Annotated in this window: 59 protein-coding genes and 1 tRNA gene (1 of these 60 running past the window's edge); 49 read left to right on the top strand and 11 right to left on the bottom strand. The window is 42.3% G+C overall.

Annotated elements, in window-relative coordinates; genetic code table 11:
- Nucleotides 1-629: 629 nt before the first annotated feature.
- Nucleotides 630-1,097, bottom strand: a complete 468-nt coding sequence (locus LVQ96_05515; protein MCW6170610.1) for a chromate resistance protein — start codon at nt 1,095-1,097, stop codon at nt 630-632.
- A 518-nt stretch (nt 1,098-1,615) separates the two neighbouring features.
- Here LVQ96_05515 and LVQ96_05510 point away from each other — a divergent pair.
- Complete coding sequence (locus LVQ96_05510; protein MCW6170609.1) at nt 1,616-1,918, top strand: hypothetical protein; 303 nt, start codon at nt 1,616-1,618, stop codon at nt 1,916-1,918.
- Nucleotides 1,919-2,129: 211 nt separating this feature from the next.
- Complete coding sequence (locus LVQ96_05505; GenBank protein MCW6170608.1) at nt 2,130-2,408, top strand: hypothetical protein; 279 nt, start codon at nt 2,130-2,132, stop codon at nt 2,406-2,408.
- A gap of 294 nt (nt 2,409-2,702) precedes the next feature.
- Here the strand turns inward: LVQ96_05505 and LVQ96_05500 are convergent, their stop codons facing one another.
- The gene (locus LVQ96_05500) at nt 2,703-3,329 is read right to left on the bottom strand and encodes a hypothetical protein (protein ID MCW6170607.1); all 627 of its coding nucleotides are present in this window, start codon (nt 3,327-3,329) and stop codon (nt 2,703-2,705) included.
- A gap of 119 nt (nt 3,330-3,448) precedes the next feature.
- On the opposite strand from LVQ96_05500, the gene LVQ96_05495 reads away from it, so the two are divergent.
- Genes LVQ96_05495 through LVQ96_05485 form a run of 3 tightly spaced genes read left to right on the top strand, consistent with a single transcriptional unit; the run spans nt 3,449 to nt 5,729 of the window.
- Nucleotides 3,449-4,846: a YeeE/YedE family protein gene (locus LVQ96_05495; GenBank protein MCW6170606.1), complete on the top strand. Its 1,398-nt coding sequence runs from the start codon at nt 3,449-3,451 to the stop codon at nt 4,844-4,846.
- Between the two features lie 43 nt (nt 4,847-4,889).
- Entirely contained in the window at nt 4,890-5,237 is a 348-nt protein-coding gene (locus tag LVQ96_05490; protein ID MCW6170605.1) for a DsrE family protein, read from the top strand.
- Between the two features lie 9 nt (nt 5,238-5,246).
- Nucleotides 5,247-5,729, top strand: coding sequence for a sulfite exporter TauE/SafE family protein (locus LVQ96_05485; protein ID MCW6170604.1), 483 nt, complete (start codon nt 5,247-5,249; stop codon nt 5,727-5,729).
- A gap of 268 nt (nt 5,730-5,997) precedes the next feature.
- Here the strand turns inward: LVQ96_05485 and LVQ96_05480 are convergent, their stop codons facing one another.
- The gene (locus tag LVQ96_05480) at nt 5,998-6,567 is read right to left on the bottom strand and encodes an NAD(P)H-dependent oxidoreductase (protein ID MCW6170603.1); all 570 of its coding nucleotides are present in this window, start codon (nt 6,565-6,567) and stop codon (nt 5,998-6,000) included.
- 97 nt (nt 6,568-6,664) lie between these two features.
- Between LVQ96_05480 and LVQ96_05475 the strand changes: the two genes are divergently transcribed.
- The 3 genes from LVQ96_05475 to LVQ96_05465 all read left to right on the top strand — a co-directional run bounded on the left by LVQ96_05475 (nt 6,665) and on the right by LVQ96_05465 (nt 8,469).
- A complete protein-coding gene (locus tag LVQ96_05475; GenBank protein MCW6170602.1) occupies nt 6,665-7,330 on the top strand; it encodes a triose-phosphate isomerase in 666 nt (221 codons plus the stop codon).
- 312 nt (nt 7,331-7,642) lie between these two features.
- Nucleotides 7,643-8,323 carry a hypothetical protein gene (locus LVQ96_05470; protein ID MCW6170601.1) on the top strand — a complete coding sequence of 227 codons (681 nt, stop codon included), beginning with the start codon at nt 7,643-7,645 and terminating at the stop codon, nt 8,321-8,323.
- 71 nt (nt 8,324-8,394) lie between these two features.
- Nucleotides 8,395-8,469, top strand: a tRNA-Gly gene (locus LVQ96_05465).
- Between the two features lie 51 nt (nt 8,470-8,520).
- On the opposite strand, the gene LVQ96_05460 is transcribed toward LVQ96_05465, so the two are convergent.
- Nucleotides 8,521-9,621 carry a site-specific DNA-methyltransferase gene (locus LVQ96_05460; GenBank protein MCW6170600.1) on the bottom strand — a complete coding sequence of 367 codons (1,101 nt, stop codon included), beginning with the start codon at nt 9,619-9,621 and terminating at the stop codon, nt 8,521-8,523.
- Between the two features lie 156 nt (nt 9,622-9,777).
- On the opposite strand from LVQ96_05460, the gene LVQ96_05455 reads away from it, so the two are divergent.
- From LVQ96_05455 to LVQ96_05440, 4 genes are all read left to right on the top strand, one after another.
- A complete protein-coding gene (locus tag LVQ96_05455) occupies nt 9,778-10,113 on the top strand; it encodes a carboxymuconolactone decarboxylase family protein (protein MCW6170599.1) in 336 nt (111 codons plus the stop codon).
- A 55-nt stretch (nt 10,114-10,168) separates the two neighbouring features.
- Complete coding sequence (locus LVQ96_05450) at nt 10,169-10,546, top strand: DUF302 domain-containing protein (protein MCW6170598.1); 378 nt, start codon at nt 10,169-10,171, stop codon at nt 10,544-10,546.
- A 201-nt stretch (nt 10,547-10,747) separates the two neighbouring features.
- Nucleotides 10,748-12,256 (top strand): histidine ammonia-lyase, encoded by a 1,509-nt coding sequence (hutH, locus tag LVQ96_05445; protein MCW6170597.1) that lies wholly within the window; start codon nt 10,748-10,750, stop codon nt 12,254-12,256.
- An 87-nt stretch (nt 12,257-12,343) separates the two neighbouring features.
- Nucleotides 12,344-14,344 (top strand): threonine--tRNA ligase, encoded by a 2,001-nt coding sequence (locus LVQ96_05440; protein ID MCW6170596.1) that lies wholly within the window; start codon nt 12,344-12,346, stop codon nt 14,342-14,344.
- A gap of 39 nt (nt 14,345-14,383) precedes the next feature.
- On the opposite strand, the gene LVQ96_05435 is transcribed toward LVQ96_05440, so the two are convergent.
- The 4 genes from LVQ96_05435 to LVQ96_05420 form a co-directional block, all read right to left on the bottom strand.
- Nucleotides 14,384-15,454, bottom strand: coding sequence for an electron transfer flavoprotein subunit alpha/FixB family protein (locus LVQ96_05435; GenBank protein MCW6170595.1), 1,071 nt, complete (start codon nt 15,452-15,454; stop codon nt 14,384-14,386).
- 2 nt (nt 15,455-15,456) lie between these two features.
- On the bottom strand, nt 15,457-16,251 hold the full coding sequence (locus LVQ96_05430) for an electron transfer flavoprotein subunit beta/FixA family protein (protein MCW6170594.1): 795 nt from the start codon (nt 16,249-16,251) through the stop codon (nt 15,457-15,459).
- A gap of 4 nt (nt 16,252-16,255) precedes the next feature.
- Entirely contained in the window at nt 16,256-16,387 is a 132-nt protein-coding gene (locus LVQ96_05425; GenBank protein MCW6170593.1) for a 4Fe-4S dicluster domain-containing protein, read from the bottom strand.
- A 143-nt stretch (nt 16,388-16,530) separates the two neighbouring features.
- Nucleotides 16,531-17,823, bottom strand: a complete 1,293-nt coding sequence (locus LVQ96_05420) for an FAD-dependent oxidoreductase (GenBank protein MCW6170592.1) — start codon at nt 17,821-17,823, stop codon at nt 16,531-16,533.
- 56 nt (nt 17,824-17,879) lie between these two features.
- On the opposite strand from LVQ96_05420, the gene LVQ96_05415 reads away from it, so the two are divergent.
- Nucleotides 17,880-18,608 carry an endonuclease III domain-containing protein gene (locus LVQ96_05415; GenBank protein ID MCW6170591.1) on the top strand — a complete coding sequence of 243 codons (729 nt, stop codon included), beginning with the start codon at nt 17,880-17,882 and terminating at the stop codon, nt 18,606-18,608.
- On the opposite strand, the gene eif2g is transcribed toward LVQ96_05415, so the two are convergent.
- Entirely contained in the window at nt 18,592-19,818 is a 1,227-nt protein-coding gene (gene eif2g / locus LVQ96_05410; GenBank protein ID MCW6170590.1) for a translation initiation factor IF-2 subunit gamma, read from the bottom strand. The two genes, LVQ96_05415 and eif2g, sit on opposite strands and share 17 nt — an antisense overlap.
- Nucleotide 19,819: 1 nt before the next feature.
- Nucleotides 19,820-20,236 carry a 30S ribosomal protein S6e gene (locus tag LVQ96_05405; protein MCW6170589.1) on the bottom strand — a complete coding sequence of 139 codons (417 nt, stop codon included), beginning with the start codon at nt 20,234-20,236 and terminating at the stop codon, nt 19,820-19,822.
- 503 nt (nt 20,237-20,739) lie between these two features.
- On the opposite strand from LVQ96_05405, the gene LVQ96_05400 reads away from it, so the two are divergent.
- The 8 genes from LVQ96_05400 (at nt 20,740) to rdgB (ending at nt 27,358) form a co-directional block, all read left to right on the top strand.
- Nucleotides 20,740-21,555: a hypothetical protein gene (locus tag LVQ96_05400; protein MCW6170588.1), complete on the top strand. Its 816-nt coding sequence runs from the start codon at nt 20,740-20,742 to the stop codon at nt 21,553-21,555.
- A gap of 44 nt (nt 21,556-21,599) precedes the next feature.
- On the top strand, nt 21,600-22,127 hold the full coding sequence (locus LVQ96_05395; protein MCW6170587.1) for a hypothetical protein: 528 nt from the start codon (nt 21,600-21,602) through the stop codon (nt 22,125-22,127).
- Nucleotides 22,127-22,987 carry an ABC transporter ATP-binding protein gene (locus tag LVQ96_05390; protein ID MCW6170586.1) on the top strand — a complete coding sequence of 287 codons (861 nt, stop codon included), beginning with the start codon at nt 22,127-22,129 and terminating at the stop codon, nt 22,985-22,987. Before LVQ96_05395 ends, LVQ96_05390 begins: the two co-directional genes overlap by 1 nt.
- The gene (locus tag LVQ96_05385; protein ID MCW6170585.1) at nt 22,968-23,912 is read left to right on the top strand and encodes a hypothetical protein; all 945 of its coding nucleotides are present in this window, start codon (nt 22,968-22,970) and stop codon (nt 23,910-23,912) included. Before LVQ96_05390 ends, LVQ96_05385 begins: the two co-directional genes overlap by 20 nt.
- Nucleotides 23,909-24,373, top strand: coding sequence for a hypothetical protein (locus LVQ96_05380; protein MCW6170584.1), 465 nt, complete (start codon nt 23,909-23,911; stop codon nt 24,371-24,373). Before LVQ96_05385 ends, LVQ96_05380 begins: the two co-directional genes overlap by 4 nt.
- Before the next feature lie 124 nt (nt 24,374-24,497).
- Nucleotides 24,498-25,040, top strand: a complete 543-nt coding sequence (locus tag LVQ96_05375; protein MCW6170583.1) for a hypothetical protein — start codon at nt 24,498-24,500, stop codon at nt 25,038-25,040.
- A gap of 165 nt (nt 25,041-25,205) precedes the next feature.
- Nucleotides 25,206-26,807 (top strand): bifunctional N(6)-L-threonylcarbamoyladenine synthase/serine/threonine protein kinase, encoded by a 1,602-nt coding sequence (locus LVQ96_05370; GenBank protein MCW6170582.1) that lies wholly within the window; start codon nt 25,206-25,208, stop codon nt 26,805-26,807.
- Nucleotides 26,804-27,358 carry an RdgB/HAM1 family non-canonical purine NTP pyrophosphatase gene (rdgB, locus tag LVQ96_05365; GenBank protein ID MCW6170581.1) on the top strand — a complete coding sequence of 185 codons (555 nt, stop codon included), beginning with the start codon at nt 26,804-26,806 and terminating at the stop codon, nt 27,356-27,358. Before LVQ96_05370 ends, rdgB begins: the two co-directional genes overlap by 4 nt.
- A 122-nt stretch (nt 27,359-27,480) precedes the next feature.
- On the opposite strand, the gene LVQ96_05360 is transcribed toward rdgB, so the two are convergent.
- Entirely contained in the window at nt 27,481-28,290 is an 810-nt protein-coding gene (locus tag LVQ96_05360) for a dienelactone hydrolase family protein (protein ID MCW6170580.1), read from the bottom strand.
- A gap of 161 nt (nt 28,291-28,451) precedes the next feature.
- Between LVQ96_05360 and LVQ96_05355 the strand changes: the two genes are divergently transcribed.
- The 28 genes from LVQ96_05355 to LVQ96_05220 form a co-directional block, all read left to right on the top strand.
- Nucleotides 28,452-29,450 (top strand): hypothetical protein, encoded by a 999-nt coding sequence (locus tag LVQ96_05355; GenBank protein ID MCW6170579.1) that lies wholly within the window; start codon nt 28,452-28,454, stop codon nt 29,448-29,450.
- Between the two features lie 160 nt (nt 29,451-29,610).
- A complete protein-coding gene (locus tag LVQ96_05350; protein MCW6170578.1) occupies nt 29,611-30,735 on the top strand; it encodes an ATP-binding protein in 1,125 nt (374 codons plus the stop codon).
- 203 nt (nt 30,736-30,938) lie between these two features.
- The gene (locus tag LVQ96_05345; protein ID MCW6170577.1) at nt 30,939-31,850 is read left to right on the top strand and encodes a hypothetical protein; all 912 of its coding nucleotides are present in this window, start codon (nt 30,939-30,941) and stop codon (nt 31,848-31,850) included.
- A gap of 1 nt (nt 31,851) precedes the next feature.
- Nucleotides 31,852-32,688 carry an ABC transporter permease gene (locus tag LVQ96_05340; GenBank protein ID MCW6170576.1) on the top strand — a complete coding sequence of 279 codons (837 nt, stop codon included), beginning with the start codon at nt 31,852-31,854 and terminating at the stop codon, nt 32,686-32,688.
- Complete coding sequence (locus LVQ96_05335) at nt 32,685-33,590, top strand: ABC transporter ATP-binding protein (protein MCW6170575.1); 906 nt, start codon at nt 32,685-32,687, stop codon at nt 33,588-33,590. Before LVQ96_05340 ends, LVQ96_05335 begins: the two co-directional genes overlap by 4 nt.
- Nucleotides 33,591-33,841: 251 nt before the next feature.
- On the top strand, nt 33,842-34,843 hold the full coding sequence (rpl3p, locus tag LVQ96_05330) for a 50S ribosomal protein L3 (GenBank protein MCW6170574.1): 1,002 nt from the start codon (nt 33,842-33,844) through the stop codon (nt 34,841-34,843).
- The gene (gene rpl4p, locus LVQ96_05325) at nt 34,844-35,605 is read left to right on the top strand and encodes a 50S ribosomal protein L4 (GenBank protein MCW6170573.1); all 762 of its coding nucleotides are present in this window, start codon (nt 34,844-34,846) and stop codon (nt 35,603-35,605) included.
- A complete protein-coding gene (locus LVQ96_05320; GenBank protein MCW6170572.1) occupies nt 35,602-35,853 on the top strand; it encodes a 50S ribosomal protein L23 in 252 nt (83 codons plus the stop codon). The genes rpl4p and LVQ96_05320 overlap by 4 nt, the downstream gene beginning before the upstream one ends.
- Before the next feature lie 8 nt (nt 35,854-35,861).
- Entirely contained in the window at nt 35,862-36,554 is a 693-nt protein-coding gene (locus LVQ96_05315) for a 50S ribosomal protein L2 (protein ID MCW6170571.1), read from the top strand.
- Nucleotides 36,554-37,012 carry a 30S ribosomal protein S19 gene (locus LVQ96_05310; GenBank protein MCW6170570.1) on the top strand — a complete coding sequence of 153 codons (459 nt, stop codon included), beginning with the start codon at nt 36,554-36,556 and terminating at the stop codon, nt 37,010-37,012. Before LVQ96_05315 ends, LVQ96_05310 begins: the two co-directional genes overlap by 1 nt.
- Before the next feature lie 7 nt (nt 37,013-37,019).
- Nucleotides 37,020-37,469, top strand: coding sequence for a 50S ribosomal protein L22 (locus LVQ96_05305; protein MCW6170569.1), 450 nt, complete (start codon nt 37,020-37,022; stop codon nt 37,467-37,469).
- Entirely contained in the window at nt 37,466-38,188 is a 723-nt protein-coding gene (locus LVQ96_05300; GenBank protein MCW6170568.1) for a 30S ribosomal protein S3, read from the top strand. The genes LVQ96_05305 and LVQ96_05300 overlap by 4 nt, the downstream gene beginning before the upstream one ends.
- Complete coding sequence (rpmC, locus tag LVQ96_05295) at nt 38,136-38,339, top strand: 50S ribosomal protein L29 (GenBank protein ID MCW6170567.1); 204 nt, start codon at nt 38,136-38,138, stop codon at nt 38,337-38,339. The genes LVQ96_05300 and rpmC overlap by 53 nt, the downstream gene beginning before the upstream one ends.
- Entirely contained in the window at nt 38,332-38,631 is a 300-nt protein-coding gene (locus LVQ96_05290) for a translation initiation factor (protein ID MCW6170566.1), read from the top strand. The genes rpmC and LVQ96_05290 overlap by 8 nt, the downstream gene beginning before the upstream one ends.
- Before the next feature lies 1 nt (nt 38,632).
- Nucleotides 38,633-38,947 carry a ribonuclease P protein subunit gene (locus LVQ96_05285; GenBank protein MCW6170565.1) on the top strand — a complete coding sequence of 105 codons (315 nt, stop codon included), beginning with the start codon at nt 38,633-38,635 and terminating at the stop codon, nt 38,945-38,947.
- Nucleotides 38,925-39,251, top strand: a complete 327-nt coding sequence (locus LVQ96_05280; protein ID MCW6170564.1) for a 30S ribosomal protein S17 — start codon at nt 38,925-38,927, stop codon at nt 39,249-39,251. Before LVQ96_05285 ends, LVQ96_05280 begins: the two co-directional genes overlap by 23 nt.
- Nucleotides 39,248-39,646 (top strand): 50S ribosomal protein L14, encoded by a 399-nt coding sequence (locus LVQ96_05275; protein MCW6170563.1) that lies wholly within the window; start codon nt 39,248-39,250, stop codon nt 39,644-39,646. The genes LVQ96_05280 and LVQ96_05275 overlap by 4 nt, the downstream gene beginning before the upstream one ends.
- Nucleotides 39,647-39,655: 9 nt before the next feature.
- Nucleotides 39,656-40,360 (top strand): 50S ribosomal protein L24, encoded by a 705-nt coding sequence (gene rplX, locus LVQ96_05270; protein ID MCW6170562.1) that lies wholly within the window; start codon nt 39,656-39,658, stop codon nt 40,358-40,360.
- Entirely contained in the window at nt 40,344-41,054 is a 711-nt protein-coding gene (locus tag LVQ96_05265) for a 30S ribosomal protein S4e (GenBank protein MCW6170561.1), read from the top strand. The genes rplX and LVQ96_05265 overlap by 17 nt, the downstream gene beginning before the upstream one ends.
- Nucleotides 41,051-41,572 (top strand): 50S ribosomal protein L5, encoded by a 522-nt coding sequence (locus tag LVQ96_05260; GenBank protein MCW6170560.1) that lies wholly within the window; start codon nt 41,051-41,053, stop codon nt 41,570-41,572. The genes LVQ96_05265 and LVQ96_05260 overlap by 4 nt, the downstream gene beginning before the upstream one ends.
- Nucleotides 41,573-41,576: 4 nt before the next feature.
- The gene (locus tag LVQ96_05255; protein ID MCW6170559.1) at nt 41,577-41,738 is read left to right on the top strand and encodes a 30S ribosomal protein S14; all 162 of its coding nucleotides are present in this window, start codon (nt 41,577-41,579) and stop codon (nt 41,736-41,738) included.
- 9 nt (nt 41,739-41,747) lie between these two features.
- Nucleotides 41,748-42,137, top strand: coding sequence for a 30S ribosomal protein S8 (locus LVQ96_05250; protein MCW6170558.1), 390 nt, complete (start codon nt 41,748-41,750; stop codon nt 42,135-42,137).
- A gap of 12 nt (nt 42,138-42,149) precedes the next feature.
- Nucleotides 42,150-42,695, top strand: coding sequence for a 50S ribosomal protein L6 (locus tag LVQ96_05245; GenBank protein ID MCW6170557.1), 546 nt, complete (start codon nt 42,150-42,152; stop codon nt 42,693-42,695).
- Nucleotides 42,688-43,098: a 50S ribosomal protein L32e gene (locus LVQ96_05240; protein ID MCW6170556.1), complete on the top strand. Its 411-nt coding sequence runs from the start codon at nt 42,688-42,690 to the stop codon at nt 43,096-43,098. The genes LVQ96_05245 and LVQ96_05240 overlap by 8 nt, the downstream gene beginning before the upstream one ends.
- Entirely contained in the window at nt 43,095-43,544 is a 450-nt protein-coding gene (locus tag LVQ96_05235; protein ID MCW6170555.1) for a 50S ribosomal protein L19e, read from the top strand. The genes LVQ96_05240 and LVQ96_05235 overlap by 4 nt, the downstream gene beginning before the upstream one ends.
- Nucleotides 43,513-44,028, top strand: coding sequence for a 50S ribosomal protein L18 (locus tag LVQ96_05230; GenBank protein ID MCW6170554.1), 516 nt, complete (start codon nt 43,513-43,515; stop codon nt 44,026-44,028). Before LVQ96_05235 ends, LVQ96_05230 begins: the two co-directional genes overlap by 32 nt.
- Entirely contained in the window at nt 44,025-44,693 is a 669-nt protein-coding gene (locus tag LVQ96_05225) for a 30S ribosomal protein S5 (GenBank protein ID MCW6170553.1), read from the top strand. The genes LVQ96_05230 and LVQ96_05225 overlap by 4 nt, the downstream gene beginning before the upstream one ends.
- On the top strand, nt 44,671-45,153 hold the 5' portion of the coding sequence (locus LVQ96_05220) for a 50S ribosomal protein L30 (GenBank protein ID MCW6170552.1). The gene runs 9 nt beyond the window's last position; only the first 483 of its 492 coding nucleotides appear in the window; the start codon lies at nt 44,671-44,673; the stop codon falls past the right edge of the window. The genes LVQ96_05225 and LVQ96_05220 overlap by 23 nt, the downstream gene beginning before the upstream one ends.

Genomic DNA, 45,153 nt, shown 5'->3' with positions numbered 1-45,153 from the left:
CATTGTGGATGCCGTGCAACTTCAAACGTGTGTTGAAGCAGAAGGAGAAGTTTTCTTTACCGCAGATAGGGAACTGAAAGCAGTGGCCGAAAAAATTGGCTTAGAAACACAAATGTGAGTCTGTGGATTAGTAAAATCCTGACATTGTCATGAGCATAAGATCAACATCATTCAGGAATTGATAAAATTTAAAGTTTTATTGCAATGATGAGACACGAACTTAACGGTTGGATCTCCTCTAATCCGTAGATCTGGGATTTGAACCAATCGGGTTTGTGTCTTCAGTTGAGTTTGTAAGCAGAGATACTGATAAAACGGAAGACCTGGATACGACAGAGAGGACATAGATGAGTTCATAAAGAGTCTTAATGCAGAAAAGTGTACTGCTTGGTTCCTCCTTGATTTACGGTCTCAAATACCACTGCAATGAATTCGATCTTAATGTTGATCGTTATTCGAATGAAAGAATAGACATAGAACGAAAAAATCATGGAAAGACTTGAAGAAGATATGAATGTGAGAGAAACGCCTCTTTGTCTATATTTATAGAGATCGTATCGATACTCACCAAGGCAAATCATGTCGCCGAATCTGGAAACTATCGTGTAAGCGGTGGAGGCTGTTGCTATCTACTTAATGGAGTGTTCAAGTTTAGCATTTTTTTCAATTCTTTGTTTACAATATGAATAGAGTGCATCGTAGAGAGGAAACTGTAGTCTCATGTTTTCGAAATCATCTTTCGCAATATTTCTGAATCCTAATGCAGCAGCTTCTAAACCAGCAGATTCTGGCGGGGTATCTGGTATTGATGCATCGGCTCCCCGAACTATTTTCGCAAGTTCAAGCAGTGCAGGGTCCTTCAAATTGTACTTCTTTATTATCGAATCAAAACTGACATACTCTTTTCCATTCTCTTTATAATGTGTTAGCTCGGCCCCAGGTGTATCGAAGGGAATGGCTCCCTCTTCCTTTGATATTTCAAGGACTTTATCCTTAGCTACGAACAAAAATACAGATTCCTTATCAACAAATCTTGATATAAGCCATGGACAAGCAATCCTGTCAACTTTTGCTTTTTCCCTTGTTATCCACTTCATAATAAGTTATCGATTATTAGCATAAAATTATTCCGACTATGCGGTCTTAGGAATCAATGGAAGGCCACGCAGGAGTAAAGTGGAAAGTTGTTCACGTGTTTCATTTTTACACTTTCTTTTTCGATCAACCATCGCATGTCCTTTTGACACAAATCATTTCAAAATAGACCTATAAAAGAAATTTCAAAAATGACCTGAATTAACTGAAACTATAGTAACCTAACCTCCCTGATTTTTACCACCGTTAGGTCAAAGAATCAGCCCATAAAGAAGAACATCAAAAGCAAAACGTACATTTATGATCATGTTTCATACTATAATCCAAGGATAAGGGGCACCAGCTACCATTACAAGTAAGTCGGAAAGCAAGAGACTGGCGGTGTAAGAAAGATTAAGAGCGTTCTTCCAAGGAGGAGCCTATCCATGGACCATTAATTCTCCCGATGAAGGTCGTTTAGAAAATTGGTATCAATAACATGCTGAAGAAGCATCTCATTGATAAGGTGGTTATGGAGATTATGGCAATTGCAGTATCGAAGATCGTACGTCCGCTTCAGAGATCTTCCATAGGTACATGCCTTGAAGGCACTTCTCTTTTGCAGAAAATGAAGATTAGGCTGAAAGACCAGAGGGGATCCGAACTCATGGACAAGATGGGCTCTTCAAATCTCTTCAGGCAGTTTTCTTCCGATCTCACCTCAAGTCTCAATCCATATGTCCCTTTACTGTACGACACAACATCCTTTCCATCATATTTATCGGCGGAGATTCTGGAATACGGCCATGCAAAGGTTCACCGGGAACTTGAGCATTTGAACTAGGGTCTTGTTAATGGACAGACAAGGATGATCCCGCTCTTCTTCGAAATCTAAAGCGGAAGCATCCACGATGTTGATACTCTGAAAAGAACTGTTGAAAGCATATTACCCCTATCCTCAGGATCGGAATCATAATCGATCATCGTTTCTTCTCCTATGAAAACACTCACTTGGAGGATAGTGAATAGGAAGATCATAATAAAGGAAAGGAACAATGCCATATCCGCTGCATAAAAACGAATGGGAAGATTTCTCCTCGTCTACAGCGGGTGATTATACACCGCTGGAATGCCTTTCAATATACCGTAATCGCTACGGCATTAGGAAAGCATTCCGAGAATTGACGGCGGATCTAGGCACATTCCCCATGAGGACGCACAAGGAAACGATCCTGAGAGAACTGCTGTTAGTGTTCTCTATAACGCGGATAATAAGGAGAGAACTCCTGAAAGGGACGATGTCCTCAGACCTCATGAAGAGGTACTCAGTGTAGAAAATGCTGCTGAAACCGGAGGAACTGCATATTGTGGTAGACGACAGTGGAAATATTAGCGATCTGGAAAGAGTAAGAAAACAGAAGGACCTCCTTGAGGTACCTTATAAGGTATCGTGGTGATAAAAGCAGGGAAATCTGGTCGTTATGTCGCGTTCTATTTCAATTAACTAGAATTTTCTTGATTTCTCTCGATTTTTTTCTAATATAAATCTCTAATGCCACAAACAGATTATGTGTTAAGATCTTCAGTTCAATCAATAAGCTTCCATTCGAAACAGCTAAAATACAAACTTATGTCAGAAATAGCTTACCAAATTCTGTCAAAAAGTGAACATATGGGTAGTTTCTTTTTCCTGTTCCGTTTCTAATGATTAATCCAAACAGTAAAAGGTTTTTTAGTCTTCTTGAAGTAGCTGAGTTTGTTATGTTCAACGAAATGGAAAGTTCTTCAATTGTTTTTCCATTAGTCGACATTTCTTTCATTAGCTTCATATAAGGGCCTTTGTATATGTTAACTTTCTTCAATTTTTTGACATTGATCACAGTAGTTGAATCTTTATATTTATCATAAACTATCATCAAAATATCTTCGTTATATGCATGAATGGTTAGCGCCGAAACCCCTATTCCTGACCCACAAGATATATTAACCCATGTTGGCTTATTTTTATACTTACAAATCTTCTGTAGAACAAGAAATATCTGAAAAAAGTTACCCACATCTTTAATCTCAATAAATTCAGATTTTATCGCTTTTAATTTGAGGAAATTGATAATTTCGCGCTTTGAATCATTATATTCTATCTTTGAATCACATATTATTATTAATTTCGAAATCTTAGGAATGTCTGAGAAAAATGGCTTTAAAACGTATTCTCCTTCTTGATCTAAAATTGCAATACCAAAATTCTCAACCACTTTTGTTTATTATACACAAATGTATAAATTTTGTGCAACGTTTCCTAAAATACTTGCATTTCGGTATTTTAATGAATACATTCAAATATTATTTTCTTCTTATTTGTTAGTGAAAAGTTATGACTGAAAATATTACTAATAAAAATGTTGAAGATAAATCATTCAAGAAAGACAAATACATATTTTGGAAAGCCGTTTATGCTCTTTTGATTCTTGCGCTATCGTTATTAATTGCCGGTATAATAATGCAGTATGTTTTCCACCAAACAAAGGCGCCTCTCCTGCTTGGACTAATTGTAGCACTCCCTCTCGCCATACCATTGGAGTTGTGGAATTTCACCGATCCAGATACACTGTTTCGAGTTATGGCTTTTCAAGACAGATTTTTAATGGTATGTTTTGGTTTTGCAATAGGTGTCGGTGCAATATTGCTCTACCTTGTGGCTCTGATTACGCATCCAAATTTTGGAATTAAAGATTTCTTCGTTCCTGGAATTGTGATTGGTGGACTTATATTCGGAGCAGGAGTTGGACTCGCAGGTTATTTTCCAGGAACTATTTGGATAGCACTTGGACAGGGAAGAAGAGATGCAATATATGCGGCTTTGGGTGGACTGTTAGGCGCATTCACCTGGTCTGTAATATTTGGAAACGTAAAATGGTTCTTCTGGGATACTTTAAATTTTGGACCAATTACATGGGCATCAATATTTGGGATAACAAGTAAAATAGGTGTGTTTTTGGTCAGTCTAATATTTGGAATAATTCTAATTGCCGTATTTCTTCTTCTCCCTAGATATCCAAGGACAAAAGTAAAAAATTCTTGCGGTTACCATATGCTTGGGAAAAGTAAGAATAAGATAACTTTTGATTTGGTGATAAACGAAGACTTCGAAAAATATCCGAAAGCAAATAAATACTTGACTAGACTTATCAATGAAAGCAGTACAGAAAACGCAAGAATGACAATTCCTTTAGGTCTCGCTTTCACAATTACGGCTGTGGCGGTAATAATATTACATCAGATATTTGGGGAATCAACAACATTTTCATGGATAGGAGCTCAGTTGTCCTATCTGGTGAATCCAACTTGGGCAGCATCGAATGCATATTTCCAATTATTTGGTGGTCTTCACATTGTTAATGGAGTGGCAGTTAATCTTCCTTTTAGTGAAATTGGTTGGGAACCTTTTACAGATTTAAGCTCATTTCTTGGAGGTTTGATTGCGGCTACTCTTATATCCAGAAGATACATGGGTTTTAAACCGCAGGTGCCAAAGATATGGAGTAGAAGCCATGATCCAAAGTACAGACCTATTGGTGCATTCGTTGGAGCATTTATGGTACTATTCGGAGCGAGAATGGCTAATGGATGTGCTTCGGGTCATATTCTCAGTGGAGATATTCAAATGGCAGTGTCAAGCTTCGTATTTATGATATTTGTTCTTCTTGGAGCATGGATAATGCTTAGATACTTCATGCATATGAAAATTAACTCATGGGGATACACAAAATAAAAATTGCTATTTACAAGAGAACAATAAAAGATGGTGATAAGAAATGTCCAAAATACTCGTAATGCTGATCACAGGGAAAGACAACATAAACACCGAGATGGTTGCATTCAGCTTTGCATTTAACGCGGTTAAGAATGCAAAGGCCAATGTCGAATTCCTCTTCCTCGGAAGGGGAGTCCAGGCTGCGAACAGGCATCAGAAGAGTTCTCCCCAGTTCGAAGATCAGATCAACATGCTCAGGAACGAAGGCATACCGTTGAAGATATGCAAGATAAGCATGGCAGGCGAAGGCTTAACCGAGGATGATATCTTTCCAGGAATCGATCTGGTTCTCGGTGGCGTTGAGACAAACTCCAGGATAGAAGACGGATACACGGTAATAACATTCTAGGCCATCGAAATGTATCCGATAACAGATCTTCAGATAATTCTCTCAATAATATCAGGAATACTCGTCGGTTTCTCCCTCGGTCTCATCGGTGGAGGCGGATCGATCCTCGCAATACCGCTACTGATATACTTCGTCGGGTACGATCACCCGCACCTCGTCATAGGCACGACAGCACTTGCTGTCGGCATCAATGCATATCTCAACCTTATACCCCACACCCTTAAGAAGAACGTCAACTACCGGACAGGAGTGATCTTCACCGTTCCGGGAATAGCCGGTGTACTGGCAGGATCGGAACTCGGTCTTCTCACCCCCGGTACCTTCCTCCTGTTCTTCTTCGGCTTCCTCATGATCGCCATAGCTCTATACATGCTCAAGAGGAAGTGCGTAGACATATCGGAAAGAGAGAGGAAGGTCTCTAAATCTTATATAATCCTCATACTCACAGGCATAACCGTTGGTCGGTGCGAGATATGCAAGCAGGGTACCTAAGAGAAGGCTCACACAGATATTCGCAATAATCGTTATCGTTGTTGCGATATACATAATATACCAGAATTACGGTGTGGTCTTGCATTTATAGAGAATTTTACGTTGGCACTTGGGAACATGAATAGGCATTTAAGGGCTTAATATATATCTAATTATGAAATGCAGGAACTGTGGTGGCTCTGGTTTTGTTCGAGCGGAAAATGCTGTGAAGGAATGTGAAGATTGTGACGGCACTGGCGAAGTAGGAAATGGGTACGGGTGCTGTTGATTACTTATTTTCCATATTCTTAAGATCGTTGGTGAAGGAAACTAGATTCTGCAGTAACTGTTTCATAAAGCCTTTGGCCGCTTCATCGATCAGTTTTAGATTTTCGTCAAATTTTGTACTTGCAAGTGTCACAAAAACCTCAGGCTTGTTTATTACAAAGGAATCTAAGAAAACGAAGACCTGCCTAAGATGGTACTGTGCTCTTGATCCACCAAGAATTGAAACGGATGCGCTCATAAGAGCAACGGGTTTGTGTTTAAACACATTATCGTCTGCAGGTCTAGAGGCATAATCTATGGCATTTTTCAGGAACCCTGGGATCGAATAGTTGTACTCCGGCGTTACGACCAGAACAGCATCGGAAGACCTTATCGCATCCTTGAAATCTTTTACAGGCTTAGGAAGATCGATTTCATCGTCCTGATTGTATATTGGTATCTTAGAGATGTCAAAGATTTTAAGCTCAGAATTCCCGGGCATTAATGCTGTGCATTCCGAGAGCAACGCTCTGTTGAACGATTTCTTTCTCAGGCTTCCGCCAAAACCTGTAATTTTTACTTTATCTGTCATTGTTTCCTTTCATTGAAAGGTACTAATAAGCCTATCGCTGGTAAGTCTGATATCTCGCATTCAGCAAAAATCATAATTGTGTGTTCTATACCCATCCATGCCAAAACCTGTGGTCATAGTGAATCTGAAACACTATAGAGTTTCATCTGGACCTGAATCTGAAAGGTTCCTGATGAAATTCATTCCGTTTGTTGATTCTTACGATATCCGCCTTATATTTGCTCTTCATCCTATCGATATAAGACTCGCTGGACAATTTCCGGAGATGGAATTCTACGCACAGCACGTAGATCCAGTCAATTATGGACCATATACCGCCCAAATAAGCCCCCAGATATTAATGGATTTTGGAATCAAAGGTTCTCTCTTGAATCATTCAGAAAGGCGTGTTCTAAGGGATAAAATTGAATCTAGTGTCCTTTTTGCACGAGATGCTGGACTCGAGACTGTCTTGTGCTGTGAAAGTTACTCAGAGGCACTGGATTTTAAGAAACTTGAAACAGACTTCGTGGCTTATGAACCACCGGAATTAATTGGAGGCAATATTTCCGTGTCTACTGCAAATCCAAGTGTCATTAGGGACGTGGTTAATGAATACAACGGAAGCCGATCCATGATTCTTGTGGGGGCGGGTATAAAGAATCATAAGGATTACAACGATTCTCTTGAATTGGGAGCCGGTGGTGTTTTAATTGCATCAGGCATAGTTCTTTCCAACTCTCCAGTAGAGGCCTTAAAATCCCTGATTGGTGCTGACTCTTGAGGCCTTAAGATTTCCTAGCGAAACCTTATTAATGCCTCCTAGATAACGCCCAATCTGTTAGGGGACATGCGTAAAATAGGTAATATTGCGTGTAATTCCTTGTATGTCTCTCTTCCTCAATCAGTGTGAGGAAAAAGGAAAAGACAACATTGAATCGTGATGGCCTCTCTTTCCTGAAGTTCAGATTCCGTGATCTGTGAATAATGCTTCAGCAAAAAAAGGAAAAAGAAGTTACGTATTAACCTGCAGTCAAGAATAAAGTATTTACTCATGAATTCAAATTCATGATAAATAGCACAAAGGAAGATCATAATGCCAAAGCCAGGTGAACAACCATTATTCGAAGAGCCAAAGTTTGACGAAAAAGAGTACTTACAGTCAGAAATGCAGAGAGCTAAGGGTATAATATTTGTTTTCTTCATAGGTGCTGGAACAGGAGCAGCGGCTGGATATTTGCAACTTGCAGGTTACTGGTACGTTGCAGTGCTCATAATGCTGCTGTTTCTGGTGTTTCTTGGAAAAATACTAAGATTCCTGCATGTTAAAACATCAGCGAAAACATCCCATAAATTTCTGAATGGTGCCATTTATGTTTTTAGCTGGCTTTTATTCTGGATTGTTGTTCTGAACGTGCCAATCCACTCCGTTTCCGCTCCCGAGTTGACGGGTATGCAGGGTGCACCTGTTCACACAAATAGTTGGACTTCTGTCTCCATCTCGAGCGGAAACGTGTTCACTGTCCCATCCACCCTGATTGGGAATTCAACGTACAACTTAAGCTTCATTTACAGGAACAACATCACTATAATCGGCCTCCAATATAGACCAACTAGTAGTACCACCTGGACGGGCGAAAGTTTTACCCAGGTTTCTGTTCACAAGATCGTTTTCACATTTGCCGGTAGCGTCAACACGGATTATAACTTCAGAATGTACTGGGAAAATCATGGCGTTAATCAATCAACACCTATCGATTTTTCCATGGACTTTTGATCGATGAAATGATTGCACGAATACTGTGCGATCGAAAATAAATTATCCACTTTGGGCATTCGGATGTGAAGGCAGGTGTAGTGTAGTCTGGCCTAGCACGGAAGCCTTCCAAGCTTTCGACCCGGGTCCAAATCCCGGCACCTGCATACTAAAAACTCCTCGATTGATACTATGCTTCTTTTTTTCCGGAGAATTGCTCAACGCTCCTTATATTCCGTGCAGCACTTTTTTATTATTTCGTTTCTCAGGTCATCTATGCTTACCATATTTTGATCTCTGAGGACGTACCAGAACTTCCATCCATTGTATGCAGGCTTTCCAAGGACCCTAGCACTGACTGAATGTATAGATCCTTGAATATTTCCGGAAACCACAGTTCCATTTGCTAGCACCGTAGCCTGAAATTCCCTCGATTCTGAGTATAAGGTCTCGCCATCCCTAATCAACCCCGAAGCGACAAGGTCACCAAAAGGGATCCTCGGTTTCCTGACTTCCAGGGGATAAGAGAGATATTCATCTGCGACAGGCACCGTTTTGGATATGCGATCCATGGCCACTGAGATATACTTTTCTTCCATTTCTATGCCAATGAATTTTCTTCCAAGCATCTTTGCAACTACACCTGTAGTTCCGCTTCCCATGAACGGATCCAGAATTACGTCGCCTGGATTGGATGTTGAAAGAATTACCCGTCTCATGAGTTCTTCAGGCTTTTGTGTTGAATGAGCTCGTTCACCGTCAATTCTTAGTCTTTCTCTTCCGCTGCATATCGGGATCGTCCAGTCGCTTCGCATTTGAAGATCATCGTTATAGGCTTTCATGGATTTGTAATGAAACGTGTATTTTGAGTGTTTATTTTTCACCGAAAAAATCAGGGTTTCATGTGCATTTGTGAATCTCGTTCCCTTGAAATTTGGCATAGGATTCGTCTTAATCCAGACCACGTCGTTTATTATCCAGAAACCAAGGTCCTGGATCACCTTTCCGAGTCTGAAAATATTGTGGTATGTGCCTATGACCCAGATGCCTCCAGAGTCCTTAAGAATCCTCTTGCATTCAGTCAGCCACTTGATAGTAAAGTCATCGTACTCCTCAAAACTTCCAAATTTATCCCAACTGTCGTTTACTGCATTTACGCGCGTCTGGTTTGGTCTCCACAGTTCGTCCTCTAACTGCAGGTTATATGGTGGATCCGCAAAAATTAGGTCCACTGAATTATCCGGAAACCTTGAGAGAATGTCAACAGCATTTCCCTTTGTTATCTTTCCCAACATTGTCGCGATATTCGTACGTTGCATAAATGATAAACCTGCAGATTTTCTACGAATTTAAACATGAGCAGCAACATAAGGGTCATGAGAATATGTTTTTATTCCGGACTGTTGAAAGTTTTGTGTTCTATTGCACCTATCACCAAGGCTATATCCTCGCCATATATGAAGTGATGAATTAGAATGTCTTCGGCAGAATTATTAAGGCAAGTAATGGATACGATGGGGTATACAGGTGAGAAAGCTCCCGCTACTTTTGAGTCCTTTCAAAATTTCAACAAAACGGTAATGTCTGCAGGGAATTTGGACAATAAGACAAAGGAACTTATTGCAATTGCCCTGTCACTAGCAAGTACCTGTGAATGGTGCATAACCTACCATGTGAAAATGGCCCTAGACAGCGGAGCCACGGAAGAAGAGATAATTGAGGCATCGTTTGTAGCGGTTCTCATGGCGGGAGCACCAGCATTGATGCACATGCAGATTCTCAAAGATGCGATTGAATCTTTTGGGAAATGAAAAACAATATTTATCTTGCTTGAAGATCTATCGATTACTCAGTTGGCGATATCAAATGTACAAATTTGAACGGAAAGTTGAACTATCGGCAGACAAATGCTTTGCAAAAATATCCTCTTCTCTGAAAGAGGATGGATTCGTTTTGCTTTCATATGTTGACATGCAGGAGATACTCAAGAAGAGTTTTTCAGAGACTTTTCCTCCATATTACATACTTGAGGTTTGCAAACCATCAGCAGCTAAAGAAATGGTTGGAATTAACAGTGAATACGGACTCTTCCTCCCTTGCAAGATTGTTCTTTCTGAGGATCAGTCAGGAACAAAAATTATGATGGCTCGTGTATCGCAGCAGTCAAAAGACTACCTGGGTGCAGATGAATCGGTAGCAAAGAAGTATGAAGAAGAACTTATATCAATCATAAACAAGATTTGAGCTAGCTCGTTCCTTAGCGGTAGTTGGTTCTATGATTTCCCTCATTTTTTCTCTGATACTATGTATCAGATCAAGTCTTTGGAAATGAGGCCATAGAACACCATTCAGGAGAATCTTTACAACCTTCATTTTAGAGTGGTACTAATAAGGCTAACATCAACAACCTAACTTCTTTATAAATAAATCAGGTATTTCCAGATCATGACAGTTACCATTGATGGCTCTTCGCTGACAATTGAAAAAACAGTATCCGTTGCCAAAGGTTTTGAAAAGGTTTCACTCTCTCCGACTGCGGAGGAAAATATTGAACGATCACATAAGTCGCTGATGGATCTAATTCAATCGGGAAAAATGGTGTATGGAGTAAACACCGGTTTTGGAAGCCTCCTTAATGTAAAGATTCCAAGGGAGAACGAGAAAGATCTGCAGGCAAATCTCATAAGAAGCCATTCAGCTGGTGTAGGAGATCGACTGGAGTCTGAATACGTAAGAGCAATGATGCTCATTCGCGCCAATTCTCTGAGTATTGGTTACTCTGGCGTAAGGAAGGAGCTGATAACACTTCTAATCAAGATGCTTAACAAGAAAATCCTGCCCGTTGTTCCACAGTTCGGATCAGTTGGCGCGAGCGGTGACTTGGCACCTCTCGCACACATAGCCCTTGCAATGATGGGCGAAGGCGAAGTTTATGACAACGGCACAATCAGACCATCAATTGAAGTTTTTGAGCGTGAAGGTATACCGCCATATAGTTTTGCAGAGAAAGAGGGCGTGGCGTTCATAAACGGTACAACTGCAATAAGCGCAATACTCTCACTGGAACTGGCAAAGAGCTTCCAGCTATTGCATACCTCCCTTAATTCTGCCGCATTAAGTTTCGAAGCTCTCAGGGGCACGGACAAGGCGTTCACGGCATGGGCGGTTGAAACAAGGAGGCATAACGGGCAGAAGGCGATTGCAGCTCAATTCAGGAATATAATATCCGGCAGTGAAAATGTTATGGCTTCTTCAAAAACGAAAATACAGGACGCCTATTCCCTGAGGTGTATTCCCCAGGTCTATGGCGCTGTGCTTGACACACTGAATTATGTTAATACCGTTGTGCAGGATGAGATAAATTCGGTTACCGATAACCCACTCATAAAAGGGGACGACTACGTTTCCGTAGGTAATTTTCACGGAGAGCCGGTAGCCTTTGGCTGCGATTTTGTGTCCATCGCGCTCACGGATCTCGGGAATATCATTGAACGCAGAATAGCGAGAATGGTGGATTCCAACTTAAGTGGCCTCCCGCCGTTTCTTGTTGAGAATAGCGGATATAACTCAGGATACATGATCCCTCAGTACGTTGCAGCGTCTCTTTGCAATATGAACAAAGTTTTATCTTATCCTTCATCAGCAGATAGTATTCCCACATCTGCGAACCAGGAGGATCATGTGAGCATGGGCATGAATTCCGCATTAAAGCTGATACAGGTGAACAAAAACCTGGAGAGGATTATCGCCATAGAGTTTCTCCTAGGGTCGCAGGGTACGGAATTCCTTGATCTTCCCATAGCTCCGAAAGTCCAGGCAGTAAAGGAGGTCATTCGTTCGGAAGTTCCTAAATTGACAGGTGACAGGCCAAGCTACAATGATATCAACAAGATAATCGATCTTATAGAATCCAGAAAACTCACACCGTTACGGGAAGAAAAAGAAGGTCAATGACACTCACAGGATCTTTCACAATGTTGAAAGATCCCGCGGATAAGGACAAAAAAATAAATTGGTGCATTAAATGCCAGTTGGCTTAATATGAAAATTTCCTTTGTCGCAGGTGAGTCTTTCGGAGATCTATTAAAGAAGAATGGTGTAAAAGGCGCTATTGCGGTGCTTGTAAATGGAACGGCTCGAGATCTAAGCGCAGTTGCTGCAGGAGACGAGACAATTGAACCAGTATTCCTTGAATCTCCGGATGGCCTTAAAATACTGAGGCATTCTGCCGCCCATCTTCTTGCGCAGGCAGTTATGGAACTCTATCCAGATGCTAAGTTGAATGCAGGCCCTGCAACTGATGATGGCTTTTACTATGACATAGAGATGCCTCCGCCGACAGAAGAGGATCTTGCAAGGATAGAAGGGAGGATGCACAAGCTCTCTGATGCAAATTACCCGATAATCAGAAAAGAGATGACAAGGGAAGAGCTGATCTCCCGTTTCTCTGGAAACCGCTACAAGATCGACAAAGTCATTGCGAATGTTCCAGCGGGTTCAAAATCGACCGTTTATATCCAGGGTAACTTTGGAGATTTCTGTCTGGGTCCACATGTTCCTTCTACCGGGTACATAAAGTACTTCAGGCTCCTTAACGTCGCGAGTACCAATTATAAAGGTGACGAGAAGGAGACCAGGCTTGTAAGGATATACGGCACGGTTTTTACGAAGGAGAAGGACCTGAAGGCGTTTCTTCAGAACAGGGAAGAAGCTGCAAAAAGGGATCACAGGAAAATTGGCAAAGAAATGGATCTTTTCACGTTCGACACCGACGTTGCCCTGGGCTTTCCATTCTACCCCCCTAATGGGGTTATAGTGAGAAACGAGCTCATGACTTTCATGAAGGGTCTCAATTCAGAATTTGGTTGGGAGGAGGTAGCGACTCCGCATGTATACCGGGACATACTCTGGAAAAGATCCGGGCATTATGCCAAATACAGATCGAACATGTTCGTATTCACGCTCGATGATGGTGATTCTTACGGTATCAAACCCATGAACTGCCCTGGGCACATAATAATATTCCAGAGAAGCCCAAAGAGTTACAGGGAAATGCCCGTGAGATACAGTGAACAGGCTACCGTATACAGGTATGAAAAATCCGGAGAAGTTGGTGGACTGACGCGGCCGAGGATGTTCACGCAGGATGACGGACACGCATTTCTGAGACTTGACCAGGTTTTACAGGAAGTAAAATCGATACTCAGAATGGTGAGCATAGTCTACAGCACGATATTTGGAAAAATTGACATGAACTATGATCTGAGCATCATAGACAAGGAGAAACCTGATGATTTCCTGATCTCTTATATTTGCTCTAGCTGTGGAACAAAGATTGAGGCAAGAAAAGCTTCTCTTTCCGAGGAGCTTTCATGCCCAAATTGCGGCGGCAAGGATTTCAAGCCGGATTTCACTCACTGGGATCAAGCTACCGATCAGCTCAAGGAGGCATTAAACGATGAAGGAATTGTCTACGGAGAAAAGATTGGCGAGGCAGCGTTCTACGGGCCAAAGATAGACATTCACATAAAGGACGCTCTTGGGCGGCTGTGGCAGGTGGCGACAATACAGATAGACTTCTTTATGCCAATAAATTTCGGTTTGTTTTATGTTAACCAGGACGGTATACAGGAGAAGCCCGTGATCGTTCATAGAGCCATATATGGGTCGTACGAACGTTTCATGGCGATCCTGATAGAACATTTTGCTGGCAAGTTTCCTACGTGGTTGAGTCCTCTTCAAGCTTACGTTGTTCCAGTTAGCGAGAAGTTCGATTCTTATGCCAGGAATGTTGCATCCGAACTTTCCAAGGAAGGGATAAGGGCAAAGATTGATCTCGGATCGGAAACGCTCAACAAGAAACTGAAGATGATCAGATCAATGAGGCCTTCTTATATACTCGTTGTAGGCGAAAGGGAAGAGAAGGAAAACACTATTTCCGTGAGGAATCGCAAAGGCGAACAGAAAGTTATGCCCGTGAGCGGATTTATTAGTGCGGTTCTAAAAGAGATCAATGAAAAGAACCCCGTTCAAACTATATGATATTAAATAATTCCCCCGCTTAAAATAATGAAGGAAAGCTTACGCCTTCTTCTTTTTCTTCTGGGTTACTTCTATGTTCTCAGCACCTTTTCTTTTTTTGATCTCTTCTATGAGTGCCGGAATCACGTTGTATAAGTCGTCGACAATCACATAGTCTGCGTTTTTGTTCATTTCAGCATCAGGGTCCGTATTAATCGATACGATCAGTTTGCTGTTTGCCATTCCTACTGTGTGCTGTGGCTTTCCAGATATGCCTGCAGCAATGTACAGATTTGGTCTCACAGTAATGCCCGTTTGTCCAACCTGGTGGCTCCTGGAGATCCATCCAATATCGGCAATGGGCCTGGAAACGCCAACAACCCCTCCGAGTTCATTGGCAAGTTCTTCCACGAGCCTGAGGCCTTCAGGCTTGCCCATTCCAAGGCCGCCTGCCACAACGATCTTCGCTGTCGATATATCTTCTCCGCTACGAGGTTTGAACGAGAGTATCTCCTCCTTGATCTGGCCCTTTTTAACCTTTACTTCTCTGAGATCAACCTTGAATTTTCTTTTATCATCCCTCGGGGGAACCTCGAATGTGCCAGGGCGTGAGGTTGCCATCTGCGGCCTGTGCTTTTCACACCTAATCTCTGACATGGTGCTGTCGCCATAATCCGGCCTCCTTGCTATAAGTATACCTGTCTCCTCTTCAACATCTATCTCCATGCAGTCCGCAGTCAGACCACTCTGGACCCTTATTGCTGTCCTGGCAGCCAGGTCACGACCATTGTGTGTTCCCGGAACTATAAGGATATTTGGCTTTGCCTCTTTCACCGCCGCTGTGAGGTTATCCGTAAATGGCCGGGACTTATACATATCAAAAGCACTTGATTGAAAAGCAATCACTCGGTCACATCCATAATAACCCGCTTCTTTTGCAGTATCACTTATGTCGCTTCCAATAACTACTCCAATCAATTTGGTCTTTGTTTTATCGGCCATCGATCTCCCACGGCCAATCATTTCCTGAGCAGCCCTTGTAAGCTTATTTTGGAAAGTTTCACAGTAAACCATTACGTCCTTCCATTGAGAAATGTCTTCGGGGGGTGTTGCCTTAACCAGTTCAACCATCTTCACTCACCGCCTTTTATCAGTTTATTCTGCTCAAAAACGTCCACAAGTTTTCCTATGTTTTCTATCGTTATCTTCTCTGCTTTCCTGTCCCTTCTCGGGAAAGGAATCATCCTCTTAACGATGGTTGGAGAATTTCTCAGGCCGACGGCATATGGCGGGAGACCAACTTCCTTTAGATCCCACACTATTACTCCCTGCCTTATCGCGTCAATTTTCCTTCTGAGCGACGCTTTCCTTGGATTATTTGAGTTGGTTAGAACCGTTACAACTGCAGGTGTAGGTATCTTTACAACTTCAGTTCCTTCCTCAAACTCCCTTGTAGCTATAACGTAACCGTCATCGTATTCAACGGAACTTACATAAGAGGCGAGTTCAGCATCAAGAAATTCAGCAACTCCTGGCCCGACGTGGCCTGTGCTCGAATCCGAGGTCTTTTCACCCGCGAAAACAATGTCCACTTTACCGATATGCCTGATTCCGGCTGCAATCGCAAGGCTAGTTGGATAAGTATCCGATCCAGCAACCGCCTTATCACTTAACAGGATTGCCCTGTCGGCACCTCTACCGACGCACTCCTCAAGATACGGTATAGCGAATGGAGGTGTCATAGACAGTACCGTGATTCTCCCACCATATCTTGCCTTTACCTGAAGCGCAAGCTCAAGCGCGTTCTCGTCGGCAGGATTTAGCACATTCGTTGCGAGCGATCTGTTCAACGTGAGGTTAACAGGATCGATAAAGACCTCACTTCCATCCGGAACTATTTTTGTTATTACAACCAATTCAAGAGCCATAGAATCACCCAAATTTGTATTTTACCCCGTGAGCGCCTTTCGGGTTAGTCCATGTAACGCTATCGTGCGCACATGCGACAAAGCAGGTCCCGCACTCGACGCAGTCTTCATACTTGAAATTTAGCTTACCGTTCAAAAGCGTATAGCATTTCGCCGGACAGGCAAATGTACAAAAATGATCCGGACAGACTGCACAGATAGGCGGCTTTATCGTAATATGCGCATATTCCGGATCGGTTTTGTAATTTAACAAAGACAATTTTTCTTCTACTTTCAAGTTTACATCCTCCTGATCATTTTATACCCTTCCATTAGCAAATCAGAACTTTTAACATTATTTTCCTTCATGGCTTTCCTGATAAGTTCTGTCAGATGCTTCTTTGGCGTGCTATCTGTGAGAAACATATTCACAAGGACATCCTCCATCAGCGATGGCATGATCTTATGTGCCAGTTTTCCCCAGGTAACTTCCTCTATACCTTTGAAGTTATACGCATCTTTCGCTACGAAAGATTCCATCATTTTGTCTTTATACCGAGAAAATGATTTTTCCGAGAAGTCTGAGGATTTCTTTGCCTCAATGGCAGTTTCCGCCGCAAGGATTCCGGACGCGATCGCATAATTCATTCCCTGTATCATCAATCCGTTGCTGAAACTCAACCCGGCCGCGTCACCAACGATCATGTAACCGTTTCCGTATTGTTTGGGAAAGGAATTATACCCTCCTTCAACAACAAGATGTGCACTGTATTCGGAAAGTTTTCCATTCTGAATCAGGGAAGCAATCGAGGGATGTTCGGTGAATTGATCCATAATGTCGAATGAATACGTTTTGTCGTCAGCCCTAAGGTGACCCATGTTAATAACAACCCCAAGAGATATGCTCTCTCGGTTTGTATAAAGGAATCCTCCAGCCTCAACACCGTCTTCCAGGAATCCCAGAGCGTACTCACCCGCAAATCCTTCTTTACTTGTGAGTCCAAACCTCTCATTAATCGTTGCTTCGGGAAGCTTAACTACCTCTTTTATGCCTATGGCGACATCCTGATCGGCTATCGGTCTTCTGGCTCCTGAATCAATTGCCACTCTCGGGTTAGCGCCTTCAGCCAATATAACTGTGTCCGCAGTTATCGTATCGCCCTCCTGGACGACCCCAATTACTTTACCATCCTTGAATGCAAGGTTTTCAACGGTGACGCCAGAAACAAGCATTGCGCCTGCACTTTCAGCCCTCTTTGCAAGGAACTGATCGAATTTGACCCGAAGAACGCTGTATCCTGTAATGCCCTGCAAAAATTTCCTCGATTTTATATTTACGTCGATACTTGAATCTTTGGTTAGGAATCCAACGCCTTTAGAGGTTATGTATCTCTCAACCGGAGCCATTTTATTCCAACCCGGTAATATATTTTCGAGATCATTTCCCCAAAGTACGCCTCCCGAGATATTCTTCGATCCAGGCGGGTCCGCGCGATCCACCAGCAAAACATTCATTTTCTCTGAAGCGAGCTTTATTGCCGCAGATGATCCAGCAGGTCCTGCACCAACAACGATAACATCAAATTCGCTCATTACTGGTAATCGATCTAAATCTTATAAGCATGTTGCATAATATAGGGAGGATATCATTGGCATCGAGGCAACAGACAGCAAAACAAAGAAATCCAAATAGGCACGGAATCCAGAAAGAAAATAAAATGAATTATCGTATCCTTTACAGGGAGCTCGAGAAGAGATACGGTGACACGGGTTGGTGGCCGGCTGAGACCAGGGACGAGATAGTCATTGGTACTATACTCACGCAGAACACGTCCTGGAATAATGTTAAAAAATCCATTGATCAATTGAAAAGTATTGGGAAATGTAGCCTAACTGCAATCGCTTCACTCCCCCTGGAGAAGCTCTCTCAAGCTATACGAAGTTCCGGTTTCTACAATCAGAAGGCGAAGAGACTCCATGAACTTTCAAAAAGAATTGTTTCCGAATTCGGGGGACTTGACAAGATGGATGATCTTTCAGATTCGGAGCTTATAGATTTTTTCTCATCGGTGGTAGGTGTTGGGCAGGAAACTCTTGATTCAATTCTGCTCTACGTATTTGAAAGGCCTCATTTTGTTGTGGACAAATATACTCTAAGGATTTCCATAAGGACAGGTATCGAGAGTACTCCAACCATACAGTCAGTTAAAAGTCACGTTATGGTTGATATAGGAAACGATGTCAAAACTTTAAAGAATTTTCACGGGGCCCTAGTGTATTTGGCAAAGGATTACTGTAAAAAAACACCAATCTGCAAGGAATGTCCTGTCAGGGGGCGCTGCGACTACGGGAAAGCACACTTCACGGAACTCTTATGACGTTTCCGTAGCCAATTAATCTCCATCTGTTCGCAATCCTTCTTCCTATTGCAATCCTTTCGTTTTCAAAAGGAGCCGTTGGGTATTTTAGGCTTATTTCTACATTTTCGTCTTTTACGTTTGTCACAACTCCTACAGTATTTGCTGTACCGACTGTAAGCATGAGGTTTTCTTTGTTCTTTATCGGTTCAATCGGGAGTTCTTCCTGAAATCCTACGACTCTCGAAAGGATATGTGCATCTATGGTTACTTCAAACGCGATCTTTGGAACTTTTCCCGGATGCCCAGCGATTCTTCCTGTAAGTGAATCTCCCTTAGTAAGATATGGATCCAGTTTGGTTCCAACGGCGGCAAGACCGCCAGGTTTCAGGGAATCATATTCGCCTTTTCCACATCTCAGGGAGGTAATATCTGTTATGATATTTTCCCATATCTGTCGGCCACCTTTGGCCAGCTGCATTCCAGGAACAATCTCTATTTGCTCATCAACCTTGAGCATGCCGTCAACAATCGATCCTCCTATAACTCCGCCAACAAGAGCTTTCGGGGCAGCACCCGGCTTATTAACATCAAAAGATCTCGCAACATACATTTTTGCCGGAGAGTTCACGTTGTACGATGGTTGGGGTATGATCGTTGCAATAGCTTCAAGCAGTGTATCGATATTTGTATTATGGTATGCACTCACCGGAATGATAGGGGCTGATTCCACGATTGTTCCGCGCACAAAATTTTTGATCTCGTTATAGCTTTCAAGAGCTCTTTCTTTTGTAACCAGATCAATCTTGTTTTGAACTATAATGATATGTTCTATGCCCATGATCTCAAGGGCAGTCAAATGTTCCCTTGTCTGTGGTTGTGGGCATTTCTCGTTAGCTGCAATAACTAAAAGTGCACCATTCATTATAGCGGCACCAGACAGCATCGTCGCCATAAGTGTTTCATGTCCCGGCGCATCAACGAAAGAGACAACTTTCACAAGTTCATAGTCGTCTCCAGATTTTTCCCGTGAATAGAATTCCCCATTCTCATTTCTGCACTTGTATATGGGCGTATCGGCATATCCTAACTTTATGGATATGCCTCTCTTGATTTCTTCGGAATGAATGTCGGTCTTTATTCCTGTGAGGGCTTTCGTAAGTGTACTCTTGCCATGATCAACATGGCCTACCATGCCGATATTCAATAGTGGCTGCGGAAGAGAGGTCATTTCACTCCTTCTTTTCCTCTTCTTTATTCTCCGAGTTTTCAGCAGATTCTGCTGGTGGTTCAAGAGGTGCAGGGCCGTATTGCAGCACTTTTAAATTTAGCTGCGAAATGTCTGGTCCGATGATAGCGCCTCGAAGCGTGATTCGTTTCCTGTAACCATTTTTTCCCTTCTTCCCCTTTGTATATGAGACGAGAATTCTCTTTCTTCCAGATGTTTGCAGATCGGATCTGATCGGAAAACCATCATTCGTTGTCCCTCCAGTAATCTTAAGTTTGTATCCCGGAAGGTCAAAGAATATGCCATCTATTTCGTCTCCGGCCTTTCTTCCTGAAAGAGAGTTCAAGTTCTCCTGAGATACCTCTTTCTTGTATGTTTTCCCGTTTTTTGGATCAGCGATTATCGCAATTGATGTTCCCATTTATTCTCACCTGTTGTCGATATTAGACTCCTCCCATATAGAGAGGTCATTTATAATTATGTTCACGAATGAGTCGTACTTATACCTCATTTTCACACACTTTGCCAATTCTACAATTTCTTAGTAAATTATTATACTTTTATAATTTGGCAAGCTCAGAAGACCGTGCATAATACATACGATTCTAGTTCGTGTGTTTTAATCATAATATGCTATTTTGATCTAAATTTGAGTGTTGATTTGCAGGTTATTTTGCTCAGTTGTTCAATCGAATTTAAAATATCACGTTGGTCATTGCCTATTAACATGTACCCTGCATTTCCAATGATCTACCTAAATTCGATTCTTTCTCTCAAACGATCTGATATGCAACCACTACTTCTCTGTACTCAGTAACTTTTGAGGTGGTACATTTGTAAGAAAACCATATTTATATTTTTCCGTATAGATATAATAGTCAAATGACCGATATATATATATATATATCAACCTATTTTCTTTTTATGGGCAAAAAAATTGTCGCATTAGGTATAGCATTATTGGTTGTTTTTGTGTCATATATATTTTTGGCTAGTGAAATCAACCAGTCAAATAATGCCTCTGCAGATGTGCTAGCCAGTCCGTATGCCTCTTTTTCACCCGCTGTAACGTTGAGCTCAGGAACGCATCTCATAGGGCATTACTCATGTGAAGTGAAAGGAGAATGGGGCTACGTCTACGATGCCATTTATGCTTACAAAACTTCTGGAGGGCATTTGATATATCTTGCTTATGATTATGTCACTTCAAAGAATGGGTATTTTCTTGCAGGCGAGGAACAGTCCTCTGGAAAATGGACTGGAGAGATCGCGCTACGTAGCCCAGGAGGGTGTTACTATAATCCACATATAGGCGAGACCGAGTTCACAAGTACTAATTGGCAAATACCTGGTTTTCAACCAGGTAACGATATTCAATCAGGTACATCAACGACTGTCAGTGTTGGGCAGAGCTTTTCCTTCGGTGATACGCTCTGTGGTGCAACAATATCTGGGGGATATTCAGTTATATACACATATAAGGTTCCAATGTTCTTGGAAGAACCTAATTCGATGACACAAAGTAACGCTGAGTGGCTATTTTCGGACAATGAACCATCCAGTGCCAGGGATGCTGCTAGTTTTAATGGTTCTGCAGCTACAACTATACCAACATCAGATTACGGAATAAATCAATACGCAGTTAGCTATTACATTTCTGGCCTATTTGCCCAAACTGGTTTTTGGGGGAATAACTATAAGGCTACAGTAGACAGTGGTACCTGGACTTATACGCCATAATTATATATAACGGTTTTTACTTTAGATTAACACGGAAATTTGAAATGAATCCTAAAGACACAAAAAAAATTATAATAGCGATTGCAATAGTTGCGATAGCAATCTTTGCATCTGTTGCTTATTATGAAAATTACAGGAGTCAGCATTCGGATTATAATATACCTGTCTTGATATCTCCCTTTATAAACAATAGTAGTTCTCCTCATGAAGTTTGTATTCGAGTTTCCGCGAAGATAGATTCTAAGAATTTTCTTACCTACTTTGATTTCAGTGATTTTTGGCTGTATATATACAATGGCACTACCATTTCAGCGTTAAGGAGTGCCTTGAATTCCAGTTATTCCGATATTTACGAAAATGTCTCGTTCAATATCTCGAGCTCCCACCCAGTTGATATACTCCACCTAAATGTTGTCTCGAATCCAGGTTATTACCACATGATCCCCTCGGCTCTTGGAGGTTCAACAAAAGGAGGGTTCGCGCTTATGAAATTCACATCTAATACTACCTTTAGGGTCACGGCAAATGGAGATATTTCATTCATAAACATACCTGGGGTGAGTAGTCCGTAATGTCTGACGCTATAGCAGATAACGCTATTGTTGTCAAAGGCCTCAGTAAGATTTACGGTCTAATCGATAAGAAGAATGTGCTAAACGATGCATCTTACGTTCTACCTAAGGGAAAGTGCATTGCTCTTATTGGTCCAAACGGAGCTGGTAAAACCACACTCTTGAAGAGCACGCTTGGAATCATCAAAAAGAATTCCGGTAGCGTGACAATTAATGGAAAAATCGCATATGTGCCAGAAAATGCGTGTGTTTACGGCTATCTTACAGCAAAGGAAAACATTGAATTTTACTCTAAGATGTCCGGTGGTACTAATGATTACAGCAAACTGTTAACTATGGTTGGCTTGTCCGATAATAATTCTATTGCGAGAGATTTTTCAAAGGGCATGAAAAAGAAGCTTAATATTGCAATGGCACTTTCTTCTGGCGCAGATATTTTTTTCATGGATGAACCATTTGAAGGATTGGACTTGGGATACTCACGAGAGATCTTAAAAACTATTTCAGAACTTAAAAACAAAGGATATTCCTTCATCATAAGTTCTCATAATTTCGATAAGCTGGAAAAGGTCTTTGATCAGATTATAATTTTGGAGAATGGCCGAATTAAGAGTATTTTGAAGGATCGAGGCTTTAATACATATGTTATCGAGTTTGCCTCTGATCCATTAGAAATCGAGAACGTACTTAAGTCGCAGAATTACACCTACGACCTAAGCGAACATCCAATAGTAAAAATTGTCTCAGATAATCCCGCTGATAAAATAATTAACGATCTTGTAAGTCACGGATTGAAAATTAAATCCGTCAGAATGCAAACCTTGGAGGACGTTTACAATCATGAACTCTCTGGAAAATAGTCCAATACTATCAACAATACGTAAAGAGGCGAAAACAAGCTTCAGATCTCCCGTATTCTTGGGTATATTTGTAATCGTCAGTATCCTTACTGCAGTGATATCTTACATGCAGCTTCATGATGACGGTTTGTTAGGATTCCTTCCACAATACATAATGGCTCCGCTTATTCAAAATAGCTTATCTATACTCTTTCTTGTCTTTCTTATAATGCCATCTTTGTCTATTTCTGAAGAGGTGGAAACAGGCACTTGGGGTATGATGGCTATATTCAGAAGAAATAAAAGTAGGATGATACTCGGAAAACTATTGTGGCAGTTTTTTTTGGTTGTTGTTCTTGCAATCTGGTCTTTTGTAGTCACGTTTCTCACATATTTGGTGATGAATCATGGTCTTACGACTTATGTTTTGTCCCCTTCTACGATATATCCGTACAGGAATTTTCCAGGCGTGGGGGAAATCATAGTGAAGCGAATGTTCATTTCTCCGGTCGATCTATACATAGAGTTGACATTTTTCATACTCGTATCGTTGATTATTGTTTTATGGGGATTTACAATTTCCATGGTTTCTTCAAGTAGAACAATATCGGTGGTAATTGCCATAGGATTCTTTCTAATAGTTGACGCTGCAGCATCATATTTCACCTCTCTTTCAGGCTCTACCAGCATGATAAAGCTGTATGGTGCTATTTCGCTAATTTATCCTCCAAATATGTTTGGTTCTATAGCTAACTTTGTTAGTCTCAATGGAATTTTTTCTGTGTCTGAAGCTAGACTTGGAGAAGTAATAAGCCAGAATAATATTCAAGGGCCAATGAAGATAATATTCCCTGTGACGAGTTTGCATTATACAATTATAGCTATGCTGATCATGGCAGTTTTGCTACTCTCTTTCATAATGATATATGGGAGGTTTAAGAGATGAAAATTACCAAAAAAGACCGAACAATTATGATTATCGTTGTGGTTATAGTTGTAGTGGTTTTTGTTTACGCATCATTGAATATCCATAAACCCACGAACACGGGTCCAGTAAAGTACCCACCGCCTCCAGGATACCCAAACGTTAAGATATTTTCCGTTAACATATCTTTGTCATCGTCCGACTCCTTTCACGCCAACGTTTCTTTTATGGTCACTAAAAACGTTAGTTCTCTAACCGGCATCTCTGAAGGAAATTTTTGTACGAATTACTCTGCTATCATATCGAGCAAAGGTGAAACGATTGAATCGAGCAATAACACTGTCCAAAAAGGTCAAACATCAGTTTATAGTTCATTCACATCTTTTAATTTTAAACCAGGAAAGTACTATGCTATATTTTGGTCAGCACATAAGAATTCCAACTTTAAGTTTGAGGTGTACGTTGTATACACAAGCACATAATAATGATCTCTTTTCATTTTGCGTGGAAAGTACTCTTTGCGTAAGTAGATTGTTTCCGAAGAAAATCAATACGGTGGAAAAGGTGATCTAGATTAAATCTCGCATTAAAAATTTTCCAAAACTTTTGTCTGTAATTGTGGTTATTGCTTTGATTGTTTCATTAGCCGGCATCACTTACAATTATTATTACGACATGGATCATTCACATCTTGGCATTCTGGTAGACGTGAATTACAAAATAGATAAAACAGCCTCTGGTGAAAAAGTGATTTTTGATTTTGCAGCAAAAACCAACTCAACAAACTCCTTAACGAAATTTACGTTCAATGATACTCATGGAATATACGGGCTTGTTCTTGCATATGACGGTAACGGGACCTCAAACAATACCTCTAACAGTTGTAGCTTTACCATAATCCATTACTACCTTTCTAACAACCATATGTTTGACAGTGTAACATGGAATGAAACGGTACTCAACGCATCGTACAGTAATTTTACTTCCTCTCCATCATTCGACATTTACAAGTATGATTATTTTCCTGCGCCTTATGGTAATTACAGCATTGTAATAAACAACGTGATGGCTAAAAGCATACAAAATGCTAATAATTCGGCCTACCAGATTCTAAGCGTGGCAAATAATTCACTCTATCTAAACACGTGATAACCGTGTTGATTATCTTACTTTTATTATGCCAAGATATAAGCTACCTATTCACTCTAAAATGAACACTCTGAAAAGAACGGTCTTGTTTGCCACATTGCTTCGGGTTTGTGTCAGTGTAAAATCTAGATCAACGGTAAAATAATAGACGCGAATAAGGTATGGATGATATCTCTAGGAATAGAGGGCACTGCTCACACAATCGGATGCGGAATTGTCGACGAATACAAAATTCTCGGAAATTCATCAGATACCTATAAAAGTCTCAACGGGGGTATCCATCCAAGAGAAGCTGCTGTTCACCATGCAGATCATGTAGGCGAGGTGATAAACTCCGCTCTAGACAAGGCTGGGATCAAACTGAGCGACATCGATCTGGTTTCATATTCGAAAGGTCCTGGACTAGGTCCATGTCTGCGGGTTGCAGCAACTGCAGCTAGAGCAATTTCTATTAAGACTGGTAAACCAATCATAGGCGTGAATCACCCACTTGGGCATGTGGAGATCGGGCGCAAACTTACTGGAGCAAAGGATCCTATAATGCTTTACGCTTCTGGCGGTAACACCCAGATCATCGCACATATTAACGGTAGGTACAGGGTAATGGGCGAGACTATGGATATGGGCATAGGTAATCTGCTCGACAAGATAGGTCGTGATCTTGGATACGAATTCCCTGGAGGTCCAGTGATAGAGAAACTTTCATTGAACGGCAACAAGCTTCTGAATCTCCCATATTCCATCAAGGGTATGGACTTTTCATTCTCGGGCATATACACGGCAAGCAAACAGCTTCTGAAGAATGGTGAAAGAAAAGAAGACGTAGCTTATTCGATACAGGAGACTGCATTTTCCATGATTATGGAAGTCCTTGAAAGAGGTATCCATCAGGTCTCTAAAAAAGAGATACTCATTGCCGGTGGTGTTGCACGAAATAAGAGGCTCAGGGAAATGATATCAACCTTGGGAAAGGAACTCAATATAAAATCATTCCTCACCGACGATGAGTATTGTATGGATAACGGAGCAATGATAGCTCAGGCAGGGATGCTGATGTTTCAGTATGGTCGGTCAGATACAGTTGAGACTGCCACAGTTGATCAAAGATTCAGGATAGACGCAGTGGATGTTCCGTGGATCATTGACTCACCTATTGACAGCAAAGTTGACGAGGGCGCAGAAAGTATTATTCAGGAATGTAGCTTTCTAGGCAGGAACGCTTTGAGAAAAACCAGAATAAGGAAAAATTACCGGGATTCTATGCTTGACATATCCATAAGGAAAGAGAGAATAAAGAGGGAAGCTACCCTGATATACAAGATGAACGAACTTGGAATACCTGTTCCGATTGTATACGATATTGATTTTTCAAAATTCTACACTCTTTATGAAAGAATTGATGGAGAGAAATTGTCAAGTTATCTTGAGAAGAGCGAAAATAAAGCTACCTCGGTTATAGAGAAACTGGGGGAATCCATTGGCATAATGCATTCTAAAAGTATTACGCATGGGGACCTCACAACATCAAATATAATTGTTAAAAACGGTGTACCTTACCTGATTGACGCAAGCATGGGTAGCACGAGCTCAACTCTCGATGAGCTTGCGGTAGATCTGTACCTTTTCATGGAATCGTTACGTGTTATTTCAAAGGATCCGGAAACGTTGTTTCGTTCGTTTGTTGATGGATACTCGAGGAGAAATTCAGAATTTGGGCTCGTAATGCAGGAAATGGATAATCTGGAAAAGCGCAGGAGATACGTATGATAGAATTCATTTCAAGTAATAGGCACAAATTTGTGGAGATCAAGGCGAGGATGGACGAATGTAACCTGGGCATTACATGGGTCAGGATGAAATACGAAGAGATACAGGCAGACACCACGGAAGAGATTTCGCTTGACAGTGCAAAGAAGCTTTCAAGCTTCAGGGGTAAACCGTTTTTCCTTGAGGATACGGGGCTCTACATAAGCTCCCTAAACGGCTTTCCAGGACCATATTCATCATACGTAGCAAAGAAGCTTGGCAATCCACTTGTGCTGAAGCTTCTCGGTGACGAGCGCTCTGCAGTATTCCTCACAGTCCTCACATACTGGGATGGCAGAAGCTTCTTTCAATTTTCTGGAAAACTTGAAGGAGAAATTTCGATGGTAGAGAGAGGGAAGAACGGATTCGGCTACGATCCCATATTCATTCCGAACGGTAAGGATCTCACGCTTGCTGAAATGACCGTTGAAGAAAAAAATGAAATATCCCACAGATCTATAGCATTAAACAAATTCATCGAATTCTTGAGAACAAACGGGCTGCCTAAATGATCCTTGAATGCTAAGGTTAATGCTTGTCGTCCTCAGGTTCGCCTTTTTTATTTTTCATTTCTGTTATTGAGACCCATGTGAGGAAGCATACGTCGAGTATGCCTTTTTCATTGTCCGGCATTTCACTCACCCAGATTTTGCTTGAAGAACCGAAGAGTCCGTGGCCAAACATCCTTTGAAGCATTTTCATCGTATGCCATACCGGTGTCATTGAAGAATGCATGTTTCGTGTTTGGGTATATCTTCAATTCCAGGTCCTTTTTGTGTTTTAACATGCCTTTTATCAGGTCTGGAAGTCCAGCATTGATCGAACTGTCATCACCCGCATAAACCCCAAAAACAGGTCCGCTAAGATTCCCAAGGTCGTCAATGTTTTTGGGATTTGCACCGTAATAAATCATGCTTGCTTGAAATGGCACAATTGTAGATATTTGAAACGCGAGGCCTCCACCCATGCAGAATCCTATTACCCCAGTTTTGTCATCGCTGAAAGGTTTACCTCTGATAAACTTGTATCCTTCTATTAGATCCTTAACCATTGCTTCCTCTAACGACTTTCTGTTAAACATCAGGTCATTAACTACTCTTCTCGTTGTTTCTGTTGATCTGGAAAGCAGTTCCTGAATCGCTTTTTGGTCTCCACGTTTCTCCGGAGGAAGAGACCACATGGGCCTCATGGCGTCCATTATGTTTTCCGGTGTGAATAACTCGTTCTGACCGGGTCTGGAATAGAGATGTGGTGCCATTGCAACAAAGCCTTCTCTGGTAAGACGTGAAGCAACGCTCTTTATAAAATCCGTCAATCCCCAAATCTCCTGTATGACGAGGATCGCAGGATGCTTTTGTTCATCGTCCGGTCTGGCTATGAACGATTTCACTTCTGTGTTATCAAATGTTTTATAAGTTGTGTTTTCTTCTTTTATATTTACCATGTTAATCAGAACAATACTCGAATACAGGCATAAAAACATTTTTAGATTTTTGGAGTATGAATATTTGATTCGCGTTTATGTCGGAGCTCTGAAAATGGACGTTGCTTGTTGGTTTATGAAGTTAACCTTTTATATACCTATTTTATGAAGCTTCCGGTATCATGAAGTGGGATAAGGTCAATAAATTACTGGGTCTTGTCATTTTTATTGCAACGATCGGGGTTATTCCACAGATCGTCCTATCCGGAAGGTTGTCACTGACGCTTGGGTTGATAATTTCATTTGTTGCTGCAATTATTGGTACCTTTATATTTTCGCGTGGTCTTTTTTCAGTTTTGCCGAAAATAACCTCTAGAAAAATGATTACTTGGAACTATGCTCTTTCTAGTGTAATAGTTGTTTCTGCTGTTTTCATAATGTCTTCAAAGTATTCCTTGTTGTCATTTCTCCTTTTGATTCCGATAGACTGTTTATTCCTTTTCCTTCCTATTTATCTTAAGTTTAGAGAAGAGCGGCCGCCTGATATAAGTAATTTTGAATTTAGCGAAAAGTACACATCGCAGTTGAGGAACGCAGTGTCGAGCAAAGAAGAATACGTCCCCGAGGTGTACGTAAGTAACAGTATTCGAGGTAATAGATTAGCGTATGCAACAACAGGCACCGAATTTAAGATCGTAGTAGCAAGGGGTGCTGAAGACAAGTTATCCGATTCCGAAATGGCAGCACTCATGGCGATGGCACTTTTCCGGAAAAAGAGCAACTATGGGAAAAAATTAATCTATGTAATATCAGGTTATTTCATTTCGATTTTCGATGCGTTCTTTTTGATGGCAGAAGTATCTCGCATGCGCCTTACTGCTGTTCAGCAGAACTACCTCGTAGCGGCATTGGCAGCTGCCGTTGTTCTATTGGCCATGTCTATTTTAGTTTTACAAGCTCTCGTAATCTACTTCCAGAGGCGCGAAGACAGATTTGTCGCAGAAAATTATGGACACACAGAGGATATTATATCTGTTGTGAAAAAACAGAATGTGATGGCAATCCTGCTGAGACCATTATCTGAAAAGCAGTATAACTCATATTCGAAGAGAATTGAAAAAATTACCAAGAAAAGAATATCGTATCTTGAGAAACTCTCTAATTCAGGTACCGAGACCTAAATTTATTCCTGTGATAATCTAACAACCTAAGCATTGCATATTTTCGGCTGGTTTGGATTATGATTTATAAGCATTTTTCTCAATCGATTTTCGAATTTCTGTGGTTTCGTTATTGCGGTATGTTTAATAACTGGTATCAGATGCCAGTAACTGGTATGCGATGCCAGTAAAGCATAGTTACTTCAGCTCCCGAGTCAAGGTAAATGTTGATGAGTTTTATGATCGAGAAAAGGAACTCGACACGATAGAAAATGCCCTTAATACTACACCTCTCATAATTATATATGGACAAAGGAGGATGGGCAAAACCAGTTTGCTGAACGTGGCGCTAAATGAATCCGACGCCCCATTCATAATAATAGACGCCAGAGAACTTTACAAAAAAAAGTCTTTGATATACGAAACCGACATACTTAACCTACTGCTGAACGAATTCAGACGAAAAGCGAGCAGAACAAAGAAATTTAAGCTGCTTCTATCCGGCATAGCTTCAAGGATAAAGGGAATAAGTTTTCATGGTCTTGAAATCAACCTCGATCCAAAAAATCCACCGAAACTTTCCGATCTCCTCTATGAGATAAACTCGTATGCGGAGAAAAAGGAGGAAAGGTTTGTAATTGCAATTGATGAGGCCCAGTATCTGAGATTCTCAAACACACGTTTTGATGTACTTTTTGCCTCATTTGTAGATCGTTTCAAAAACATAACTATAATCTTGACAGGAAGTGAGGTAGGTGTCCTGGAACGATTCCTGGATCTTGATAATCCAGAAAAGCCGTTATTCGGAAGAATAGCAGTCCAGTTGTTCCTTGAGGGATTCGACAGAGAGAAAAGTAGTAACTTTCTTATAAAAGGTTTTGAGCAGTTTGATGCCGTCCCGACAGGGTCTGAACTGGAAAATGCAGCCGATACACTTGGAGGGAATCCCGGCTGGCTAACCATGTATGGGTTCTACAGGTGCGTGTTGAAGCACAATCCGAATTATGCGAAGTCTAAGGTTATCAACGATGCTTCAAGATTAATGATGACCGAGCTTGAACATGTGATCGAACGTTCGCGAGAACGTTATCTTGCAATCCTTTTTTCAATATCACAGGGCATAAATCACTGGATCGACATTAAAAACTACCTAATAGTGTCAACGGGGAAGAACATAGATGACAAGACTTTCACGAAACTACTGAATAAATTATTGGATTACGGATTCATATTCAAGAAGGAAAATGTATATGGCCTGACCGATCCATTGATGAGGCACGCTATTCTTGCATTGAGGGAGCACTGAATACCAGCCAGGGCGTTCCTCACATCTCGTCTGAACAATGCTATTCCTCCACAGACTAGCCTTACTAATTCTAGATGTACTCTTGGATTTAAGAGTCGGCAAAAAAAATCTTTACGCCACATCGTCTTAGTTTCTAACCCGATGCTCATTCATTGTGAATCATTTTTCACAGAGCTTAAATCATTGTATTAAATATACAATAAATGAAATCTACATTGAAAGTGATCCTGACCATTGTTGTTACAATAGGGGTTGTGGCCCCGCTTGCGTATTACGTGGTCGCTGATCTTTCCCCTACCGCACCTTCATTGGCATCTTTTGTACCTGCAAACTCTCAGGCCGTGGTGTTTAGTAACGTTAATGGTACACCTATGTACGTGTTTGCTACACCAGGAAATTACTCTAACAGTACTGGAATCGTTATAGGCACGAGCATTGACGCCTTGATGAACAAAATCCAGCCTTCTAGTGCCAATAATTCGCTTTCAAACAATACTACGGCTAATAAAGGATTAAATTCTACAGAGAGCATAATCAATGTTACATTTTATACAAAGTATAACGGGTATGCGATTTACTATGTTTCGCTTAACGAATCTTATCTGAACAAATTGTATAATATAACCCCATCCAGTATCTTTTCGATCGGCCTGGTTAATATCTCCGAGTTAAACGTTACTACGATTTTATCTGATAGGAAAATTTTTGTATCCCAAGATTCCAGTAATATAATAACTGTCGGCAGTTTATATTCCGTAGAACAATCTGTCAATGCTCATGAAAAGGGTAAAAATTTCGCCACCGGTGCAAAATCTTATATCAATCCCAACGCAAACATTTCAATTTATATTAACCTGAGTAAGGCTAAAATTACCCCTCTCTCAATAAACGTATTTGAGAATACCACAGAGCTTTATGTTCATTCCACAAACAAAACGCTCATCTCATCTATTTACAATATCTCAAACGCACTTAGCAACAAAAGCCTGATAAAAACCATGTCCCACACGAACAGCACTGTAAACTTGGTACTGAATTTTGGTATCGGGAATTATGAATCATATGTTCTTTATTTTCAAGATTTGTACCCAAAAATAGCACCCGGAAGTCAATGACATGGCCTCTCCGTTTGGATCTTTTGCAACCACTTACAGCTACTATTTCAAGAATTATTACCGTTCTAAGAGTTTCTATCTGATGCTTATAATTATTGTGCTTGTTTCAGTTCTCTTAAGTTATTTTTCTATACGATACATAAATGATCTTTCAAAGATATTTCCAGGAATACCTGCATCAAGTTTCACTTCGCCGATTAGGGAAGATGTCCTTGGTTATATCTGGTCTTTTGTCATGACGGATCTTCCTGTGTTTGCAGCAGTTTTCTTTGGATCATCTGCGATTTCAAGTGAGATTGAGAATAAAACCGCATACCACATTTTCCCACTTCCTGTAAGCAGATTCAATCTTCTTGTATCGAAATACTTTGCAGCAGTTTCTGTCACGATTATTGTGATCAGTATTTATGTAGCCATGCAGGCCGGCGTATTCTTCTACCTCTTCGGTTCGGTGATTCCTGCACTTCCAAAATCATACCTCCTTCTCGTTTTATTCATATTCTCAATAATGGCGTTAACTTTCCTTATCAGTTCCATCTTCAACAAGAACACCTATGCATATATTTCTGTCTTTCTCATATATTTCCTTGTATTCAATGCATATTTAATTGTGGAAGAGTTGCTATTCAAGACGACACCATATTATCTGCTTAATGTTGCGGCCTCCATAATCAAGGACGTGTACCTGAATGCTTCTTCCAATCCATTTTCTTTTTCCACGACATTAAATTCACCCAGTACGACCGAGATGCTTCGTTCTATACTTATAATGGTCATATACGGTATAGTTTCATTCTCCGTTGCTGCAGTTATATTTGAAAGGAAGGATGTGAAATGAACTTCGATCTAGAGCTGAAAGATGTTACGAAACGTTTTTCAAACGTCACCGCACTTGATTCAATAAATTTGAAAATTGATAATCCTGGTTGTGTAGGTATTCTCGGGCCAAACGGAGCGGGAAAAACAACTATGTTCAAAATACTCACAGGCCTTGTTCACCCTACCATGGGATCCGTCAGAATAAATGGAATCGACGTAGCAGAGGAATCATACAAGGCGATGAAATATGTTGGGAACCTTGTAGAGCAACCAGAATTCTATCCATATTTAACTGCTCGAGAAGCACTTAATTATGTTGCCAAAATCAAAGGGTTTAGAAAAGAAAATGTCAACAGGGAAATTAATCGCGTCTCTTCCTTGACGCACATTTCAAGTTATCTCGATAGGCGTGCAGGTACCTTTTCCAGAGGAATGAAGCAGCGTCTTGCACTGGCCTCTGCCTTGGTTGGGGATCCACCAATACTTATACTCGATGAGCCAACGTTCGGACTAGATCCATCCGGAATGAAGGAGATACGGGATCTAATAAAAATAATGAAAGAAAAGAAGGACAAGCTAATCATTCTTAGCACACACCTGATTTACGAAGCTAGGGAAGTGTGTGATGTTGTTTATATCGTGAACAAGGGGAAAATCGCGTTTAAAACAGAAACTTTCTCGGAAGAAAGTGAGATAAAGGTGGAATTGGAATCGTCAGGAGATAAATTCGGGGCGTGTTTGCCTAATGCTGAATTAGTTGATGCTCGCGGTAACACTATTATTCTCAGAAAGAATGCAAACGTTTCAAATTCAAATGTAATAGATGCCTTACAGAGGGAGGGATATATGGTTAAATGGGTAACTCCCGTTGACAGTCTCGAAGACACGTATGTTTCCATTGTGGGGGACCAGGAAAATTAGAGATTCGTATTGTATTTTAGAGATATATTACCCCCTACATCTGATTTGACATTTATGATTTCAGGGGCGAGGATACTCATTCTATTCACTCCTTCAATGGTCTTCATTGACACATGTAATGTTTAAATAGATTCTGAGACTTCGGGAATACTTAAGACCATACACAGTGGGCAATGCATATCTGGCAACCCAATAAGGTCTCCAATATTCTGGCAAGACCGGGAATGTGTAACGGTGTAAGGTGATAAATAATGGCGACACCACATCATCCTAGGAGAGGATCTACTGGATATTATCCTCGAGTACGAGCAAAGAGAATGCAGGGCGACATCAGGTCATGGCCCGAATTAGACGGCAGTCCAAAAATACAGGCGTTTGCCGGATACAAGGTCGGTATGACGCATATCGAAATGACTGATTATCGCAAATATAGTGTTACTGCAGGGCAGTCAATAGCATCAGCAGTCACAATTGTAGAGGTACCGCCTCTTAACGTCGTCGGAATAAGGTATTATGAAGAGACAGACGAGGGTCTTAGAACGCTATCTGAGAAGTGGGCTGAAACCTTAAGTAAAGACCTTCTAAGAAGGATACCGAAAAGAACGAAGAAGGAAGGCGAGGAAAAAGGTCTGCCTGTTTCTCCGGACAGTCTTTCCGATGTCAGGTTAATAGTTAGCACTAATCCTGATTCGATAACAGGAGTACCTTCAAAAACACCGGACATATTTGAAGTAAAAATCTCCGGTTCAGATCTTCAATCAAGGTTGAAATATGCCGAAGAACACCTTGGAAAAGAAATTAAGTTTTCCGATTTCTCAAAACCTGGTAATTTTGTTGATGTTATAGGTGTGACGAAGGGAAAAGGTTTCCAGGGCCATATAAAGAGATTTGGAGTGAAACTTTTGCCAACTAAGAACAGGAAACATAGAAGAATGATTGGAACACTGGGCCCATGGCATCCAGATTGGGTCAGAAACACTGTTCCGCAGGCTGGTCAAGTTGGTTTTCACCAGCGTACATTTCATAATATCAGGGTACTGAAATACTCAAGCGAAAAAGACGAGGATATCAACGTTAAGGGAGGTTTTCCCCAGTACGGCCTGGTCAGATCCGAATACGTCCTCCTTCATGGCTCTGTTCCAGGCGCTTCCAAGAGACTCATAAAAATGAGAGACCCTGCCAGACAAAAGACTCCTTCGTTAGAAGCGGTGACCATCTCTTATGTTTCGAAAGAATCCAAACAGGGTGATTAAATGAAAACTAATGTATATTCAGCCGATGGTCAGGTCAAGGGGGAAATTGAACTTCCAGAGATATTCTCAATAGCCCCAAGGCCTGATCTTATAAAACGATACTTCAGAGTCGTTACGTTATCTGCCAGACAGCCTTACGGGTCTTCTCCAATGGCGGGAATGCGCCGGGTTGGGCACAATGCAGGACCGGGACACGGGACAGCAAGAATACCGCGAACATCTGGAAGTAACACTGCAGTTTTACTGGCAAGTTTCGTAAAGGGAAAAAGTGCACATTCACCGAGAACCACAAAGATACTTGAAAAGAACATGAACGCGAAAGAAAGGTTGATTGCACGAAACAGTGCAATAGCACTGACATCTTCCCTTGAAGCCGTAAAGGCAAGAGGTCATGTAGTTCCAGACGGGATCAAGTTGCCGGTAGTCGTTTCTGACGATGCGCTGGCGAATATAAAGAAATCCAAGCAGGCGTTATTTTTCCTTGCAACGGTCAATCTGTGGGACGATATCATAAGGTCAAAAGAGAGCGTTAACGTAAGGGCTGGCAGAGGAAAGATGAGAGGCAGAACTTACAAACAGGCTAAAAGCGTGCTTATTGTGGGAACCGAAAGGAAGGATCTTGACGTATTCTCGTCTCTTCCGGGGGTTGATATTGCCACGATTGAGGGACTGAGCATAAAGAAGCTTGCTCCGGGCGGTGTTGGCGGCCGTTTGACAGTCTTTACGGAGTCTGCCTTGAAGAAACTTTCAGAGGTGAAATGATGGACGTAATACTGAGGCCTATTGCCACAGAAAAGACAATGCTGCAAACCGAGAATGAAAACAAGCTTTCATTCCTAGTTCTAAAGAAGAGCACAAAAAAAGAGATAAAGAGCGAGATAGAGAAGAAATTCTCGGTTAAGGTCAGTTCCATAAATACCGTCATTACGAAAGACGGTAAGAAAGCGATAGTTACTTTGACGGAAGATTTTTCTGCCGATGAAATAGCAGGCAGGATAGGTATATTCTGAGGTGAAATATGGGTAAGCGTATAACTCCAAGAAGGCGAGGAAAGGGAGGGCTCGTATACAGAAGCCCAAGCCATCGCCATATTGGGAAGATTGAGAATCTGTCCACAGGACAGTACAAGGTAAAGGATATCGTGCAGGCTCCAGGAAGGAATGCACCGGTTATGTTGCTCCAGGACGAGAATAACAAGAATCACATGACCCTGGCCTTCAACGGCGTATTTGTTGGTCAAGATATAGTCATGGATGACCCATCAAGAATAGATAGAGGATCGACCATAGAACTTGGCCAGATAGCTGATGGCGAATATGTGTACAACATAGAGAGTTTCCCTGGAGACGGCGGAAAATTCTGCAGAACAGCCGGTGCTGCGGCACTTGTTGTCGGGCATGGAGAGCAGGTTTCTATAAAGTTGCCATCAGGAAAATTAAGGCTTTTTAGTCCTATGTGCAAGGCTACCGTAGGAAGGGTTGCTGGATCCGGTTTGACGACGAAACCGATCCTTAAGGCTGGAACCCATATTCATTATTTGAGGAGCAAGGCCAAAAGACCATACACTGTAAGAGGGGTAGCCATGAATGCAATAAATCACCCGCATGGCGGAGGCAATCATCAGCACGTCGGTCGTCCATCCACCGTAGGGCGGGGAACGCCGCCTGGAAGAAAGGTTGGGAGACTATCTCCTCAGAGGAGGAATAAGTAATGGCGCAAAATAAACAGGCATCAGTAAAGTCCATAAAACGGAGGGCACGAAAGTCACAGAAAGTTGTGATGGGAAGAGCAAAGGAGTTTACCTACAGGGGCTTCACTTTGGAAGAACTGAAGAAAATGCCTATGGATAAACTCGTTCAGCTGCTCCCGTCCAGAGCCAGAAGGTCTCTGCTGAGGGAGAATAACCATGACCAAGGCGTATTGTTCAAAAAACTTTCCCTTGAGGGCACTTCCCACCTGAAAACTCACGTTAGGGATGCAATAATAATTCCAGCATTTGTCGGCAAAGTCGTAGAAGTGTACAATGGTAATTCCTACACCAGGTTTGAGATAAAACCCGAGATGATTGGGCATTATCTCGGAGAGTTCGCCATGACAAGGAAAGAGGTAAAGCACTCTGGTCCTGGAGTCGGTGCAACCAGATCTTCGAAGTTCATGCCGTTGAAGTGATGTTAAAATGAAAGGTTACTCAATTAATGAAATTCCGGAGCATTCCTCTAAAGGAAGGCTATACGAACAGGACGTATCACTAAAAGACGCAGTCAACGTAGCGCACTTTCTCAGGGGAATGAACCTGCAGGTTGCAAAAGACACGCTTGATCTCGTTATAGAAAAGAAGAAGCCGGTTCCTTATTTCAGGTACTTGGATTCCGTTTCTCACAAGAAAGCTGTGGGCCCGGGAAGATACCCGATAAAGACCGCAAGAGCTTTCATGAAATTACTGGCCAACGCTGAATCTAATGCCGAATTTAATGGTCTCAACACAGACAATTTGAAGATTGTTCATGTTGCGGCATCAAAGGGTAGAATGATCAAGAAGTACCTGCCAAAGGCGCAGGGACGATCTGGAGCATCATTCAAGGATCTCGTGAACCTGGAGATTGTGGTACAGGAGGAAGAGGAATGAAGGAAAGAAAGTTCATATCAAATTCAGTTAATAAATTGCTTATATCTGAATATATAAAAAGGCAGACGGACGAAGCAGGCTACGGTGGAATGGAGATGAAACGCACTCCCTTCGGAACCAATATAGCTCTCTATGTGAACAAACCCGGTCTGGTTATCGGGCATCGTGGTTCAAGGGTGCAGGCCATCACATCGTACCTGGAGACAAAATATAAGGTGGAGAGTCCCCAGATAGAAGTCAAGGAGATCAGCAACCCGGATCTTAATCCTCAGGTTGTTTCCAAGAAGATTGCCCTGTCACTCGAAAAAGGATGGCATTACAGGAAAGCGGGCAATACGTCTCTGAGAAGAATAATCGACAGCGGCTCAAAAGGCGTGATGATACGGATCGGAGGGAAAATATCTGGAGAGAGGGCGAGATCCCAGAAATTCATGTACGGCTCGGTAAAGTATTCCGGTGAACCTGGAAGAATCGGAATGGCAGTCGGATATTCACAGGCAAAATTGAAGCTTGGTATAATCGGCGTCAGGGTATCAATGCTCAAGGGCGATTACAAGCTTCCAGATAAGATAAATCCGGTGATTAAGATAGAGGCACCACCAAAGCCCCTTGAAACGAAAGAGCCGGAAGTTAGTAGTGGTGTAGATAAAGTAGAGGAGGAAAAAAATGGAACTGCGAGCGAAGGAAATAAGGCAGATGAATCAAAAGGAAATCAATGAACGACTCGATGCTCTCAAGGATTCGTTGCTGAAGGAACGTGCATCCGTCGCCATGGGCGGTGCACCGAAGAATCCGGGTAAGATCAGGTCTTTAAGAAGACAGATCGCTCGGATCAAGACTGTAGGGTCGGAGGGCAAAAGAAATGAGTGATAAGGATTTCACGGGTCTTCCAAAAGAATTGCGCCCCTGGGAAGGATTTTCCAGGGATTCCCAGACTATTCGGGTAAGCGTAGATAAGAGAAGATACGGGAAAACCATGACGATAATCGAGGGCATTGATCCCAAATCAGAGAATATCAAGGATATCGCGAAGGAACTCAAGAGAAAGGTCGCATCCGGGGGCACTGTTAAGGACGGAAAAACGATCGAGCTTCAGGGGGACCACAGGGATACTGTGAAGAAGTACCTTGAAAGTATGGGATTTAAAATAGAGGCAGTATAGGATGAGGGCAGAGGATTACATTAAAGAATTCATCGGTTCAAGGGTTGTCGTTAAAAAGCATGACAACAAGCTTTACGAAAATATGCAAGGGGAGGTAATCGACGAGACATACCATACCTTCCTTGTAGATTCAAACGGAAAGAGGAGGATCGTACCCAAGGATCATGGTGTATTCGTATTTTCCACGGAGACGGAGACTTTTGAGATCCAGGGTGCGCTCATTGACATAAGGCCAGAGGATCGTCTGAAAAACATGAGAAAGTTCAAGATAGTTGAAGAAAGAGGTCATAATAATGGTTCGAAACATTGGAATTGAAGTTGTTCCACCAGCAGTGGAATGTAATGATCCCAAGTGTCCATTTCATGGAAGCTTGAAGATCAGGGGACAGATTCTTACCGGAGTTGTGAGGTCATCAAGAATGATTTCAAGCGCGACGGTGGAAAGAACATACAAGAGAGATCTTAAGAAATATGAGAGAAAGGAAACCAGGATATCCCGGTATCATGTCCATGTTCCAGGGTGCATAAAGGTATCTCCTGGAGACAGAGTAAAAATTGCTGAGTGCCGGAAACTGGCTAAGACCATATCGTATGTTGTTGTGGAGAAGATAGGACTATGAAAGGTATTGCTGGCAGACAACAGAGAGGACTCCCGCTCGGAGCGGTGATGCAGTGCGCTGACAACAGCGGTGCCAAGAGTGTGAGTCTTATTGGCGTAAAGGCTTACCACGGTGTTGCTAGAAGAATCCCTGCGGCTGGCGTTGGAGATATGTTCATGGCAAGCGTAAAAAAGGGCACTCCTGAGATGAGGAGCAAGGTTGTTTATGCTGTAGTGATAAGGCAAAGACGCCCTTACAGGCGACCTGACGGTTCAATGGTGGAGTTCGAAGAGAACGCTGCAGTTCTTGTAACTCCAGACGGTGAGGTTCGCGGCTCTGAAATAAAGGGGCCAGTAGCAAAGGAGGCCGCAGAGAGATGGCCAAGGATAGCTGCCATAGCCTCGGCTATAGTTTAGGTGATCAAAATGATGAATTACGTTGATGTTGCAGTTAGCAAGGAACTCAGGAAGAAGTACGATATACGCTCCATCCCAATTTGCAAAGGCGACATAGTTAAGGTCAAGTCTGGAAAATTGAAGGGAGAAGGTGGGAAGGTTATAAATGTCGATCATTCGAATGGTCTCATCTCAGTTGAGGGTGTCACCTCAACAAAGGCCGACGGAAAACAGAAAGAGAGGAAGATGAAGCCCCAAAAACTCGTCATAACCAAGATAGACTTTACCAGGCAGGAACGTTTGGATCGGATCAGAAGAGTTGCTCAGATGAAGAATTTCACGATCACAGAACCAACGCCTGAGGAACTTGCACCTGAACCGGAGGAAAAACCCGCAGAACTACCGGAGACGGGCGAGACCGTGCAGGAACCACCTGTATTGGGAAATGTAGACACGGAGCCATCAGAGCCAGAGAATCCTGAAGCGAACGAGACAACTACCGAACCAAATGAATCGGAGGGTGAGCTGGCGGAAAAGGAAGAATTATCCCTACCAGACGAAGAAGCAGAAGAAGATTCTTCAGATAAGGATACCTCTGATATTGAAGGGAAGAAGGCTGCCAAGAAATCCACGTCCAGATCAAGAAAGAAGCCGGAATCGGCAAAAGATTCTGATAAAGCTGAAGAATCAGCACCAAAAAAAGGGGGGCGAAAGAAAATTGATAAACAAGACTAAGAGACTGGATGCGTCGAGATCCTTGAAGCTGCCTAGGAAGAAGTACTTCTGGGCGCCTACGTCATTGCCAGGAAAACACAGCAGGGAGAATTCCATGCCTATCCTTATAGCCCTGAGGGACTATCTTAAATTTGGAGACAAGGAAAGGGAAATCTCGAGGATACTAAACAGCAGATCGGTACTCGTTGACGGCAAAGCCGTAAAAAAGAGGAGAGTTGGAATCGGCCTGATGGATGTCATCACAATAACTCCACTTGGGTTTTCTTACAGAGTTCTGTTGGATGAGCGCGGCAAACTGATCCTGAGAAAGGAAAACGAGGAGGCGAAGAAATTAAAGCCTCTAAAGGTCATGAATAAAGTAACGATAAAGGGCGGTAAAACCCAGATTGTCTTCCATGATGGAGAAACGCTGCTTTCAGATGATAAAAATATCTCTACAGGTGATGTCGTAATATTATCCGTTCCGGAGAAGAAGATAGAGCATGTTCTGAAGATGCAAACTGGAAGTAAGGCCTTTCTTGTCGGAGGCAACCATGTTGGGAAATTTGTAACTATAAAAAGCATAGAAGTAAAGAAATCCTCGTCAAGCAACCTGATTCATTTCGAGGAAAATTTCTCCACAACGGCGGAAAATGTTTTCGTCGTTGGAAATCCAAAGTACAGTTTCCCGGTGACGGAAGGTGATGTGGCATGACTGAAAAGAACCCAATGGGCGATATAGTCATTGACAAGGTAGTCGTGAATATCGGTGTTGGCCAAGCTGGCGAACGGCTGGCTCGGGCAGACAAAGTTCTCGAGATGCTTACAAATCATAAGCCGGTCACTACGCATGCCAAGAAGACACTGAGGGATTTCAACATACGAAAAGGATTGGAAATCGGCAAAAAGGTGACCCTGAGAAGACAGGAAGCTGAAGACTTCGTAAACAGGGCCCTGTTTGCGAGGGATCGCAAAATTCCTGCTTACTCTTTTGATAGGCAGGGAAACGCTCACTTCGGCGTCCCGGATTACACAGAAATGGAGAAGATGAAATATGATCCTGACATCGGCATATTCGGCTTTGATGTCTCTGTGGTGCTCAAAAGGCGCGGAGGTTACAGGCTTCAGAGGAGAAGAGTGCAGTCCAGGCATGTTCCCAGAAGGATCAGGATTACCCCGGAAGAAGCCACAGAGTTCATGGTGTCAAAATTCAATATAAACTTAGTAAGGTGAATAGATGTCACAGGTTAAATTACAACCAAAGAAGAATTTCGGAAGGAAAGTCGGGTGCGTCAGGTGTGGCCGTAAGAGAGGCATTGTACGAAGATACGGCATTAGGATGTGCCGCCAGTGCTTTAGGGAGACTGCAGCAGAGCTCGGCTTCAGGAAGTATAGTTGAGGTGAAGATATGAGACATGATCCGCTGAATGATATAATAAACTCCATAAAAAATGCGTCAAGAACAGGAAAAAGAGAAGTTGAAGCAGAACCTGCCGCAAGGCTTGTTGGAAAGGTACTGAAGGTAATGCAAGACTATAACTACCTGAAGAGTTTCGAGGTTGTGGACGAGATGAGGGGGGGAAAGTTCAAGATAGAGCTAAGCGACACGATCAACAACTGTGGTGTCATAAGACCCAGGCTTCCTGTGAAGAAGAGTTCGCTGGAGCGTTACGAATCAAGATTCCTCCCTGCTCAGGATTTCGGTATCCTGATCCTCACAACGACGAAAGGCGTCATGAGCCACATAGAGGCTCGCAAGCAAGGACTTGGAGGGAAGCTCCTGGCTTACATTTATTAGGGTGTTAAAAAAATGGTTAACTACAAGGAAGTATCAGAATTTAAGATTCCGGGAGGAGTGAACTTCACTTTTTCAGATGGTGAGCTGAAAGCCTCAGGGAAGCTCGGTGAGGCAAGAAGGACTTTCAGGGACAATTATGTGCGTATAAAGCTCAGCGAAGGGAAGATCACCCTGGAAATAAGCAAGGAAAGCAGGAGAAACAACGCAATCGTTGGAACGTGGCTATCGGAGGTCAGGAATATGGCTGAAGGCGTATCCAATGGTTTTGAGTACGAGATGAAGATAGATTATACGCATTTCCCGATGAGGGTGTCGGTCAAGGGAAATAATGTCGAGATTGATAATTTTCTTGGCGAACGCTCACCGAGGAAAGCAAAAATTCTTGGAAACAGCAAGGTGAATATAAAGGGTGACCGGGTATTTATCTCTGGGATAGACAAGCGGGACATCGGAGGCACTGCTGCCAACATAGAAAGGGCAACAAAAATAAAGGGATTCGACCTGAGAGTGTTCCAGGACGGAATATATCTGTTGAAGGGGGTGGAAATAGATGCTTGATCCAAAACCCAGACTATCCGATGAGGAGAAGAGACTCCTCAGGATAAAGAACAGACAGGCCAGGAAGCGTGTGGAATTCCATAGGCAGGAGTGGTTCAGGTACAAGAAATTTGATGATTCATGGCGTAAGCCAAGAGGCAAGCATTCCAAGCTTCGGCAGCACTGGGCAGAGAGACCGCCCATCGTCGACGCCGGCTTCAGGGGACCAAGATTGGTAAGGGGGTTGCATCCGTCCGGTTTCCAGGATATACTTATCCATAACGTTAAAGAACTGGAGGGTCTTGACCCGCTAAAGCAGGCAGCTAGAATCGCTTCCAGTGTTGGTGCCAAAAAGAGAGAAATGATTGAAAAGAGAGCATCGGAACTAATGATCCGAGTGCTGAATCCAGGTGTTAAGGAATGAAAATAGAGACAGCTAGAAGATTAGCAGCAGATTACTTCAAATCTGGTATTTCAAGGGTATGGATAGATCCGAATAACATAGAAGAGGTAACGGATGCTGCAACGAGAGCGGATATCAGGGCACTGACAAAAAAAGGGATTATACAGCTAAAGAATGCAAAGGGTAATTCCAACTCCAGGTTGAAAAAGCGTATTGTGCAGAGATCCAAGGAGCTCCGAAGAGGTCCTGGTTCTATCCGCGGAACTAGAAACGCGAGGTTCCCAAGGAAGACAAGATGGGTAAAGACCGTGAGGGCATTGAGGGATGAACTTCGCAAATTGGATGCAGCAGGTTCGCTTAATTCAAAGGAATACAGAACATATTACAGGATAATCAAGAGTGGGACTATCAAGTCAAGGGCACAGCTGAGGGCGCATGTATCCTCAAGCAAATCCAAAGGTGAATAAGATGCAGGTGCTCATGAAAAGAAAGAGAGAAGGAAGAACAGATTACAGGAAGAGACTCACACTGCTCAAGTCAGGAGAACCCAGACTTGTGGTAAGACCGTCGAACAAGGGTTTCGTTGTACAGCTGGTCAAATTTGCGGACAAGGGCGATGAGGTCAAGATCACGGTAACAAGAAACTCGCTCATAAAACTAGGAATTGATGTCAAAAGCAACAGCACGCCATTCTGTTATCTTGCAGGATATTATCTCGGCCTCAGAGCAAAGAAGAGTCGCATTAAGAACGCGATACTGGATACCGGTCTTTACCGAGTATCAAAGGGCGGGCGAATATCGGCAGTGCTCAGAGGAAGTGTTGACGCAGGTCTCAATGTCCCGCATGACGATTCTATTTTTCCGCCTGACGACAGGATTTCTGGTAAGCATTTGAAGAATGGAGCTGTAGATATAGAGTCGATGAAAAAGATACTGGAGGGAAATAAATGACAGAAGAAAGCTGGAAGCCAAGAACACAGCTCGGCAGGATGGTTGCCTCGGGCGAAATAAAGACAATTTCAGAGGCATTAAGATCAAAATTGCCGTTGAAAGAATATCAGATAGTTGATGTTCTTTTGCCAGATTTGCAGGATGAGGTAATGGATATCATGCGCGCCCAGAGGATGACGGACTCTGGAAGAAGAATGAATTATTCCGTGACTGCCGTCGTCGGAAACGGTGATGGGTATGTCGGTGTTGGTCGCGGCAAGGCAAAGGAAGCTGCACCTGCTATAAAGAAAGCGGTGAATAATGCTAAACTGAACATAATCGAGATACGAAGGGGTTGTGGTTCGTGGGAATGCGGTTGCGGGAAACCCCACTCATTGCCATTCATGGTGCGGGGCAAATCCGGTTCCGTGGTTATTACGATGAAACCTGCGCCTCAGGGCGTGGGAAGGGCAGTTGGCGATATCGCAAAAACAGTCCTGAAGATGGCCGGTATAGAGGATGTATGGGGCTTTGCCTCCGGTCATACCAAGACAACGGTCAACTATACGCTGGCTGTTTTTGATGCACTGAAGGAAACATCAAAACTCAGGCTTAACTCTGCGTTAACGCTTACTACGCCTATATATGTAGGAGGTGTTGCCAATGTTGGCGGCCGTAAGGATTAGAGGAACGAACGGTAGCCGCCCTGCAGCGGTAAAAACTGTCGAGCTTCTTCGGCTTAACAGGATAAACCACATGGTTCTGCTTGATGATAACCCCGTTACCAGAGGCATGTTGCAGGTCGTCAAGGATTACGTGACATGGGGCGAGATCGATCTAGAAACCCTGAAGAAGGTTATCGAACTCAGAGCCCTTGCCCCTGGACGGAAGCCTCTGAACGAAGAAATCCTGAAAGAGAAGGGATTTTCCTCTACAGATGATCTGGCCAAGGTGATCTTTGAGGGCAAATCCAAGTTGAAAGATCTCGGCCTTGTGCCTGTTCTGAGACTCAATCCTCCACGCGGAGGTTACGAAGCCATAAGGAAGTCCTTCACTGAAGGAGGAACTGCAGGTTATCGTGGAGCAAAGATAAACGATCTCATATTGAGGATGCTTAAACCGGGGGTGAATCTTTCTGGTAAGAAC

The sequence above is a fragment of the Thermoplasmatales archaeon genome (assembly GCA_026127925.1).
Lineage (GTDB): Archaea > Thermoplasmatota > Thermoplasmata > Thermoplasmatales > Thermoplasmataceae > JAKAYB01.
This window is presented reverse-complemented; position numbering and strand designations above follow the sequence as displayed.

Coding starts and splice junctions, on each gene's coding strand:
- LVQ96_05515 (MCW6170610.1), bottom strand. CDS start 1,097: ATGAAGTGGATAACAAGGGAAAAAGCAAAAGTTGACAGGATTGCTTGT.
- LVQ96_05510 (MCW6170609.1), top strand. CDS start 1,616: ATGGCAATTGCAGTATCGAAGATCGTACGTCCGCTTCAGAGATCTTCC.
- LVQ96_05505 (MCW6170608.1), top strand. CDS start 2,130: ATGCCATATCCGCTGCATAAAAACGAATGGGAAGATTTCTCCTCGTCT.
- LVQ96_05495 (MCW6170606.1), top strand. CDS start 3,449: ATGACTGAAAATATTACTAATAAAAATGTTGAAGATAAATCATTCAAG.
- LVQ96_05490 (MCW6170605.1), top strand. CDS start 4,890: ATGTCCAAAATACTCGTAATGCTGATCACAGGGAAAGACAACATAAAC.
- LVQ96_05485 (MCW6170604.1), top strand. CDS start 5,247: ATGTATCCGATAACAGATCTTCAGATAATTCTCTCAATAATATCAGGA.
- LVQ96_05480 (MCW6170603.1), bottom strand. CDS start 6,567: ATGACAGATAAAGTAAAAATTACAGGTTTTGGCGGAAGCCTGAGAAAG.
- LVQ96_05475 (MCW6170602.1), top strand. CDS start 6,665: ATGCCAAAACCTGTGGTCATAGTGAATCTGAAACACTATAGAGTTTCA.
- LVQ96_05470 (MCW6170601.1), top strand. CDS start 7,643: ATGCCAAAGCCAGGTGAACAACCATTATTCGAAGAGCCAAAGTTTGAC.
- LVQ96_05460 (MCW6170600.1), bottom strand. CDS start 9,621: ATGCAACGTACGAATATCGCGACAATGTTGGGAAAGATAACAAAGGGA.
- LVQ96_05455 (MCW6170599.1), top strand. CDS start 9,778: ATGTCTTCGGCAGAATTATTAAGGCAAGTAATGGATACGATGGGGTAT.
- LVQ96_05450 (MCW6170598.1), top strand. CDS start 10,169: ATGTACAAATTTGAACGGAAAGTTGAACTATCGGCAGACAAATGCTTT.
- hutH (MCW6170597.1), top strand. CDS start 10,748: ATGACAGTTACCATTGATGGCTCTTCGCTGACAATTGAAAAAACAGTA.
- LVQ96_05440 (MCW6170596.1), top strand. CDS start 12,344: ATGAAAATTTCCTTTGTCGCAGGTGAGTCTTTCGGAGATCTATTAAAG.
- LVQ96_05435 (MCW6170595.1), bottom strand. CDS start 15,454: ATGGTTGAACTGGTTAAGGCAACACCCCCCGAAGACATTTCTCAATGG.
- LVQ96_05430 (MCW6170594.1), bottom strand. CDS start 16,251: ATGGCTCTTGAATTGGTTGTAATAACAAAAATAGTTCCGGATGGAAGT.
- LVQ96_05420 (MCW6170592.1), bottom strand. CDS start 17,823: ATGAGCGAATTTGATGTTATCGTTGTTGGTGCAGGACCTGCTGGATCA.
- eif2g (MCW6170590.1), bottom strand. CDS start 19,818: ATGACCTCTCTTCCGCAGCCACTATTGAATATCGGCATGGTAGGCCAT.
- LVQ96_05405 (MCW6170589.1), bottom strand. CDS start 20,236: ATGGGAACATCAATTGCGATAATCGCTGATCCAAAAAACGGGAAAACA.
- LVQ96_05400 (MCW6170588.1), top strand. CDS start 20,740: ATGGGCAAAAAAATTGTCGCATTAGGTATAGCATTATTGGTTGTTTTT.
- LVQ96_05395 (MCW6170587.1), top strand. CDS start 21,600: ATGAATCCTAAAGACACAAAAAAAATTATAATAGCGATTGCAATAGTT.
- LVQ96_05390 (MCW6170586.1), top strand. CDS start 22,127: ATGTCTGACGCTATAGCAGATAACGCTATTGTTGTCAAAGGCCTCAGT.
- LVQ96_05385 (MCW6170585.1), top strand. CDS start 22,968: ATGAACTCTCTGGAAAATAGTCCAATACTATCAACAATACGTAAAGAG.
- LVQ96_05380 (MCW6170584.1), top strand. CDS start 23,909: ATGAAAATTACCAAAAAAGACCGAACAATTATGATTATCGTTGTGGTT.
- LVQ96_05370 (MCW6170582.1), top strand. CDS start 25,206: ATGATATCTCTAGGAATAGAGGGCACTGCTCACACAATCGGATGCGGA.
- rdgB (MCW6170581.1), top strand. CDS start 26,804: ATGATAGAATTCATTTCAAGTAATAGGCACAAATTTGTGGAGATCAAG.
- LVQ96_05360 (MCW6170580.1), bottom strand. CDS start 28,290: ATGGTAAATATAAAAGAAGAAAACACAACTTATAAAACATTTGATAAC.
- LVQ96_05355 (MCW6170579.1), top strand. CDS start 28,452: ATGAAGTGGGATAAGGTCAATAAATTACTGGGTCTTGTCATTTTTATT.
- LVQ96_05350 (MCW6170578.1), top strand. CDS start 29,611: ATGCCAGTAAAGCATAGTTACTTCAGCTCCCGAGTCAAGGTAAATGTT.
- LVQ96_05345 (MCW6170577.1), top strand. CDS start 30,939: ATGAAATCTACATTGAAAGTGATCCTGACCATTGTTGTTACAATAGGG.
- LVQ96_05340 (MCW6170576.1), top strand. CDS start 31,852: ATGGCCTCTCCGTTTGGATCTTTTGCAACCACTTACAGCTACTATTTC.
- LVQ96_05335 (MCW6170575.1), top strand. CDS start 32,685: ATGAACTTCGATCTAGAGCTGAAAGATGTTACGAAACGTTTTTCAAAC.
- rpl3p (MCW6170574.1), top strand. CDS start 33,842: ATGGCGACACCACATCATCCTAGGAGAGGATCTACTGGATATTATCCT.
- rpl4p (MCW6170573.1), top strand. CDS start 34,844: ATGAAAACTAATGTATATTCAGCCGATGGTCAGGTCAAGGGGGAAATT.
- LVQ96_05320 (MCW6170572.1), top strand. CDS start 35,602: ATGATGGACGTAATACTGAGGCCTATTGCCACAGAAAAGACAATGCTG.
- LVQ96_05315 (MCW6170571.1), top strand. CDS start 35,862: ATGGGTAAGCGTATAACTCCAAGAAGGCGAGGAAAGGGAGGGCTCGTA.
- LVQ96_05310 (MCW6170570.1), top strand. CDS start 36,554: ATGGCGCAAAATAAACAGGCATCAGTAAAGTCCATAAAACGGAGGGCA.
- LVQ96_05305 (MCW6170569.1), top strand. CDS start 37,020: ATGAAAGGTTACTCAATTAATGAAATTCCGGAGCATTCCTCTAAAGGA.
- LVQ96_05300 (MCW6170568.1), top strand. CDS start 37,466: ATGAAGGAAAGAAAGTTCATATCAAATTCAGTTAATAAATTGCTTATA.
- rpmC (MCW6170567.1), top strand. CDS start 38,136: ATGGAACTGCGAGCGAAGGAAATAAGGCAGATGAATCAAAAGGAAATC.
- LVQ96_05290 (MCW6170566.1), top strand. CDS start 38,332: ATGAGTGATAAGGATTTCACGGGTCTTCCAAAAGAATTGCGCCCCTGG.
- LVQ96_05285 (MCW6170565.1), top strand. CDS start 38,633: ATGAGGGCAGAGGATTACATTAAAGAATTCATCGGTTCAAGGGTTGTC.
- LVQ96_05280 (MCW6170564.1), top strand. CDS start 38,925: ATGGTTCGAAACATTGGAATTGAAGTTGTTCCACCAGCAGTGGAATGT.
- LVQ96_05275 (MCW6170563.1), top strand. CDS start 39,248: ATGAAAGGTATTGCTGGCAGACAACAGAGAGGACTCCCGCTCGGAGCG.
- rplX (MCW6170562.1), top strand. CDS start 39,656: ATGATGAATTACGTTGATGTTGCAGTTAGCAAGGAACTCAGGAAGAAG.
- LVQ96_05260 (MCW6170560.1), top strand. CDS start 41,051: ATGACTGAAAAGAACCCAATGGGCGATATAGTCATTGACAAGGTAGTC.
- LVQ96_05255 (MCW6170559.1), top strand. CDS start 41,577: ATGTCACAGGTTAAATTACAACCAAAGAAGAATTTCGGAAGGAAAGTC.
- LVQ96_05250 (MCW6170558.1), top strand. CDS start 41,748: ATGAGACATGATCCGCTGAATGATATAATAAACTCCATAAAAAATGCG.
- LVQ96_05245 (MCW6170557.1), top strand. CDS start 42,150: ATGGTTAACTACAAGGAAGTATCAGAATTTAAGATTCCGGGAGGAGTG.
- LVQ96_05240 (MCW6170556.1), top strand. CDS start 42,688: ATGCTTGATCCAAAACCCAGACTATCCGATGAGGAGAAGAGACTCCTC.
- LVQ96_05235 (MCW6170555.1), top strand. CDS start 43,095: ATGAAAATAGAGACAGCTAGAAGATTAGCAGCAGATTACTTCAAATCT.
- LVQ96_05230 (MCW6170554.1), top strand. CDS start 43,513: ATGTATCCTCAAGCAAATCCAAAGGTGAATAAGATGCAGGTGCTCATG.
- LVQ96_05225 (MCW6170553.1), top strand. CDS start 44,025: ATGACAGAAGAAAGCTGGAAGCCAAGAACACAGCTCGGCAGGATGGTT.